We start from the raw sequence: 57671 nt of genomic DNA, 5'->3' as shown, positions 1-57671 counted from the left end.
TACTTCTAAAACATACGCCAAACGTGAAACCTGATAAATCTTTGTATTTAAATCGTTCAAATTTATTTTTTAATTCATCCAATAAAATAAATAACGACAAAACCGATGGATCTGTCTCAAGAAAAATTGACCTAAGCAGAAGAATAGATTAGTAAACTTACTATGCACAGAAAAAACAGCTCTGTAGGGGGCAAAAATAGAAATCAAGCTCAATTACGGAGAATATTGCTAGAAGGAGGGCTAGTTATTTGTGTAACATAAGCGTGAAAAGCGGTTAATTTTCGCCAGGGATTGAATAGTGCTTCTCGAATGAAGTCAAAGCCATAACGAAAAAAAGAATATTGGGGTCTTAGACTTTCACGATAGCGATTAAAAGAAATAGGTTTGTTAATGGCGTGCCATTCACCGACTTTATGCGCCCAACAAAATGCTATGACTAATAGTAAAATAAGTTTTTCAAAGCGCTCATAATGAGGAAGACGAGTTTCTTCAAAACGGAATCTGCGCCCTTTTAGGCTTTGGAAAAGCATTTCTATTCCCACCTTCACAGATAAATAGGAATAGCTTTTTTAGGAAGCTGGTTAGTCGCAACAATCATCCGTTCTCCACGTTCTGAACGGGAGCCGGCTAAATAAACTTTTTGTCCCAATATCCACACAGCCATAGGAAATTCTTTACTATTTTTTGGTTTGAGACGGTTAAAGAATTTTTTAGCCGTTAATATTTTTATATTTTTACTCGCAATAACGGACCCTTCCGTAATACGGATATAGAAGGGCACTTTCTTCGCATTGAGCCATCGAAACAGCTCACCACTGGCAGATTCACGGTCAGCTAATAGGCCAACGATCCGTGACGTTCCAAATGTCGTAAAAAATCGATTTAATAAGCTTTTTTGCTCTGTAAAATTGGAGTTCCCTGCTTTGGGTAATAAAAGCCAATATAAAGGAATTGCCAAACCTTCATAAGCAATTCCCAACATAAAAATATTGATTTTCTGTTTACCCCAATACCAGTTAGTCCTATCGATAATCATATAAACTTTTTTAGTTTCAGGAAAAAACAAGTTGAAAATCCATAGCTATAATACCCGTGTCTACTTTGAAGTTTGAAAAAAAACGTTTTAAGCGCTTATATCTTGAATCTAATAAGGCATCACTGGCAGAAGCAACAGCAAGTTCTCGTAGATTCACTGTGCGTACTGAAAATAAAGCCAACAACATTTTTGTAAAACAACTAAGACGTTCCTTGTTCCAGCCTAATATTTCTTTTAACATACCTTGTAACTCACTGCTTTGTTTCATACTCACCTCTTTTTTTAGTTCAAAAAGTAGTAGTTGAAATTCCTTTTAGAAGTGAGTCTCCTTTCCGTGTTTCTATTTTTGTCCCCTACATAGAAAAAACAGTAAATTTTATTTTGTTTTAATATAGCCTTAATTTTTAGAAGGTATTATTTCTAATAATATTTTCTTCAAAAAATAACAATAAAATTAATAATGAATCCTAATCTAATACCTTTGCATAAAATAGCTTCCTTGAAGCATATACCATCAAAGATAAAAGTGACTGGAGTAAATATTTTTGGTGATAGTCTAAGTGATCCAGGAGGTAAATATGGAATGTATGAGAAAAAAATTCTGGGTATCCTATTAAGCTTATTTTTATATAAATCTCCGCATAAACAATTTACTAATGGTTATGGTTGGGATTATGCTTTTGAAAAAGTCCTGGAATTTGCTAGAGAGTCTAATAATCCCTTAGAAAATCCACATTTATCCCCTATTCATGGGTTTTTCAAATTTGAAAATAGGGCGCAAGGTGGCGCGATGGCTTATAATTACTTAGAAAAAATTTTTAATATAATTAAATTTTTTAAAGGGTACCTTCTAAGCATAGTGTTGACTAATATAGAAAATGAAGCAACAAAATTAAAAAAGGATGTTAAGCTTAATCCTGATGATTTAGCTATTATTTTTGCGGGAGCTAATGATCTAGTGACTGCTGGTTATTGCAGTAAAGAAGGAGCTGAACGAGCTATACAAGGAATTGCTAAAACTATAGACATTTTAACGAGTTCTCAAAAAAATGATGCAAATTATGTAAAGAATATATTAGTTTTTACGTTACCTGATTTTAGCAAAACTCCAAGATTTTCTAAAAAAACAGAAAAGGCAAGAAAACAAGCCAAAGAAGCGTGTGATTCCTTTAATAAGGGACTAAGAGATTTGGCTAAAAGCTATCAATATTTTGATTTTAGTTTGTGTGATATCTATCAGTCAGATAATGAAGAGGATGTGGATCTAACGGAGATAAAAGAAAAAGGAATTATTATAACTGGTTCGGGAAGTACTAAGAAAATTTACTTTGTTGATCATGGGCAGTTTATTTTGAAGGGGAATAAGGAAATAACTATAGATATTGAGCTATCTGAAACAGAAAAGGAATTACTCGGTAATAAATCTGGAAAGATAAGAGAAGGCAAAGTAATTGATCTTGAAAAGTTAATTCGTAAATTAACGGGTAAAGCTGAAATAAATACGGACGTAAAAATATTTGATGCTGCTGCCGTGTTTGACAAGATAGATGAAAATCCTGAGGCTTACGGATTTACTAGTGGTTGCGCAGTGTATTATTTAGATAAAAATCAAGACAAAGAATGTATTTCTAAAAATATAACATCTGGCAATGCCATCATCCTTAGAGAAATTAACCAAGAATACAATGAAAAGGAAGAATCTACTTCGCAATTTTGTTGTTATTATGTTAAAGATGGAAAACTGATAGAGCAGGAAATTAGTAAAACTAAAATTGCTCGCGTTGCAAACTTTACCCTGTCTAAGCAAGAGAAAATCGAGCTGCAAGAAAAACTTAAGCAACACCCTTTAAAGGACGGAATAAGCCAAGTGATTGGCATGGAAGATAAACATGCTTCTTGGACGACTCATATAGTTCAATATGCTATACAAGCTTATGCAGACAAATTTAAAGAAAAAATTCAACTTACCGATATTTATGCTTCGGTATTATTAGCAATAAAGAAAAATTTCCCCAATCAGCAAAACATATTTTGGGATGATTTACACCCTTCTGTAATCGTACATTTTTTACTAGAGACAATGTTCGATCCTTTTTTTAAAAGTAACTATGCAATTAAACAATCGCGAGTTTGGTTAGATGACATGGCTATCTCCGAAAGAGTCAGTCCTAAAAAGCTTCCAGCGAAATCAGCAGAATCACCAGATGAGTTTCTTAATTTTCGAAGCCATTCTTGCAGTTAAAAGCTTAGCTTTAATGGACAAATATTTTGACGAAACCAGTCTAGCTGATTAGACTACGCAGATTATGTTACGAAAAGAATTTCATCTAATCCTCGAGACGAGTAAGCAGATTGCTCCCGACGTCAAACACTTCACTTTTCGCTATGAAGAGGGGGGGGGGTTTGAGTTCATCCCAGGACAATTTATTACTTTGCATATACCTACGGCAGAAAAAGTACTGCGCCGTAGTTATAGTATCGCCAATAAAACTTATCAAGAGACTAATAAAATTGAATTTGCAGCTTCTTATGTCCCCGCAGGTACGGCAAGTGAGTTGTTATTCACATTAAAACCTGGAGATAGATTAGCAGCGACTGGTCCTTTTGGTCGGCTTATTCTGCGCGATGAAATGCCGGAGCGTTATATTTTGGTAGCAACAGGTACGGGTGTTACCCCTTACAGGACGATGTTAGCTGAATTAGAACAGCGATTTAAATTGCGACCCTGTTTTAAGGTTATATTGTTATTTGGTGTGCGTAGGCCTGAAGATCTGCTGTATCGTGATGAATTTATTGAGTTTGCAGAAAAAAATCAATGGTTTGAGTTTCATGCTTATTACAGTCGGGTTAAATTGCAAGAGGCATTAACTTTTGAGCATTCTGGTTATGTATTAAATGCTTTTAGTGAAATAAAACCAAATCCTAAACAAGATATTGTCTATTTGTGCGGTAATCCCAATATGGTGGATGAGGTTTTTACGCTATTAGTTAAAAGTTATGCCTTTCCTACAGAAATTATTCGGCGCGAAAAGTATATTTCTTCTAATTGATCAGCAACTATAAAATACCTGCTAAATATACAAATGAGTTTATACTCACATGATGATGGCAAATTGAGCGACAACGCAGACAAAAAATTCAATTGTGGTGAGTATATTTATTCTGCTTCGACTTGTTCAAGTACCGAAATCATTTCCATTGCCGCATCGACTGCATCTCGCCCTTTGTGACATCCTTTTCCGCCTATGCGCGCAAGCGCTTGTTCTTCACTGTCAGTGGTTAATACACCAAAAATGACAGGTATAGATTCTTGTAAAGCAACTTTTTGGCAAGCATAACTCACTTGTTGGCAAACATAATCATAGTGATCGGTTTCGCCTCGTATAACAGCTCCCAAACAAATAATAGCCAAACAATTTTCATCTGAAATGGCTATTTGTTGAGCAGTAAGTCCAATTTCTACCGCTCCAGGAACTCTGACGATAGTGATGTGTTGTTCAGGAAAATTTAATTCTTTTAATCTTTGTAAGGCCCCATTTAGTAATTCTTCGGTGATATTTTGATTAAAGCGACTGACTACAATAGCAATATTAAATTCATCAGTCGGTTGATTGAAATGTAAAGGTTTAGCAATGATTTCTTTTATTTTTTGCATAGGATGCTCCTTTTTTATAGATTGAGTAGATGTCCGAGTTTGGTTTGTTTAGTTTTTAGATAGGCAAGGTTTGTTGCGTTAGGTTTTGCGATTAATGGAATGCGTTGAACAACTTCAATTCCATATTGTTCTAAATCAACAATTTTTTGTGGATTATTGGTGAGTAACCTTACTTGCAATATTTTAAGGTTTTGCAGCATTTGCGCGCCTATCCAATAATTACGATCATCACTGCCAAAACCTAATTTTTGATTTGCTTCGACAGTATCAAGACCTTGGTCTTGTAAAGCATAAGCTTTAAGTTTATTTAATAAACCAATACCTCGACCTTCTTGGCGTAAATAAAGCAATACACCTCCTTGTTGACTGATTTGGGTTAAGGATTCATGTAACTGCCAACCACAATCACAGCGAATAGAACCAAATAGATCGCCAGTGAAGCATTCTGAATGAATACGTACTAAAGTGGGTTCAGCGGATGCATCCGACTTTTCCTTAATGATTGCTAAATGGTGATGTTTGTCCATACAACTTTCAAACAGTTTGATAGTCAAATCCCCATATTCTTCGGTGGGTAGGCGAATAGAAGCGATTTCTTGGACTAAAGATTCAGTTTGTAAACGGTATTGGATCAAATCTCGTATCGATAATAAGCTGAGTTGATGTTGTTTGGCGAATTTTTCTAAATCAGAGAATCGAGCCATGCTTCCATCGGGGTTCATGATTTCGCAGATAACAGCCGCGGATTTTAAGCCCGCTAAACGGGTTAAATCCGTACTTCCTTCAGTTTGCCCCATACGCTCTAGAACACCGCCTTTTCGGGCACGTAACGGAAAAATATGGCCGGGCATGACAATATCATGAGGGCCACTTTGTGGGTTAACAGCAACTTGTATGGTATGAGCTCGGTCTGCGGCGGAAATGCCGGTTGTAACGCCTTTTGCCGCTTCTATAGAGACAGTAAAAGCCGTATTAAAAGGGTTGGTAGACTGCTCTACCATCATTGGGATTTGTAAACGCTTGATATCTTCTTCAACTAAAGCTAAGCAGATTAATCCACGGGCATATTGAGCCATGAAGTTTATGGCTTCTGGGGTTACCATTTCAGCGGCTAAGACCAAGTCACCTTCATTTTCACGATTTTCATGATCGAATAGAACGATCATCTTACCTTGGCGCAAGTCTTCTAAAGCGCGTGTGATGGTGGGGAAGGGGGATGTAGAGGTTTTCATTATCGGTATCTGTTTTGTTATATTGCTGATTGAGACAGTATTATACGCCTAATGTTCCCTCCATTTAAACTCAAAACAAGTATCCTTGCCTAAAATAATTGAATCAATCAATAGTGCCCCTTTTAAAGGTTCGGGTGAAGTAAAAGCTGATTGAGTGTTTCCCCCAAGCCATATGGGCGCTACATAAATAAAAGCATGTTGTAATAAATTATTTTGGACAAAAGATTGAAAATTTTTGCCCCCAGCTTCTATCCAAAGATCCATTATCCCATCTTGGCCGATTTTTTTAAGTATTTCTAGTAAATCAAGATCATTAGTATTACTTTTTATTGGAAAGAAACGAATATCATATTTTCCAAATCGATTTTGTTCTTTCTTATTTACTGAAATGTTATGAAAAATTGTTATTGGTTCTGCGGAATTAAAAATGTTTGCAGAAATAGGTGTGCTGAGATGATTATCTAAAATGTAAAGAGGTTTTTTGCAGGTATTGCCGTCGATACGGCAATTTAGAAATGGGTTATCTAATGAAATAGTTTTAGCTGTAGTTAAAATAGCATCTGTATGTTTACGTTGTTGATGAGTAAATTGTTGTGCGATATCTCCGGTTAATTGAACTCTTTTTCCATTTTCTCCGGCAATCTTCCCATCTAAACTCATGGCTAATTTCGCAGTAGTAAATGGTCTTTTATGTTTCCACCAAAAGGCATAACTAACATAAAAATTATCGATAAGCTCAAGCGGATGGTGAATGCATTCAATCCCAGCATCCTGTAATATTTTATCAGCACAACTGTTTACAGCTGGATTAGGGTCTCGAAAGCCATAAACAACTTTTAGGATGCCGCTTTTTATAATCAGATCTGTGCAAGGAGGAGTTTTTTTGGCAGTATGACAACACGGTTGTAAAGTGACATACAATGTTGCGTCTTGAACGAGAGAAGCATCAACTTTATTGATAGCATCCACTTCAGCATGAGGAAAACCACTTGCTTGATGATAACCCTTAGCAATAATCCGATCATTTTTAACTAAGATAGCTCCAACACAAGGGTTTGGCGCACAAAATCCTTTTTGTATTTCTGCTAATGTTAATGCTGTTTTGAGATAGTCAGTCGCGGAGCTATTCATATGCTTCTAATGCTTGAGCCAATTTTTCATGCACATTACCAAAACCTCTGTTACTCATAATAACAATATGATCAGATGCTCTGGTTTCTTTAACAACTTTTTGGATAATATCGGCTATGGAATCACAAATAAAAATAGGAATGGATGTCTTTTGTAGGGCTTGCTCTAAATCCCAATCTTGTTTGGGTCGCAACAACCATACACTATCAGCATTCTGTAAGGAGGGGGCAAGGGTTTCTCTATGTATCCCAGAACGCATAGTATGCGTTCCTGCCTCTAAAATGACTAATATCCTTTTTTTATGACCAATTTTTTTACGTAAACCTGCTAAAGTCGCGGAAATTGCGGTTGGGTGATGAGCAAAATCATCATAAAGGGTAATATCATTAATTTTTTTATAAATTTCTAAGCGACGTTTTACTCCTTGAAATTGATTTAACGCAGCAATTGCGATTTTGGGATTAACACCAACATGATTTGCTGCCGCTATCGCGATAATAGCATTGGCTGCATTATGATTACCAATTAATTGCCAATTTACATCGCCTTGTTTAATGTTTTTATGATGGACAGTAAACTGGCTGGCATCTGCTTTTAAAAGTGCAGTTCGCCAAATTACATCATTATTTTCTTTATTATCTGTATATTCAATGGGTGTCCAACAGCCATATGAAATGACATTTTGTAAATTTTTATCATCTTTAGGACAGATAATTAACCCTTGGCTAGGTACTGTTCGGAGTAAATAAGAAAATTGTGTTTTAATTGCATCTAAATTCGGAAAAATATCTGTGTGGTCAAATTCAAGGTTGTTTAAAATTAAAGTTTTAGGATGATAATGAATAAATTTCGAGCGTTTATCAAAAAATGCGGTGTCATATTCGTCTGCTTCAATGACAAAAAAATCTTTGCCTAAACGCGCAGAATTTTTAAAATTATTGGAAATCCCGCCAATTAAAAATCCAGGATTTAACCCAGCATATTCTAATATCCAACTTAATAAACTTGATACGGTGGTTTTGCCATGTGTTCCAGAAACCGCTAAAACATGATATTCGTGTAATACATTTTCCGTTAACCACTGCGGACCAGAAATATAGGGAATATTTTGATTTAAAACGTATTCAACGCATGGGTTTCCACGTGTCATGGCATTGCCCATGATGACTAAGTCGGGGTGAGGTAACAGATTTTTTTCGTCGTAGCCTTCAAAAATCGGAATGTTATGCTTGGTTAAATGATCACTCATTGGAGGATAGATATTTGCATCAGAGCCTGTGACAGCAAAATTTTTCTGCTTGGCTATTAAAGCAATGCCCGCCATGAATGTACCACAAATGCCTAAAATATGAAGTCGCATGCTACTCTAGAAAAAGTGTGAATGTTTCAAGTATATTATACTCTTTATATTTGAATTTTTGCCTGTGTGCTGCGCAACTCACAATCCTCTTCACGACATTTGCCAAAAATTCAATTACTGTGAGTGTATTCAACTTTAAGTTACCTGGAGAATAAGCAGGATGTCAAAGAAAAATGTGTTTTATGCGCAATCAGGCGGCGTAACGGCAGTTATTAATGCCACAGCGTGTGGTCTAATCGAAACCGCTAGACAATATAAAAATAAAATTGGGAAGGTTTATGCTGGTTGTAATGGCATTATAGGTGCTTTAACAGAGGATTTAATTGATACCAGCAAAGAAAGCAATAAAACAATTGCCGGGTTACGTTATACGCCCGGAGGAGCCTTTGGCTCTTGTCGATATAAATTAAAAAGCCTAGAGGACAATCGTGCGGAATATGAACGTTTATTAGAAGTTTTTAAGGCGCACGACATTGGTTATTTTTTTTATAATGGGGGCGGGGATTCACAGGATACTGCCCATAAAATTTATTTGCTTAGCCAAAAGCTAAATTACCCGTTAACTTGCATAGGTATTCCCAAAACTGTTGATAATGATCTGCCTATCACCGATAACTGTCCTGGTTTTGGTTCAGTTGCAAAATATGTGGCTATTTCTACATTAGAAGCCAGTTTAGATGTTGCTTCGATGTATGCAACTTCAACTAAAGTATTCATTATGGAAGTCATGGGTCGACATACGGGTTGGATAGCAGCAGCAAGTGGTTTGGCTATGCAAAAAAAAGGAGATGCACCGCATATTATTTTATTTCCTGAAATAATTTTTAACGAAGCTCCATTTTTAAAGGAAGTGGATAAAACAGTAAAAAAATGGGGTTATTGCGTTATCGTTGTGGCAGAAGGCATTAGAGGATCTACGCAAAAATTTTTAGCTGAAGCGGGTACCACCGATGCTTTTGGTCATAAGCAGTTAGGTGGCGCGGCTCCAGTTATCGCACAATTAATTAAAACAAAATTAGGCTATAAATATCACTGGGCATTACCCGACTATTTGCAACGTTCTGCACGGCATATCGCTGCTGAAGTGGATGTCAAACAAGCCTATGCTTTAGGTAAAGCGGCGGTTGAATTTGCTATCAAAGGAAAAAATGCAGTCATGCCTACTATCGTTAGAGCAAGCGGAAAGCGCTATCGATGGTCCATAGGTGAGACAACATTAGCTACTGTTGCCAATAAAGAGAAAAAATTACCCAGATCCTATATCACTAAAGATGGTTTTCATATTACTCAGCGTTGTCGTGATTATCTGCTGCCATTAATTCAGGGGGAAGATTATCCTCCGTATCAAAAAGGTTTACCAAATTATATACAGTTGAAAAAGGTAAAAGTTAAGAAAAAGCTAGGGGATTTCGTTGTTTAATTAAAATAATTATGCTACCACTTATCTAAAAAGGTAATATGTATTACCATGCATATTACTTTTTTTGACATTTATAGGACTTTAAACAAAGTATAAGTTTACTGTATGGGTCATAACACTAAAACTTTAATAAAGCTATGGCATGAATATAAAAGATATTAGACGGAAAAATTTACGGAAATTAGCTCGCTCAGTAGGTGGGATCACCGATCTATCTGAGCATTTGGATCGTTCACAAAGCCAAATTAGTCATTTAATTGGCAATAGCCCGATTAAAAATATTGGTGATAGATTGGCTAACCATATAGAGAAAGTTTTTAATAAACCACATGGATGGCTAGATCATGAGCATGCAGCTGAAGAGACCGAGGGGGCTTATCAGTATGAAAATAGCCAGCCTTACTATCAAGTTCCTTTATTGACACCTCAAGAGGCGAAAGAACGTTTTCTGCATTTTATAAAGATTTCACCAAAAACCTATTCTAAGTATTTAAGCACTAATATTCCGCTTAGTTCAGATGCTTTTGCGCTTCGCGTAGAAAATGATTGCATGGAAACCGCGCAAGGTCCTAGTTTTCCTAAGAATTGTATTATTGTATTAGATACTGATTGCGTAGCACACAATGCTGCCTTTATCTTAGCTAAAATAAAGCAAGATCCTGGCAATACCTTACTTTTTAGACAGTTAGTCATCGATGGTAATCGTCGTTATCTGAAAGCACTCAATCAGCATTATCCTTTGACAGAAATGCAGCCTGACGATACGACATGTGGAGTAGTGCGTTTTATGCTGATGGAGTTTTAATAAATTAGATAATATTTTTTCGTAATAAAATTATTTAAGTTTTAATAAAAAGGGAGTGATTTTTATTTCTTCTAAGCATTGTTTATGACAATCAAAAAAGTATTTTCTATTTATTTAATTCTGACATTCTTTTAGTGTACTTTTTAATAAGAATAGGTTTTTCATTTCCTTTTACTGCAATAGCGGCTGCAAAATCAGGATAAAGAGACAAATTTGAAATTGCATAAAAAAAATTTAAGTCTTTTTGTTTGTATTTTAAAGTACTTATTTGAGGATCTAAGGAAAGTTTATATCGAGAATATGGATGCGTCTGCAAAGTATTGCCCATGGCTTTTATTAACGCTTCATTTCTTACCCAAGCATTAAAAAATACTTTTATTTTTTTTATCCCATGCAGTGATTGTAATCGATCATATTCATCTGTAACAAGAAAACGATAAGCGATTTTGTCGAGGTGCATTCTTGGATTTATATATTCAATATCTACACCCACGGGTGTGTCGATAGTAAAAGCGCAAACCAAGATATTTTTTGAATGGGAAAGATTAAACTCTAGGGATTGCTCAGAATTTATTAATAAGGGTTTACCAGAAACTGAATAGCTTAATTTCAGCTTCTGTGGAGGTTGTTGCGAATAATAGGCTAATAAATCGCGAAGTACCCCTCTTGAAATAATAAAGTTTTGTCGATAAGGAATAGCTAATTTTTCAGCACGTATTTTTTCTTCGGGAGCAAGCCAACTTTTAAAGAGCTTATCTTTTTTAGTATGATCATCAAATCTTGTATGCCAAATATGAATAATAGATTGGTTCAATACACACATAGGTATTAAATCCTATATTTTTAAGAATTAACTGAAATTTATTTAAATATACCTTAGGAGATTCGAAATGCGAAATTAAGAAGCTATATTCTGGACAATAAACTACCAAGAATGTTTGGTAAAAACTAAAAACCTTGCTGGATTTCCATACTTTCGAATATTGTAAAACTTAAAAATACGTCAATGCAATAATACAAGTTTTGCATTTAATTTATTCCTAAACATTACCTATAAGAAAATAAGCAAGTTCCTAAAAATAGAGACTATTATTGTTTTTAAATATTTCTATTCTTACCCCTAGAACTTCTACCAGCAAGGTATTCATTAACGGGTGATATCCATCTAAACATTAAAAATAAAATGTGTCAATACATTTTATTTTTAATTTGCGTTATACTGATGAAACAGAATATAGGGATATAATAAAAATGAAAAAACTTGCCATCAATAATTTTCTTCAACATTTAATACACGACTGTGGATTAAAAAAAGAATTTGTTAATGAAATGATGGATTATGCTAGACAACAACAAATTTCATTTATAAGTTATTTAATTCAAACTCAAAAGATAGATTCTTCCTACTTAGCTCATCTTTTAGCAGAAGAATTTTTTCTGACATACATTGATTTAGATAGTATCGATATAACGCAAATACCAAACAGCCTGATTGATAAAAATTTACTACAAAAATATCAAATATTACCTTTAGCACAAGATAAGAAAAAATTGGTTTTAGCGTTAGTCGACCCCACTCAACAACTTGTTTTAGATGATATTCGATTTTCAACCGGTTTAATGTTGGAGTATAAGCTGGCAGACGAAAAACAAATAATAGAATTATTAAAAAAAGTAAAAGACACTTCCCTAATAAAACACGACATTACCAGTATAGTAGATTCAGCTCGGTATAAAGTAACGCAATTAAAAGGCGATCATGATCTAGATACAACGTTAAATAATTCCAGCAATGATGATTTAACTATTACAAATTATGTCCACAAACTTTTGATTGAAGCAATTACGCGTAATGCCTCTGATATTCATATAGAACCTTATCAAGATCACTTACAAATACGTTTTAGGATTGATGGATTATTATATGCAATGGTTGTTCTGCCTAGACATTTAATTTCAAGAATTAATACTCGATTAAAAATTATATCGCAACTAGATATTGCCGAGCGAAGGATTCCACAAGATGGTCGTTTTCAATTAAAAGATATTAATGGTCGAAATGTGGATTGTCGATTAAGTACCTGTCCTACTATTCATGGTGAAAAATTAGTGATTAGAATTTTGGACAGTAACAAAATGTTGTTAGACATAGATAAATTAGGTATGAATAAAATACAAAAAAAAGAATTCACCAAAGCTTTATTAAGTCCACACGGCATGATTTTAGTCACAGGACCTACCGGGAGCGGAAAAACTATCACGCTTTATACAGGATTAAGTTTTTTAAAAAAGACTACAGTGAATATTTCTACCGTCGAAAATCCCATAGAAATTATTTTATCAGGAATTAATCAGGTTAATGTAAATCCTGTTATAGGTTTAAATTTTGCTTGTGTACTAAGAGCTTTTTTGCGCCAAGATCCAGATATTATTATGGTAGGAGAAATGCGTGATCAAGAAACGGCTGAAATAGGAATTAAAGCAGCTCAAACTGGACATCTCGTTTTATCCACTTTACATACGAACAGTGCTGCTGAGAGTTTGATCCGTTTAGAAAATATGAATATTCCTACATACAATATTGCCACTTCTATACAGTTGATTATCGCACAGCGTTTAGTAAGGCGTTTATGTGAGTCTTGTAAAGTAGAAGAGAATCTACCGAAAAAGAATTTGTTAAAATTAAATTTCCCACCAGATATCAAAATATACACAGCAAAAGGATGTTCACTTTGTATGCAGGGTTATAAGGGTCGAACTGGTATTTTTGAGGTTTTAAAGCTTACAGAGGAAATAAAAAAAATAATTTTACGAAAGAATTCGGCATTCGAAATAAACCAATTGGCACAAGAACAAGGAATGCAAACTTTGTATTTATCGGCCTTAGAAAAGCTTAAACAAGGTGACATTAGTTTATTAGAAATGAAACGAGTAATAAAAGATTGAAATAATTATGTTAAGTATTATTAAAGTTTATAGTTGGAAAGGAATTACTAGCAAAAAAAAATCATGCAAAGGTAAAGACTTATTTCGAAATAAAGATCAGCTACGATTAGATTTACAACGCCAAAATATTTTTATAACTAATATTCATCCGCATTGGATTATTAGATTTGTAAAGCCTATTAAAATGCAGGATATTTTTCTGCTAAATCGCCAAATAGCGCGTTTATTGCAAGCGGGAATTCCATTGCTGCATATCTTGAAATTACTTGAAATTACAGCTAGCAATACAATATTAAAAGAATATTTACAAAAAATTATTCGAGATTTGGAAGATGGTTTTTCTTTAAGTGAAATATTGCAAGAACACAAATCATATTTTAATAAGTTTCATTGTAGCTTAATTGCATTAGGAGAAAAAACCGCTACATTAGGTTTAATGTTTGATCGCATTGCAGTATATCAAGAAAAAAACATGAAACTAAAAGCAAAAATAATTAATGCATTAGTATATCCTATGGTAGTTTTAATAGTGGCGGGCCTAGTCTTTATTGCTTTATTAATGGGAGTAGTACCTCAATTTGAACAATTTTTTTTAGACGCTGGATCACAATTACCTCTTATAACGCGAATAATTATTTATTTATCGAAACATATAGGATTTCTTAGTATCTATAGTGGATTAGCTTTATTGATGTTAGGTATTTCTTTCATTTGCTTAAAGAAAAAATACCCAATAATCAATAATAAACTAGATAGATATTTTTTGAAAATACCTATTCTCAATAAAATTCTCTCAAAAATTATAATAGCTCGAATTACGCGTGCATTAGCTACTGCTCTTGCGGCAGGTTTGCCTTTAATCGATGCTTTACAGCTTATTGCTGAGATATCTGGTAATTTTGTTTATAAATCGGCTATTTTATTAAGTTGTAAACGCATACGTGACGGAGAAGGCTTTTATCAAGCTTTTTCACAGCAAAAAATATTTCCATTAGATTTATTACAACTTATTAAAATTGGAGAAATGGCTAATTGTTTAAGTGAAATGTTAAACAATATTGCCGATCTCTACGAAGAAAAAATGAATTATTTTGCTGATAATCTATCGGTGTTATTAGAACCAGTGTTAATTATTATTTTAGGTTTGATGGTCGGTTGTTTAGTTATAGCAATGTATTTGCCGATATTTAAATTAGGAAGTGTTATTTAAATGGAATATTTTTTAATAGTTAGTGTTGCTCTTTTTTGCGCCTTGATAGGTAGTTTCCTTACTGTATTGATTTATCGTTTACCTTTAATTCTGCAGAAACAATGGAGGGAAGCTTCTCAACAATATTTAAACCGAGACAATTCGTTACAGTTAAATATTAAAACCTTTAATATATTTCTTCCTTTTTCACATTGTCCCAATTGTCGTGAATATTTAACCGCTTTACAAAGAATACCTTTGTTAAGTTATTTTTTTCTAAAACGAAAATGTGCATATTGTCAGATAAAAATTTCTTTTTGTTATCCTCTAATCGAGAGTTTAACTTTAATAACCTCATTTATAGTTATTGAGCGATTTGGAATAAGTTTACAAACTCTTCCAGCATTAATTTTGACTTGGGGCTTATTGATTTTAGCGTTTATTGATTTTGAATATAGAATATTACCGGATATCATTATTTTCCCATTGTTATGGTGTGGATTAATTTCTAGCCTAATTCATTTATTTGTCTCACCAGAAGAGGCTATTTTAGGGGCATTTTTTGCATACCTTTTTCTTTATTGTTTAGCAAAATGCTATCAAATGCTGATAAAAGTCGAAGCAATGGGAGAAGGAGATTTTAAATGCTTTGCTGTGTTAGGTGCTTGGCTAGGCGTAAAAGCTTTACCTTATATTCTATTTATAGCTGCTGTTGTAGGGTCCATCGTTGGTATAGTCTTATATCTTACGAATAAAGATAACTTTCGAAAAGGGATAGCTTTCGGTCCCTATTTGGCTTTATCCGGTTGGTTAGTCTTAATAGTTCATCCCACTTTCGATTCTATCTTTTGATTCTAAACTTGTAGCAATGGCTGCTTCAATAAATAATTTAAATTCCTATATAACTGATTGTGGATTTTTGGCATCACTTTAAACCATCTATGATTTTTAAGGTATCATCTAAAACAATATATGGTTTTAAGGTATCATCTAAAATCATATATACTAAAATTTAACCTTTTATATGAAATTCAATAATGGAAAATTCAATGTCTGAAAGAAAAGCTGAAACTCATTTACCTATCTCAATCATAGGTGCAGGAGCTTGGGGAAGTGCTCTAGCGATTCATTTAGCTCGTAAGCATCAAGAGGTGTGTTTATGGGCTTATGAGAAACAACAAGTTACTGAAATAAATACTAAAAGAACTAACGAACGCTATCTACCCGGAATCGTTTTCCCCTCTAATATCACTTGTTCAGATGATTACCAAACCGTTCTGTCAGGCACACAAGATATATTAATCGTTGTGCCTAGTGTGGCTTTTCATACAACTTTAAAAAAAATATCCCCTTTTTTACAAACTAATCAGCGCTTGCTATGGGCGAGTAAAGGTTTAGATTCTGAAAAACATCAATTACTAAATGAAGTCGTTAAAGACGTTTTAGGACATAGAGAAGCAGCAGTGCTATCAGGCCCTAGCTTTGCAAAGGAAGTCGCTATAGGGTTACCTACGGCTGTCTGCATTGCGTCGGAAAATTATAATTTTGCGCATGATCTCTTGCTAAGGTTCCAAACAAAAAATTTTCGAGTGGAAATGACGCAAGATATTATTGGTGTAGAGCTTGGTGGCGCTATAAAAAATATATTGGCTATTGCTGTCGGCGTGACCGAAGGTTTAGGTTTTGGTGCTAACGCAAAGGCGGCAGTGATTACTTCGGGATTATCAGAAATGATTGAACTGGGTATAACATTGGGTGCAAAGCAGGAAACTTTTTTGGGGTTGTCGGGTCTTGGGGATCTGGTATTAACCTGCACCGATAATCAATCTCGAAATCGTCGTTTGGGTTTAGCTGTAGGGCAAGGACGAAGCTTAGAGGAAGCTAAAAAGTTAATTGGCACCACAGAAGGCTATGAAACCGCAAAAAATATTTTCTTTTTAATAAAGAAATATGGAGTTAAAGCGCCATTTTGTGAAGGTGTCTATCGTATTTTGTATGAACAAAACTCGCCGCAAACACTTTTTCAAGACTATTTTCATTAAAAAATATCTAATGCTTATTGTTTTATCCAATTAATGAGCCCCCCGGCTAATAATACTTTTAGTTCTCGAGGACTTAAAGGATGAGTAACGGTATAATTTTTATTTTTAGTTTTATTATGAACGGTTAGTTTCTCAGAAGTTTGGATAGTTTCACGAATATTTTTGATTAATAAAACATCACCTTGGTCAATAGTGTCATAATCCGCAGGATTAGTGAAAATCAAAGGTAAAATTCCAAAATTAACTAAATTTTGTCTATGAATACGGGCAAATTGTTTAACTAGCACAGCTTGTACACCTAAATAGCGCGGCGCAATGGCAGCATGTTCACGACTGGAACCCTGGCCATAATTATCACCACCTACAATAATGGATCCCGTTTGCTGATATTCTAAAGCTCGTTTTGGATAAGACGGATCGATTTGATCAAAAACAAACTGACTAATTCCAGCAATATTGCTGCGAAAAGGAAGTACTTTAGCACCCGCAGGCAAAATTGTATCGGTAGAGATATCATCACCTACTTTAATTAAAACCGGCCCTTCAATATCATCGGCTAAAGAAGGAATGATAGGTAAAGGTTGGATGTTAGGGCCTTTAGCTAATTTTATTTCGGAAGGATTTGTAGAGGGAGGAACTAACATCGTTTCATTAATAATAATTTTTTTTGGTTCTTTAAAACGAGGATAAGTATTATTCTTTAAAGAACGAGGATCGGTAATAACACCAGTTAAAGCCGAGGCAGCAGCAATCTCCGGGCTACAGAGATAGACTTGATCTTCTTTGGTTCCAGATCGACCTGGAAAATTTCTAGGTACCGTACGCAAACTTATTTTACCGGAAGCGGGCGCTTGACCCATACCAATACATCCATTACATCCCGCTTGATGAATACGGCCGCCGGCACGAATTAATTTTTCTAAAATACCTAATTCAACCATGTTCTCTAAAATCTGGCGTGAAGTTGGATTTATATCAAATGAAACGCCGGGAGCTATTTGTTTTCCTGCGACAATTTCTGCTGCAACAGCGAAATCCCTTAGCCCAGGATTGGCTGATGAACCGATCATGGCTTGATAAATAGGTCGCCCAACAACTTCTTGGATAGGAACTACTTTTCCTGGACTAGAAGGTAATGCAATTAAAGGTTCAAGTTTGGAAAGATCAATTGCATCATGTTCATCGTAACTTGCATTATTGTCGCTAATAATTTCTTGCCAGTCAGATTCACGTTGTTGCGATTTCAGAAATTCTCGTGTTACCGCATCAGAGGGGAATACACTAGTGGTAGCTCCCAGTTCTGCGCCCATGTTGGCAATAACATGACGATCCATTGCAGATAAATGTTGCAGTCCCGGCCCATAATATTCAATAACTTTGCCAATCCCACCATCAACGTCATGACGACGTAATAATTCCAGAATGATATCTTTAGCGCTGACCCAATCCGGTAATGAATTGGTTAATTTTACACCCCAAACTTTCGGCATGGTGACATGGAAGGGATGTCCCGCAATAGCCATGGCAACTTCTAATCCACCTGCGCCGATGGCTAACATGCCCATCGATCCTGCTGCACAGGTATGACTATCTGAACCCAATAAGGTTTTTCCCGGTTTTCCAAAGCGTTCCATATGTACAGGATGACTTACGCCATTACCAGGCCCGCTATAGTAAAGACCGAATTTTTTACAAGCGCTGAGTAAAAATAAATGGTCATCTGCATTTTTGAAATCTGTTTGTAGAAGGTTATGATCAATATATTGCACTGAGACTTCAGCTTTAGTCTGATTTAGTCCCATTGCTTCACATTCCAGCATCACCATCGTACCTGTGGCATCTTGGCATAATGTTTGATCAATTTTTAAGCCAATTTCGGTGCCTGGATGCATTTCACCTTCGACTTTATGTAAGTTAATTAATTTTTGCGTTACATTTTGTGGCATACTAGAATCCCCAATTATAATGTATAGTAGTTTACAGCAAGCCTTAATCTAACGGTAGGGATCCCAATATGCATTTACCCGTTACTCGCTGGATCGATTTATTGACATTTTTTCTTTGCGTCTTGGTTTTAGCGATTGCGGTATTTTTGCAATATAAAGTCGGGATTATTCCTTGCCCGCTTTGCATCATACAACGGTTCATTATTACCTTGTTAGGGCTGTTATTTTTAATGGGTGCGTTGTTTAATTTTGAAGCAGTAACGCGCTGTTTCTTGCATACCTTAACTTTTTTATTTGCAGTAGTGGGTGCGGTGGTAGCGAGTCGCCAATTATGGTTAGAGCATTTTCCTTCAGATCAGTTAATTAGTTGCCAAGCAGCCATAGCTCAATATAGCACCTCTATCTATTTCCATAAAATTATCGAATTATTTTTTCAAGGAACAAGTAATTGCGGTAGTGGAACTTGGCGTTTTTTAAATTTAACTATCCCAGGATGGACATTAGTGATTTTTATTGTATTAGCCGCTATCTCTCTACGGCAAGTATATATAAACCGGCGCAAACATAAACGACATTTTTTATCTTGAAAGAAGCAATTTATTGCTATGTAGTTTTAGTTCAGCTGGATTTTGTTTTTTTCTGCGTTCAAGTAGATTCGCAAATTCTTCAGCCTCGCCATATATGACAATATAGTCTTCCAATCTAGTCATTAATTTTTTTAACTCATTAACCTTAGTCTTTCTGAAACAGGAGTTTGCATAAGTAAACCAAGTTTATTTAATATTTTTTTCTTATGTTCTGTATGGATTTTTGCCAGGATGAAAATAATTTTTTAAGAGGTTTAAAAGGTTATTATAAATGGAAAAAAGCTATAAACAACAAAGTCTAATTGTTTAATGACCTAAAGCCAAACTTGCGCCGATTTGTGCCAGTGGTTGTACCAAAAGAATCGTTAATAATTTTAAGCCGACGATTAGAATGAGTGGCGAAAAATCAAGTCCTGAGATACTTGGCAAGATTCCACGAATGGGTTTGATTAAAGGTTCGCTGACGCGTACTAATATTTCAACGAGTGGACCATGCGCTAGTGGACTGATCCAACTTAAAATAGTTAAAGCAATAACAGCATAAAAGAAAATATTAATTAACTGATTAAGAAGCTCGGCAAATGCAAGTACAATTAATCCGATAAAATGCGGCGTTGTATTAACTTGTAACCAGACAAGAAATGCAATTTTAAGCATTTCTAAGCCTAATAATAATATTATAGCTGCAAAATCGATGCCATGTAGGCTTGGTATCATACGACAAATAGGGCGTAGTGGCGGATTGGTTAATCTCGCTACTAATATAAATAAAGGATTGTGACTGTCCGTATTAACCCATTGTAAAACGACGCGCAAAAGTAAAATGAAAATATAGAGATCAAAAATGGATTGAATCAGGAATATACCTGCATTACTGAAGGAATTAAGCATAGAAATTAACCTGTTATTTTAATCGTGAGCTGATTTTTATTTAAGTCTAATAGTGAGGGCGTTCCAAAAGGTAAACAACGATTCTTTTTTCCATGACCAATATCAGGACAACGTAATACTTGAAAACTTTGCTTCTGGGCAAAGCGTTCTAGTACTTCTTGAATCTTTTTTTCCTCTTCAGGTTTTGCCGCAAAAGTGAAATCACCCAGTAATAGGGCTTTTACATGAATTAATATTCCCGATTGTTGTAAGTGTTCTAGCATTCTGTCGATACGATAAGCAGCTTCATTGACATCTTCTAAAAATAAAATTTTATCTTTGGTTTCAATTTGCCAATCTGTGCCTAGACTCGTTTGTACTAAGCTAAGACTGCCCCCCGTTATTGGACCTTCTATAAAATCTAAGAAATTAGTAGGTTGATGATAAGATGTTAAAGAGTATGCTAATTGATTTAATTGATTAAAAATAATCTCTTTTAACTCATTAGTATTTTCTGGCTCAATTAAATGATGGGTCACTTGATTAAGTGTAGGGCCATGTAGTGTTTGCCAATGCCATTTTTGTTGAAAAAATAAATGTAAAGCGGTGATATCGCTAAAACCAATAAACAACTTGCATTTTTCAGGCGGGGTTAATTTTAGTAAGGAAGGTATCAGACAGGTACAGCCATAGCCGCCACGTAAACACCAAATTGCATCGGAAGTAGAGTTAAATAAAGCGTCTTTTAACTGGTGAAAACGTTTTTCATCACTATTTGCACATAGCAGATCAGGCCCAAATAAATCAGAAGAAATTCTTGGTATTAATTGCCAGTTTGTTAATAAAGTTTTTACTTTCTCTAGGATAAATTTATCTGTCACACCGCTAGCAGGAGCAATAATATCAACAATTGAATTTTTTTTTAAAGCTTGCCAAGGTTTAAAGCTTTCCATTTTTTCTGGATCCTAGGTATATAATTATCAACTTTAGTTTTATTTCCAGAATAATTTTATATATCTAAATTATCAACTTCTAGGGCATTCTGTTGAATAAAATCACGACGAGGTTCAACTTGATCGCCCATTAAGGTAGTAAAGATTTGATCGGTAGCGATAGCATCTTCTACCGTGACACGTAACAAACGTCGGGTATTCGGATCCATCGTTGTTTCCCATAATTGATCAGGATTCATCTCTCCTAAACCTTTATAACGTTGTATAGCTTGCCCGCGGCGTGCCTCAGCTAATAACCATTCATACACTTCTTTAAAATTTTTCACTACCTGTTTTTTGGTATCTCGCTGTACATAAGCGCCCGATCCAACTAGTCCATGTAGTTGCTTAGTCATATCGAATAAACATTGGTATTCAAGTGTTTTAAAGAATTCATAAGAGATTTTATAGGTTGTTTCTAAACCATGTGTACTGATCGTTATTTCAGGTAAAAATACATGTCTTTCAGTATTTTCATAAATATTTACTTGATACCGAATAGCTTCATTATTTGTAGTTTGTTGCAATTGATCTTGCCAGTTTTTTGTCCATACCAGCATTTTAGAAGAGTCAATTAGTTCCTCAGAAGATAAGGGAGGAAGATCAAGAATAGCTTGCAGAGCGTCTATTGGATAACGTCGCGACAAATGTTGAATCATCATCTGTGCTTTACGATAATCCATAACTAATTTTTCTAAACCAATACCTTGAATAGAAAAGCCTTCTGTATGAGGATAAAAGGCAGCATCATGCAGTGCGGTTTGTGTGAGATAAGCTTGCAGCGCCGCATCGTCTTTTAAGTACTGTTCTTGCTTGCCTTTTTTAATTTTATATAAAGGAGGTTGAGCAATATAGATAGTGCCGCGTTGCAGCAATTCTGGCATCTGCCGATAGAAAAATGTCAGTAATAAAGTACGGATATGCGAGCCATCGACATCCGCATCGGTCATTATAATAATACGGTGATAACGTAGTTTATCTGGATTGTATTCCTCTTTACCTATGCCACAACCCAGTGCTGTGATTAATGTGCCAACTGCTTCTGAGGATAACATTTTGTCAAATCGAGCTTTTTCCACGTTTAAGATTTTACCCGTAAGTGGCAGAATAGCTTGATAACGGCGATTGCGGCCTTGTTTGGCAGAACCGCCTGCAGAATCTCCTTCGACAATAAATAATTCACAAAGAGCCGGATCGGTTTCTTGGCAATCCGCCAATTTTCCAGGTAAGTCAGCAATATCTAATGCAGTTTTGCGTCGTGTCATTTCACGCGCTTTACGCGCTGCTTCACGCGCCCGTGCTGCATCGATGATTTTCATCATGATAGCTCGTGCATCTTGTGGCGTTTCTAATAAAAATTCTTCGAGCTTTTCTGATGTTAAAGCTTCAACAATTCCTTTTACTTCGGAAGAAACCAATTTATCTTTGGTTTGCGAAGAGAATTTAGGATCAGGAACCTTAACCGATAAAACAGCAGTGAGTCCTTCACGCGTGTCATCACCAGTGGTGGTGATTTTTAGCTTTTTGCTAGTCGCTTCGCGATCGATATAAGTATTTAAGGTTCGAGTTAACGCAGCACGAAAACCAGCCAGATGGGTTCCTCCATCACGCTGGGAAATGTTATTGGTGAAACATAAAATATTTTCCTGAAAGCTATCATTCCATTGTAAAGCAACTTCAACAGTAATTTCATCGCGTTCAGCGGTAAAATAAAAAGGCTGTTTATGGATTAAAGTTTTGTTTTGGTTAAGATATTCGACAAAGGCTTTAATGCCTCCCACATATTTAAGCTGAGTTTCTTCATTGCTTCGTTCATCGATAAGATTAATCGCTACACCAGAATTTAAAAAAGATAACTCACGCAAGCGTTTTAACAAAATATCGTAATGAAATTCATTGTTATGTTGAAAAATGAGTTTGCTGGGGTAAAAACGAATTTCAGTACCTCTTTCTTGCGTTTCTCCAGTGATATGTAATGGTGCTACGGGTTCACCTAGCAGATAAGTTTGTTCATAGACCTTGTTATTACGCCGGATAGTAAGCTGTAACTTTTCAGATAAGGCGTTAACTACGGAAACACCTACACCATGCAAGCCACCTGAGACTTTATAGGAATTACTATCGAATTTTCCACCTGCATGTAAAACGGTCATGATGACTTCGGCAGCTGATCGACCTTCTTCAGTATGGATATCAACTGGAATACCACGGCCATTGTCTTTAACAGTGACTGAGTCATCGCTATGCAGTGTGATATCAATCTGAGAACAGTAGCCCGCTAAAGATTCGTCTATGGAGTTATCCACGACCTCAAAGACCATATGGTGGAGACCTGTCCCATCATCCGTATCACCGATATACATACCAGGACGTTTCCGAACAGCATCAAGACCTTTTAAGACTTTTATGTTAGAAGAGTCATACTTCGGCATACCTAGTCCACCCTGTTGGCTAGCATTGTCTTTAAGGCCTAATTCTGGCTCAAGAGAGCTTTCCGTGTTCGAAACGATAGGCTCACACTCCGTTATGGATGGGTTTTTCTCCGCCAAAATCTCATTTTTAATCGACATACGTGATAAGGGTTTAAAACTGAAAATTATACCATAAATTGCCCTTTAAATTCGAATATTAATAAGAAAATACAAAGGTTTAAAGTAGGTAATTGATTTTTGCGCTGGTTAGGCTGTAATCAAAAAAGAACATAGGCTCAGTTTAAAATGGGGCTAAAAACCTAACTATAGATAATATTAGGGGCTAATCGGCTTATATTGCTTTTAAATTGGCTAAGTCATTCTTAATTTATTGACACAAAAATCTCTTGCCGTGATACTCTTCGCTTTTGCATTGAAGAGCCCTACATGAATAGCAATGCCCTACGCGAACTATTTCTTAACTATTTTAAAAGTCAGGGTCATACGATTGTTCCCTCCGCTTCCTTAATTCCTGCCCATGATCCGAGTTTGTTATTTACTAATGCTGGCATGGTGCCCTTTAAGGATGTTTTTTTGGGTCTAGAAACGAGACCTTATTCTCGTGCAGTGAGTATACAACGATGTATGCGGGCTGGCGGCAAACATAATGACCTTGAAAATGTAGGTTATACCGCTAGGCATCATACCTTTTTTGAGATGTTAGGAAATTTCAGCTTTGGGGATTATTTTAAGCGTGAGGCTATTCTTTATAGTTGGAAGTTTTTGACTGAGGAGTTAAATCTTTCCCCGGAAAAATTATGGATTACGGTATTTGTCGAAGATGAAGAAGCGGCATCGATTTGGTTAAACGAGATTAAAATCGATCCTAAACGTTTTTCTCGTTGTGGGAAACAAGATAATTTTTGGTCTATGGGAGATACTGGCCCTTGTGGTCCATGCTCTGAAATCTTTTTTGACCATGGGCCCAATATCTCTGGTGGGCCTCCAGGTACACCAACCGCGGATGGGGATAGATATGTTGAAATCTGGAACTTAGTCTTTATGCAGTTTCAACGTTCCTTAGATGGAGAACTTACTCTTTTACCAAAACCTTCAGTGGATACCGGTATGGGTTTAGAAAGGTTAGCGGCAGTTATGCAGGGAGTCACAAATAATTATGATACGGATCTGTTTCAACCTTTGATAAAGGTAGTTGCTAAGCAAGCATCAATAACTGATTTTACCAATACCTCAGTACGCGTTATCGCAGATCATATTCGTGCTTGTGCTTTTTTAGTCAGTGATGGGGTTAATCCTGGTAATGAAGGACGTTCTTATGTACTACGTCGAATTATTCGTAGGGCTATTCGACATGGCCATAAAATAGGTCTAGATCGCCCTTTTTTTTATCAACTGGTTAAACCTTTAGCGGCGCAAATGTTGCAAGCATATCCGCAAATAGCAAAAAAACAAAAATTTATTGAAAAGATTTTGCTTCATGAAGAGCAACAATTTGCTCGCACCTTAAGCCACGGTATTAAGCTATTTGAACAAGAAATAACTAAGTTGCAGGGCAAAAAACAATTGCCAGGATCGGCAGTTTTTCGTTTGTATGATACTTATGGATTTCCCATGGATTTAACAGCAGATATGGCTCGAGAACAGGGTCTAATCGTAGACATAGCAGGTTTTGAGAAGGAAATGCAACGTCAAAGAAGTCAATCTAAGTTGGCAAGTCGTTTTGCATCTGCACTGAGTTTATCGTTAACTGAAAAAAACGCTACTGAGTTTATTGGTTATAAAGCATTAAAACAAGCAGCTGTTCCTATTTTGGATTTATTTGATGGCAAGCAATCTATAAAAGAATTATTCGAAAATGAAGAAGGTTTTGTTATCTTAACTAAGACCCCTTTCTATGCAGAGGGCGGTGGACAAGTAGGTGATACGGGATATTTAGTTAATTCAACGAGTCGTTTTTTAGTGACTGAAACGTTTAAAGAAGGAACATCCATTCTTCATAAAGGTAAGTTAATTAAAGGTCATTTGAAAAAAGGTGATAAATTGAAGGCAGAAGTCGATGCTGAAAAACGTCGTGCGATTACCTTAAATCATTCTGCAACTCATCTATTACATGCAGCATTAAGAGAAGTTTTAGGAGAGCATGTGACGCAGAAAGGTTCTTTAGTAGAACCAGAACGCTTACGTTTTGATTTTTCACATACCCATCCATTAAGTATAGAACAACTAAAGTTGATAGAAGATCGTGTTAACCAACAAATTCGAGCTAATTTATCGGTTGTTACCGAAGAGATGTCGACGGAGGATGCAAAGAATACTGGCGCTTTAGCGATGTTTGGCGAGAAATATTCAGATAAAGTACGTGTGTTGACGATGGGTTCTTTTTCCAAGGAATTATGTGGAGGCACACATGTTTCCCGTACCGGTAATATTGGTTTATTTAAAATAACAGCAGAAATAGGAATTTCAGCAGGAATACGTCGCATTCAAGCCGTGACTGGACAATATGCTCTAGATTGGATTGCGGCCTTAGAGGAACAAACTAATCAACTTGCTAAGCTCTTCAAAAGTTCTAAGGATAATTTACTAGAAAAAGCGCGTATGGACATGGAAGCTAAGCAAGCTCTGCAAAAACAGATTATCGCTTTACAGCAGTCCATAGTCGCTATGATGGGAGAAGAGCTTATTTCTCAAGCGATCGAAATACAAGGGATTAAGTTATTAATCAGTGAAATTAGTGGGATTGATATAGCAGGATTACGACATTTATTAGATCAACTTAAAAACAAATTAAAACCCGCCGTCATTGTTTTGGCTAGTATTGAACAACAGCGTGTTCAATTAGTGGTTGGTGTCAGCAAAGAGTTAACCCACAAAATAAAAGCGGGTGAATTGGCTAATAATATAGCGCTTGCGATAGGAGGTAGTGGCGGTGGACGTGCAGATTTTGCTCAAGCAGGAGGAGGTAAACCTGAAGTCTTAGATGCGGCTTTAAAAAATGTAAAACATTGGGTTGAGACCCGCTTAAATGACAACTATGCTTAGAATTGAATAATTAATTAATAGAACATCACAATGGCTTTAATTGTACAAAAATTTGGCGGCAGCTCGGTTGGAAGTATCGACAAAATTCAACAGGTTGCAAATAAAATTATTGAAACTCGCGCACAAGGACATCAATTGGTAGTGGTTGTTTCTGCGATGGAAGGTGAAACCAATCGTTTGATTTCTCTTGCTAAAATATTGAACGAAGAACCTGATTCGAGAGAATACGATTTATTATTAGCAACCGGAGAGCAAGCGGCAACTGCGTTATTAGCAATGGCTTTGCTGGCACAAGGTTGCCCAGCCCGCTCTTATAATAGTTTTCATGTTCCAATTTATACGGATAGTCACCATAAAAAAGCTCGTATTTTAAGTATTAAAGAAGAAGTATTACGAAATGATATTGGTGCAGGTAGAGTGCCTATCGTTGCTGGTTTCCAAGGAATTTCGGATTCTGGTGATATGACGACTTTAGGGCGAGGGGGCTCGGATACCACTGCAGCGGCTTTAGCCGCTGTTTTAAAAGCTGACGAATGTCAAATTTATACGGATGTAGATGGTATCTACACGGCAGATCCTCATCTTGTACCTCAGGCTAAACGCTTAGATCAGATTGGTTTCATCGAAATGACAGAGTTCGCTCGTGCTGGCGCGAAAGTCATTCAACATCGAGCAGTCGAACTGGCCAGTAAATATCGGATTCCATTACGTGTTTTATCAAGCTCTGAAACTGGCACAGGCACATTAATCCAGGGTGATAAAGAAGAATCTTCAGTAGAAGGAGCCAAGATCACAGGAGTGACTGCGAGTCATCACGAGGCAAAATTGACTATTCATGGCTTAACAGCTGAAAAAGAAGCCATGTCGCACTTTTTTTCCTTGCTGAATGATGCGCGTATTGAAATTGACATGTTAACCCAACAACAAATCTCTGCAAGACAAATGGATATAACATTTACCTTGGCCAGAGCAGACTACCATCAAGCAAAACAATTACTCCAAACCTTAGTAAAGGAGAAATTCGCACTATCTATAGTTGGTGATAATAAACTGGCAAAGCTTTCTGTGGTTGGGACAGGTTTGCATTCTCATCCGGGAATCATTCACACTTTATTTCAAGCACTTGAATCTGCAGGAATCAATGTTATTTTAACTTTATCCTCGGCGTTAAGAGTCTCTCTAATGGTTAGTGATGCCCAGATAGTGCGAGGGGTCCAGATTTTGCATCATGTTTTTGGCTTAGGCGAAGAATAATTAGCTTTGCTATCTTATTTTTACGGAATTTTACGTATTTTTAAATAGTATTAAGCTTTCCTTAAGGTTTTGTTAGTAGACTAATTCCGCAAAATGTCTGTATGTGAATTTTTCTATCTTTTTTTGCTAATAGATTGAAATTGATTAGGTGTTGCATATGGTCGATTAATGAGTCAACTAAAGGAGAATCATAAAGATGCTTATTTTGACACGGCGTATTGCAGAAACACTTATTATTGGTGACGATGTGACAGTGACGGTACTGGGCATTAAAGGTCATCAAGTAAGATTAGGTATTAACGCACCTAAAGAAGTTTCTGTTCATCGAGAAGAAATTTATCAGCGTATTCAACAAGAAAAACAAAAACAGGAAGGACACTCTGACGAAGGAGAGTTAGAAGACGGTGAAGAATAACCAACTATTTTATAAAACTTAAGGTAGTGCTATACTCGCCAACCTCAGCGTCGGAGAGGTGGCCGAGAGGCTGAAGGCGCTCCCCTGCTAAGGGAGTATGGCGTAAAAACCATCGAGGGTTCGAATCCCTCTCTCTCCGCCATGTCCTTCAATTGAGATGGGTTTAGCTAAAATCTAATTAAATTAACACATTACTTTATTTGTTTAGTTTTCACTGCAATTTTGTTTTCCATTGTTTTTACCACCTGTTAAATCAATAAACAATTCTTCATTCTTATGAACAGGTAAATTTATTTTTTATAAAATTTGACATAAGCTTTTTTAATTCAAGGCTAGCTGGATAAAACATAAACTGGTAGAATGCCCAACTCTTTAGAATTGCGCCCGTAGCTCAGCTGGATAGAGTACCAGGCTACGAACTTGGTGGTCGGGAGTTCGAATCTCTCCGGGCGCACCAGTAAATCTTGTTTTTTTCAATAACTTATCTTACCATTCAAAACCTTGTTTTTTATCTAAGTATTGTAATGTACCAATTTTGTACCAGATACACGTCCGGCCGCAACTTGAAGTTGCTGACTATTTAGATGCGCATGACGTTGCACTGTTTCTTAAAAAGACCAGCCACCAATTTTTTGCAATTCATATAGTTAAGTTCCATTTTGCAAATGATCCCACTTAGGATAGAGCAGGCTTTGCTTTGGGAAGGCGCACGCTCATTAATGACCAACATGAAGGAAAAAATTTACTTTTTCTCGATATAATTTACCGATGAGATAATTGGAAGAAGATCATAAAGCGGGTATGGCTGAGTTTCTTATGAAGCAAAAATATTAATCGGATATTATGGTTATTACGGTACATCATGAGCGATGTACTTTTCTTATTTTACTTAAAAACTAAAGCTTATGAATTTTATGATCTGGATGTGAATGATTCAACGGGCGCTATCTTAGTTCAATTCGATCCATATCGCACCCAATTCAATAAAGAAAATACCGAACTCCTAATCGATTCTCTTGCGAATTATTCCAAAGATCTGATAAAAAACAATAAATTAATGTACCTATTGGGTCTACAATACACTTTCAAATGAAACAACTGGATATTTCAAAATAAACTTAGATAAATCTATAATTCAAAACCACTGAATCTAGAGAATGCATAAAGCTGTTTCAAATAAAAGATTAAAAGGTAACAATGGGTATGCAAAGCCAAGATAAGTTAGTTAGGCTTCAAAGTTTTTATCATCTTCAAAAGAATCCTACATTAAAGATTCGTAGAACATGTTAAGGAAGTTAGCCCATGATGAGATTAATTGTTTTATTTAAAAAATAAGCTAAATTCAGCATTGTTGCGTAAGCATTTTTACGAGATTAGGCGGCACACCTTCATGTACAATTCCTTCGTTCGATAGCCTTTAGTGGTGGAAAATATTCTAACTAGGGCTTATTCTAAAGGACAGTAGACTTATTTTATCTTTAAAATTACTCTTTTTATTCAGATTTTTTATTTTCTTGATATAAGAAAAAATTATATGAATTTGATTTAATAAGCATTTTTTAGATTGATTAAATTTTTATAATAAATTATTTTTAATGTTATCTTAATATTAGATTGTTAATATATTATTAATAGCATTAAAAGAGTTTTTTATATGACTTTCCAAACAACAATAGAAGAAGCTTTAAGGGAGTATGATCGTCGAAAAGGAATATGGCGCAGGCTATTTGGTGATGCCCCTGTTATTAAAAAATTACGTAAGCTTGATCTTAAGAAAGTTGATGAGCTGGGGGTTTTGACATGCTTTATTGTTAAGATGCCTAAAGAATCACAGGCATCTTATAGGGTATATAAAGATATTTTTTCTTTCATAAATATTAAAGAAGTAACCAAATGTTTAAAAGTACTTCATCAATCTAAGCTTTTAACCCAAGAGAATTTAACCACCGCCAAAGAACATAATAATCCTTCTGGCCTTGCCATAGTATTATCTGTGCTTAAAAGGGCTAATCTTTTAATGCAGGGGAATTTTAATGCCATCAAAAAACACGATCATATTGTCCTTTCCCAGTTTTTACGCTTGCTTAAAGAGACTAATCTTTTGACTCAGGAGAACTTTACTGCCGTTAAAGAACATAGTTATCCTTCTAAACTTGTCGAGATATTATCTACGCTTAAAGAGACTAATCTTTTGACTCAGGAGAACTTTACTGCCGTTAAAGAACATAGTTATCCTTCTAAACTTGTCGAGATATTATCTACGCTTAAAGAGACTAATCTTTTGACTCAGGAGAATTTTACTGCCGTCAAAGAACACAAGAATTCTTCTGGCCTTGTTATGGCATTATCTAAGCTTAAAGAGACTAATCTTTTGACGCAGGAGAACTTTACTGTCTTCAAAGAATACAAATATCCGGTTGAACTTAGCCAGGTATTATCTAAGCTTAGAGAAGCTAATCTTTTGACTGAGCAGAATATTAATGCCTTCAAAGAACACGAAAACTCTTCTGATCTTGTTATGGCATTATCTGAGCTTAAAAAAATTAATCTTTTAACACAGGAGAATATTAATCTCGTCAAAGAACACAAAAAACCTTCTGATCTTGTCAAGGCATTATCTGAGCTTAAAAAAATTAATCTTTTAACACAGGAGAATATTAATCTCGTCAAAGAACACAAAAAACCTTCTGATCTTGTCAAGGCATTATCTGAGCTTAAAAAAATTAATCTTTCAACGGAGAAAAATATTAATGCCGCCAAAAAACACAGCAGTCCTTATGCTCTTGTCAAGGCATTATCTAAACTTGAAGAAGTTAATCTTTTAACGCAAGAGTATTTTAATGCTATCACAGAGCACAAGAATCCTTCAGTTCTTGTTGATGTATTACTTATGCTTGAAGAAGTTAATCTTTCAACGCAGGAGAATTTTACTGCGGTCAAAGAACACAGTAATCTTTCTGGTCTTGTTAAAGTATTATCTAAGCTTAAAGAAGCTAATCTTTTAATTCAGGAGAATTTTACTGCGGTCAAAGAACACAGTAATCTTTCTGGTCTTGTTAAAGTATTATCTAAGCTTGAAGAAGCTAATCTTTTAATTCAGAAGAATTTTACTGCGGTCAAAGAACACAGTAATCTTTCTGGTCTTGTTAAAGCATTATCTAAGCTTGAAGATGCTAATCTTTTAATTCAGGAGAATTTTACCCAACTTTTGGAACCGAATATTAATATTCTACTCACATTAAGAATAGAAAGATGGGGAAATAATCACTTATGGGATATTATACCCACTGATTTTTTGACGCAAGAAACCTTTGAAGAATTAATTAGATTTGCATCACTACCAGATCCCATCCACCGTATAGAACAATTTCTTTTGCTGTTGGTCAATGGTGGCGAACGTATAAATAATATTCAAAGCACACATACGGCGAGCATTCATCAGACAGTATCAACATCTGCTCTTAAGTTAATGTCCCGCTATAAAGATAAGTTGCCAGAAAACAAAGTCGAAGAAATTATTAGCACAATAAAGGATGATATTTCAAAATTACCAACAGATATTCTTATAAATAAAGCCGCTAAAAACTGTATTGAAAGAATTTCGCAGTTGGATTTTACTGATCCCTATTCAAAAATAACTGTCAAGCAATTATTGGCATTATCGTACCTAGCTAGGCATGACGATGATAACCGTCAAGGTTGCAAAGAAGATGCAAATCAGCTATTTATTGAGGGATTGTATGAGATACAACGTGGTTATAATATAACTGCTAATGGTGTTGATAGCCAAGGAAAAGATAAACCGATTTGCTCAGCTGGCACGTTTAATAAGCTGATGGAAAAACTGTGCGGAGTGCATCCTGATGTTGAACTGAACTTTATTACAAAAGAAATAGCGGCACAAAAACTTCCTATTATAGTATATGAAGAAGCGAAAAATTATCTAGAAAAACTTTCTAAATATGAAACAAAAGAAGATTTTCACTCTTTTATAACGTTACTCAAACAGCTTTTAAAAGAGGGTATCGAGATTATTTGGAACGAAATAAAACCCAAAGTGACTGATCGTTTATTCGATGAATTCAAAAGTATCTATAATAGTAATAAAGAAAATTCAGATTTCTTAGGTTTAGTAAATGCTGGGCAAGATGTTGAATTAAAGGCTGATTTAATAAATGCTTATCAACAACCAATTGAAGCTTTAGCAGAGTCTCGCAGCGGCCGAATACTCCAGAATACTAGAGGTTTTTTTCAGGTATCAGCTGAGCAAAATGATTTTTCTCAAATGTCAGAAGATGAAGAGCCAGTTCGAAGTCAATCAAAGAGTTTGTGATAAACGTTTGTTGGCAGGTCTTTGCGTTACTAACAAACGAGTCGCTATACTCACAAAAATTTTTGGCCTTGGTACCCGCAAAATTTATTAGTAACACGCGACTTATAGTAGCGCCGATTCGTCGAAGGTTGCCACACATTGGCACCTGCCAAGAAACTTACTCGCACCCTCATTGTATTGTAAAATTTAGTTTGAAACAGTTATATATAATTGGCATATTCAGTTGTACTTCGTGCTCAAGAGTCAGCACCAAAAAGCTTAATAAGTCTAAAAACTTCTCATTTCTCCTGCCCAACTATCAGCTCTTGCTTTACCCCAGGGAATCGTATTCGTCAAATTGTAAATCATATCCTGCAAGCAAAACATACCATTTTAGTTCAAGAAGCTTATGCTTTCTCTTCAAAATACATTACACCTGAATTAAACGAATATCTTTTTGTAACTTCCTCTTTATGAAATTAGCCTGCCAACGGCTAATTCACTTTTCCTCGTTTCAACACGTCAATATTTTTTTCAAAACAAGTTTTCACCAAAAGAATAGTTAGTATAAACCCATTGTACTTGAAGGGGAGAACTCACCTTGTGGTTCCTTCTCTCTGGTTTCCGACTGCGAATGCTGTGTTTCTGAACTACTACTTATCTGTTCTTTGAAGAAAGCTGATAGCTTAGCTAGTGATAGCTGTTGATTTCTGCCCACAATATTAGGGCTATCGGATGCCTCTGTTATAGGCTGTATTAAATTCTTGAATTGGGTAAGAAGACCAATCCATTTATCCACCAACTGTGACCATTCAGATTTAGTGTCTACAATGGCTATTTGGGTACATAGTTTTAATTCTTTGACCTATCTTTACTAATTCGGTGTAGATGCCATTCAATTTCGTTTGGAACGTATGTCCATACGGGACGGATAATTTGTTGGGAAAAAGTGTGTAAAGTGCTCTTTGATAAACTTGTAAGCGCCAGTAAAGCAATTGGTTAACCTGAATTTTATCTGCGGAAAGTGCATGTTGAATGATTTGCTGAATTTCTAAATAAAGAAGATTGAAATCATTGTTACAAACTTTTCTGTCCACATCTGGTAATGGCTTATCCAAATAATGTGTCTCATCAAAGCAAATATAGTTCGCTAACTGCTCGCATTCCTTCTCTGTCAATTGACAAATCGAGTTTAAAATTTCCGTTGCTGGAATTATTAAATCGCGTTGTAAATCTGGAAATTTATCAATGAGCGTTCCTATTCCCTCATGCGTATAAGTTCTTTCAAACTTTTCATTCGGATAATGAGAAGCAGGTTTATTTTTAAGGTAAGCATAGAATTCAGAATGATCGTGAGCAAACATTACATCATAGATATCACCATCAAAATCATTACCATCCGCCTTAGCTAATGTAATAGGTACTTTCATTAACGGATGAACGGGTTTTCCTGTTACACAAAGAACACCATGAAGTTCGACAGATTCTATCACCTCAGATTCTGTTTGCTGTTTATCGGCTAATTTTTGACTTGGCTTTAATTTTCTGTCGGTTTTGGGAAAAATACAATCATGCAAACTAGTCCATTCTGTATCGGGTACTATTTCGAATTGTCCATAGATAGCATGGAAGGCCCCTTCTTGGCTAAAACCAGCGAGAGTATACTGAAAAACTTTTTTCTTAGATAATTCTTCATCAAAAACAACTTTAGCTGTATTTAAACTTTTAGTAGAATACGGTGATTTGCCTACTATTATCCCATCACCATCTTTATATTCACCTGGGGAAAGCAAAATATCATTACCTAGTGTAGGAATAATCGTATAGGGAGTGGTTTTAATTCCCCCTGTACTAGTTAAATAAAAAAATTCATCTGGCGATGCTAAGACATTATCTTCGCATGTGTTTTTTTTCGAACTTTCTGGTGAGGGATTTTTTAATATTTGAGTAACCTCTTCAATGAAATGAGTCAAGCCATTTGTTGCCTTCTTACCTTTTTCCTGAAACAGATCAAAAAATTGGGTTTTATGTACAGGAATAGTCTGTAGTGCTTGAAAAGGTAAATAGGAAGATGTTTTTTTAGTTGATTGAATATTCAAATCAATATTTAGTTTTTTAGCCAGACTTTCTTTGATTAGACCAAATCCATCGCAGACAACATACTTACCACAAGCATACCCATCATTAACTAATCCAATATGGAATCTTCCGACCAATTGCTTTCCTGAATAATGATTCTCTGGTATTAGGCAGCGTTGCCCATAATAGGCCCGTTCAGGCAACCCAGAAAAACAATCTAAAAACCAAGTAAGTGCACTTTCTGGGATAGCAATTAACTTCTTGCAACGATCATTTTTATGCTTATGCCGGCGCCCGGGACCACCGATAATATCAGTCCGATATTTTTTATCCTGATAGCTAATGACTAAGGGTATTTCACTCGGTTTAACCGCGTGGAGAAACTCAACGATGACATAATTCCCAAACCGTTTATCCGTTAATAGGTCATAGATAGCATTAGTTTTTTTAATTTTCTTAATTAGTTCCCCTTTGTGGTTAATAACATGAACTTGGTTATCTTCTTCAGGCGTTACGTGTAAGGTTACGTTCCCATCTAATTTTTCAAACACTTCTTTATTAAATTTCCTTATTTCTTCATGACGTAAACTGTCCTCAGGTAATAGTTGTTTTTTGTATTTCTTAGGATAATAATGGTTCAACAACCACGCAGCACAAAGGGTCAAGACATTGCTATTTGCATCTGCACATTTATCTAGTTGCAGACATAACTCGTTTAACTCGGATACTAAAATATCCATTTCGTTTTTGTTTTCCATTGAGTTGCGGCTGCGAAGGTACTCAATATAACTATGATAAAAATAAACAGCTTCGGCTAAATCACCCGTATCCGTGATAGATTTCTTGAACTGTTGTAAAGTAGAAGTGATAGAATCATAACATGCGGGACTATTGAGAATAATAGGTAGCATAGTCCGGTAGCTATCTAAGTTTAGCCATTTTTTATCATCTAGATGCTTAAATAAGTACTGGACTTTCTCGTGATTTTTCTGTTTAGCATAGATTTTCAACATAATGTTGGCGCATTCAATCGTATCCGGACCTTCTTCTATATTTTGCATATAGAAAATAGAAGCTTTTTCATATTCTTTTTTTTGTTCATAGTCTTTTAATTGCGCAAGCGGAGAAAAGGAATTTGATTGTTTCTTTTTTTTTACTTTATTTCCTCCGTGTGATTGTTTCTCTTGTGGTGGATTCTTAAGAGCATTGAGCTCATCCGAAAGTTTCTTAGCAAGCGCAACATTTCCAGTATTATCCGCGTTCTTTATTCCATCTTCATAAATTTTTATTATTGTATTATCTAGCAAAGTAGTGCGTTTACCTTCTTTCACCAATTTCTTATAGAGTCCTTTTACATTGTCAAATCTTTCCTTTAAAGCATAGAATTTCAACATATAAGAGTGGACACTATCATCGATTTCTTCCGAAAAGGCATTGTAAAGCTTACCTATAAGGTTGGACATGCCTTTTTTTTTACATCCCTCAAATATTACAATAATTTTCTCAGACTCATAATGTTCATCTTTAGCTTTTTTTAAAGCATTATCATAAAAAGTAACGCTTTGTTGTTTTTCCATAGGCATTTGGTTCCACCTTCCAAAAAAATGTTAGATTATTATAATCCATCTAACACATTATTGATTGACTAAAGGGGTAAAATTTGTATATATATTTTGTTAGAAAGACAAAAAATAAATTTTTTTTTGGATATTTAAGTGATTATTTAATTAACTGCCGTAATGCACTACAAAATAATCGACCAATAAATCTGGCAACAATATAACACCTAAAATTGTTTGATTAACTTCTTTTTTGAATTAAATATTAGGCAATTAATATTTTGTGTAATTGAGCTTAACAAAGTAGCAAAGTTATTGTTGATTCATTACCTTATCTGGAGTTGGCAATTTCTGAGAAGTCTTAGATAACAAACGTATAGAGACTTTAATAAGTTGATTATCGTAAATGCCGAATAAATAATTTTTATGATTTTACGCCCAATGATCTGATATTTTTTCATACTGTTTGTTAAAGTCAGGCTTTTTTCCATTTTTTTTAACAATATCCGCCCAATAATTCGCTTTGTTGGTCGATATAGTTTTTGCTAGCAAGCGAATCTTATGTGATGCCCCTAGCGCCTTTACTTCAGCGCTATTTTCAGGGGAGAAACTAGCCCCGGATCTCCAACACTAGCAGCACTATGAAGTAGCATAAACATTTAACCTTATTTATTTTTTATTAAATATTATTGATAAAAATTAAAAAAAATTAAATTAACGCTTTTTGCAGAAAAAATATCAAAATTTGAGTTAGTTATACTGATGAACGACAATATTCGAACATTTAGTAGTAATTAAAAGTATAACTTAAGATAAATTGATCGAAAAATGTTCAATTTAAATTCAGTTCCGTAAATATGTGCTAGATATATAATAGAAATTGATTTTCAATCTGGTAGGGACATTAAATGGCAAGACCTATTTGGAAGGGATATATTACATTTGGTTTAGTCAACATACCGGTTATTTTATATCCAGCAGAAAAAAAATTTGATATCCAATTTAAATTAATTGATTCTCGTGATAAAGCACGAATTCGCTATGTACGAATCAATGAGCATACGGGTGAAGAAGTGCCTTGGACCGATATCGCTAAGGGATATGAATATGATGATAATAATTACTTGATATTAAAGCAATCTGATATTAAAGCTATTTCAGGTGAGCATTCTAAGACTATTGATATTGTTACTTTTGTTAACAAAAATAGCATAAATACCATGGATTACGAAAAACCTTATTATTTAGTTCCAGATAAGAAGGGTGAAAAAGCTTATGTTTTATTGCGTGAAATCTTAAAAGATACTAAAAAGGTTGGCATTTCTAAAGTTATCATTCATACCCGCGAATATTTAGCAGCGCTTATGCCCTATGAAAATGCATTAGTGCTTAATCTGCTTAGATATCATCAGGAACTTAGAAAAGTTTCAGAGTATGAATTTCCTTCAACCAATGTTAAGGCTTATAAAATTTCAGCAAAAGAAATAGAGATCGCTAAACAATTAGTTAATGGAATGGCTAGTAAGTGGAATCCTAAAGATTATCACGATGTATTTAGAGAAACTTTAACTAAATGGGTAGAAGCCAAGATTCACCATAAAAAAGTTTCTTCCAAAAAAACTAAAACCAAGCTTAAGAAAAGTAATGTCATCGATTTTGTGGATTTATTGAAAAAAAGCTTAGCAAGAAATAAACAAAAAGCATCTAAAAAGCGGTCGTAGGTGGTTATGTCTTTACAAAAGTATCGTAAAAAAAGGAATTTTAAGCATAGTAGAGAACCCTATGGCAGCATAAAAAGAAACAAGCAATTAATTTATATTATCCAAAAACATGACGCCAGTCATTTGCATTACGATCTCCGTTTGGAATTAAATGGCGTTTTAAAAAGTTGGGCGATACCCAAAGGACCTAGTTTAGATAGTTCAATTAAGCGTTTAGCGGTACATGTTGAAGATCATCCTATTGAATATGCTAAATTTGAAGGAATCATTCCCAAAGGTGAATATGGTGGCGGCACGGTGATGCTGTGGGATGTAGGTACATGGGTATGCGAAAATGCTGATGCAAATTTTGCTTATAAAAAAGGTCATTTAAGCTTTACTTTAAAAGGTAAAAAATTAAAGGGAGCCTGGAATTTAGTTCAAATCAAAACTAATCCAAAAAATTGGTTGTTTATTAAAGTAAATGATAAATATGCACGATCCAAGCAGCAATATGATATTACGCTAGCTAAACCTAATAGCGTCTTTAGCCGACGCTCCTTGCAAGGAATAGCTAAAAAATTTCAAGTAGATTTACCTGAAAAATCTAAATTAACTAAAATTTCAAAAAATGTTGAACTAGACAAAGCCAAAAAAAAATCTATGCCTAATTCTATTCATCCGGAATTAGCCACATTGGTTAAAAAACCACCCATCGGAGATGAATGGTTACATGAAGTGAAATTTGATGGCTATCGTTTGCTTTGCTTTATTAAAGATAAAAAAATAAAGTTTTTGACTCGAAATCAAAAAGATTGGACTGAAAAATTTAAAGAGTTGCAACTAGAAATTAAAAAACTGAATTTACAATCTGCGATTCTTGACGGAGAAGTTATTGCTTTAAATCGAAAAAAAAAATCTGACTTTCAATTATTATCTAATTCTATCAATAAAAAGGAAAAATTCATATTAAGTTATGTTGTTTTTGACTTAATTTATTACCAAGGTAAAGATTTAAGTCATTGTGCTTTAGAAGAACGTAAAAAATTATTAAGAAAATTAATTCCTTTAAATAATAATAAATTAATATTTAGCAATCACATCGATGGAAATGCCGGCAATATCTTTTTTAAAAAAGCCTGTAAAAAAAGGCTGGAAGGTATTGTATCTAAAAATAAATTCAGCCCGTATATATCAGGGAGGAATAGAAATTGGCTCAAAATAAAATGTAGCAAACGCCAAGAATTTTTAGTCATAGGATTTACTCCAGGAAATGGAAACCGACATCATTTTGCCTCCTTAGTACTAGCGATATACGACAAAAGAAGTCAATTACTTTATTGTGGCAAAGTGGGAACTGGATTTAACGAAAATTCTTTAAAAAGCATTAGAAAATTGTTAAATAAATATAAAACGAATAAGGCTCCTTTTAAGATTGTGCCACGATCTTTAGGTCAAGTGACTTGGGTTCTCCCTAAAATAGTTGTTGAAGTAGAATTTACTGAATGGACGCGGGCGGGGGTTTTACGTCATCCTAGTTTTAAAGGATTACGCAATGATAAAAAACCCAATGAAATTATTAAGGAGTAATGTAGAAAATGGGTAAATTAAATACAAACAAAATATCAATAAAAAAAAATAAGTGTCCAAAAACAAAATTTAATTTATCTCATCCTGATAAATTATTATATCCCGATGTAAATATAACAAAATTAGATTTGGCAAATTACTACAATCAAATAGCAGAATGGATACTACCTTATATTTTGCAACGACCATTAACACTGCTGCGTTGTCCTAATGGGGAAAAGAAAAAATGTTTTTATCAAAGGCATTTAACCTCAAAGACCGAAAATCTGTATGCGATAAGTTTGTCAGATAAAACGAATAAATCAGAACCGTATCTGTATATTAAAAATAAACTTGGTTTAATGGAATTGATACAACTAGGTGTTTTAGAAATTCATCCTTGGGCAAGTCAAATTGATAAAATAGAAAAGCCTGATTTTATTACCTTCGATCTTGATCCTGGATTGGATACCGAATGGAAAAAGATTATTGAGGCCGCTTATTTTGTCAAAGATAATTTGCAGAAGATTAACTTGAAGAGTTTTGTTAAAACGACCGGTAGTAAAGGATTGCATGTCGTTATTCCCATTAAACGGCTCTATAGTTGGGACAAAGTAAAAGTATTTGCCCATACATTTACGCAATATTTGGTAATGCAGAATCCTCAGCTCTTGGTTGCAAATATGAGTAAAGCCAAGCGCAAAGGGAAGATTTTTGTTGATTACCTGCGAAATCAACGCGGCGCCAGCAGCATTGCCCCGTATTCAACTCGGATTAGGGCGAATGCAGCTGTGGCCACCCCTTTAAATTGGCATGAATTAACGACACGAATTAAATCCGACACTTTCACGGTGAAAAACTTGCCGCAACGATTAGCTAAGCTCAAACATGATCCTTGGAAAGACTTTTTTATAATAAAGCAAAAATTAAGCTTACCAATGATATAATTTAGAAAAAAACCAATATTGGGAACTTTTAAATGGCCGATAAATTTATTGAACCTTTTACTAAGACGGTACAACATTATCTTAAATATCGACCTTCTTATCCGATAGAAATATTGGAATTGCTCGTTAGCGAATGTGATTTAAGCAAAAAAAGTGTCATTGCTGATATTGGTTCTGGTACGGGGCTTCTGGCTAAATTATTTCTCGATTATGGCAATAAAGTGTACGGTGTTGAACCTAATCAAGCAATGAGAGAAGCGGGAGAGGATTATTTAACACAATATTCTCAATTTCATTCAATTTCCGGTACGGCAGAAGCGACGCATTTAGAGAATGCAAGTATGGATTTTATAACTGTGGGCACTGCTTTTCATTGGTTTGATGTGGAAAAAACCAAACGAGAATTTAAACGTATTGCCAAACCTAAGGCATGGGTAGTGTTGGTCTGGAATGTTCGAGATATCCAATCTCCGCTTATATGCGATTATGAAAGTTTATTGTTGAAGTATGGCAATGATTATGCTAGTTCGAATGCTAAAAAATTAGATAAAGTGGCTATGGATAGTTTTTTTAAGGGTCATACTATAAAAACCGCATCATTTAGAAACGTTCAGCAATTTGATTGGGAAGGATTTCAAGGCAGGTTACTATCCATGTCATTTATTCCAGGACCTGAGCATGCAAAATATAAGTTTATGATAGAACAATTAAATAATATTTTTTTAAAACATGAAAAAAATGGGATAATCGAATTTTTATATAAGACAAATTTGTATTTTTCCCATATCTAAAGTATGTATGTTAACACTGCCACCTTTGTCTCTATATATTCATTTTCCTTGGTGTATACGAAAATGTCCTTATTGTGATTTTAATTCACATACTTTAATAACTGATTTACCAGAAATAAATTATGTAAACATGTTGCTTTTAGATTTAGAGCAAGATCTCGATAATCTATGCGATCGACCGATCACCAGTATTTTTATGGGCGGAGGTACCCCCAGTTTATTTTCACCCGCTACGCTTAAGTATTTACTGGTAGAACTAGCCCAACGTTTAGAATTTTCTGAGGCTATCGAAATTACCTTGGAAGCCAATCCGGGTACCGTAGAATATCAACGTTTTTATGGTTATCGTGAAGCAGGTATTAATCGACTTTCATTAGGCATACAAAGTTTTTCTACTGAAAAATTGAAAATCCTTGGTCGTATTCATGATGGAAATGAAGCGATTAAAGCCGTCTCAGCAGCTAAAACAGCTGGATTTACTAATATCAATCTCGATCTGATGCATGGTTTGCCGAACCAGACTGTAATTGAAGGTCTGGAGGATTTGCAGATTGCTTTTTCGTTGGAGCCGACGCATATTTCTTGGTATCAGTTGACTATTGAACCGAATACCTATTTTTACCAAAGACCGCCGCAATTACCACTAGAAGAAACGATGGGAGAATTACAAGATCGAGGTGAAGAAATTTTTAAACAAAAAGCATATAAGCACTATGAAATTTCTGCTTTCAGTAAAGATAGATACAATTGCTTACACAATCTTAATTATTGGGAGTTTGGTGATTATTTAGGCATCGGGGCAGGCGCGCACAGTAAAATAACTGATAACAAAAAAAGGACTATTAGGCGTGTTTGGAAGCAAAAGAATCCAAAAGCATATTTAGCACAAAAAAATAATTTTTTAGCTGAAGAAAAATTTATTATAGCTGAAGAATTGCCTTTCGAATTTATGATAAATGCATTAAGACTGTATCAAAAAATTCCAGTGGAACTATTTCAGCAGCGAACAGGATTACCTTTATCAAATATTCAGCCTATTTTACACAAAGCGCAGCAACAAGGTTTACTCACATATGATGGGTTTGCAATGGAAACGACAGAATTTGGTAAACGGTTTTATAATGACTTGCTTGCTATGTTTATGAATGATTAAGCTTCAGAATTCTTCGCGCTTGCATTTTGTCTATGTTGTCTCTAAATTTACAATTCTCATGGTTCTTAAATATATTTCGGCTGCTCATTTTCGTGGTGTCATGCCAAAAATCCAATTGCAGTAAATATTTTAAAATTAAAGTGTAACAAAAACCAGATCCCAGATTGAATGACCTAATTCTTGACCGCGTTTTTCAAATTTAGTCATTGGTCTGGTGGATGGTCTGGGCGTAAATTGATTTTTCTCAACCGTATTTTGCCATTCAGATGCACTTTCCATGATTTTTAACATATGTTGAGCGTAATCTTGCCAATCTGTAGCAAGATGTAATTTGCCATTTAATTTAAGTTTTTTATGTAATAATGCAATAAATTTTGCTTGTATTAATCGTCGTTTATGATGCCGAGTTTTCGGCCAAGGATCTGGAAAAAAGATTTGCACTAAATCTAAGCTATGTTTAGGAAAGGAATGAGCTAAAATTTCTGTGGCATCGGCATAAAAAACTTTAATATTGTTAAGTTTAAGTTTTTCGATTTGTTTTAGTATTAATGCGATTCCAGGACGATGAACTTCAATTCCCAAATAATTATTTTCTGGATACTGTAAGGCTTGTTGCAACAAACTATCACCCATACCAAAACCAATTTCTAGTACAGTGTATGCTTCTCGTTGAAATAGGTTTTTAAAATCTAATTTGGCTAATATTTTCTGATTAGATAAAGACGAAAAAGCCAGCTGTTGACTCTTGCTTAATTTTTTTTGACGATGCACAAAGCTACGTATTGGTCTTAGAAATTTATTCATGGGGTAATGAGATTATGTGTTCAACATTAGGGATAGTTCATTTACTAAGCATTCAATACCTATCGCTACTTCTTTAATTGAACGGGCTAACATATAGGCGGGCGTGCTGATTAATTTATGGGTTTTATCCACGACACAATCTGTAGCAGCACATGGAATATGTTGAGCACCCAACTTTTCTAATATCTCTGCAGTAGCTTTATCATTGCCAATGGTTATTTTAATACCGGTTGGGTAAAGCTTTGGGGCTAAAACGGGTGCAATACAAATAAATCCCGCAGGTTTTTTTGTTTCTACTATCGCTTTAGCAAATTTAAAAACATCCTTTTGTACCGAATAATTTTCTTTATTCAAACCAAAATTACACAGATTTAATGCGGCACCAAAACCACCTGGAAAGATCATAGCGGTATAGTCATTAGGGTTAGCCGAGACAATATCTTTAATTTTTCCACGCGCAATACGTGCAGATTCTTCCAATATATTTCTATGCGCATGTTCCTGGGTTTTACCATCGGCCATATTAACTACGCGAGTTTGAGGTATATTAGGAGCTAAACATTGATAAGGTAATTCAGCACGGTCTAAAGCAAATAAGCTAAGTACAGCTTCATGGACCTCACTGCCATCTAGGGCGCCACATCCGGACAAAATTACCGCGATCTTTTGTTTTTGCATTGCTTTTCCTCTCCAGAACCGTTATAAATTTGGCCTATTATTATAGTAATAGGGCCATTTCTCAACCCCTATCCAAAATAGGCAGTGATAAGCATGTCGATCATTCAAGCTAAGTCCAATAAAGGAAGCTGGTGCTTTGATTTAATCTTACTGGCAGTGGGTATTGGTTTAATATTCAGTTTATTTTTAGGAACAAGACCGCTAAGTGTACCTGATGAAGGTAGATACGCTGAAATTCCACGCGAAATGTTGGTTAGACATGATTTCGTAACTCCCCATCTGAACGGGATCAAATATTTTGAAAAACCACCCTTATTTTACTGGTTACAAGCCGGCGCAATTAAAGTTTTAAATCCATGGATTATCCAAGCAGAATATGCATTGAATAGGTCTAAAACAAATCATTATTTTGCACCTATCAGTGAATGGACGGTTCGTTTACCTAACGCTATTATGGCAGTATTAGGTTGCTTGTTAGTTTATGCATCGGGTCGAATTCTTTTTGAAAGGCGAGCGGGACTATTAAGCGCCATTATTCTTGCTTCCAGTCTTCTATATTTTGCATTAGCACGAATGGTAACGCTCGATATGACTTTATCGGTCTGTTTATCTGGAGGTTTGTTAGCTTTTTTAGTTGCCAGCAATCAATCCCCAAGTTTAGGCCGTCGTTTTTTATTTTATAGTGCTTATATGCTTGCTGGGCTAGCAGTGCTCACCAAAGGGCTTATCGGCATCATATTTCCAACTATGATTATTGGGCTTTGGGTCTTATTAACTAATCAATGGCGTTTACTGAAAGAATGTTATCTTCCGAGTGGAATTTTATTATTTTTATTAATAGTTTTGCCATGGCATATTTTAGTGCAGTCCAGGAATCCTGAGTTTTTTCAATTCTATTTTATTGATCAACAATTTTTGCGTTACTCCACTTTAATAGCACAACGTTACCAACCCGATTGGTTTTTTATTCCAATTTTTATTGCTGGATTTTTACCTTGGGTATGTTTTTTGCCTCAAGCCGTAGCCGGTCACTTTCCCCGAAATTATCAACAGTTTAAAGAAAAAAATAATTCTATTTTCCTTTTACTCTGGATAGGAATAATTTTTATTTTCTTTTCTTTTTCACATTCCAAATTAATTCCGTATATTTTACCCATATTTCCTGGTTTGGCTTTGTTAACCGGGCATTATCTTTCTACCCATTGGCAGCGTTTCAATGATATTAAATGGGGATATTTAGTTGTACCTTTGCTATGGCTAGGTTTAGGAATTGTAGGTCTTGTATGTTTAGTAAATGATCCTTCTACAACGCTCTCTCAAACTGCTAAATTTTTTTTAACTACGGGATATACTGTTTTTCTATTAAATAGCATAGTAGCGAGTTGCTTTATTTTACGTAAAAAATCTAAAATGGCATTTACAATCTTAACAATAGGAAGTGTAATTAGTTTTCTGATTGTTTCTATCAGTATTCCCCAGTTCGATACGCGATCTATAAAACCTTTAGTTGCTATGCTCAAACCTTTATTAAAACCAAAGGATAAAGTAGTTGCGTACTACGAATATTATCAAGATTTACCTTTTTATTTAAATCAACGGGTATTTGCAGTTAATGTCGGCGGGGAGTTAATCTTTGGTATGCAACATCAGGATACCAATGCTTGGATGTTAAAAGATGCTAACTTTTGGCCCCTTTGGAATAGTCATGAACACGTTTATATGGTAACTAATAAAGAAATATATCAACAATTTAAACAATCAAAAAAACCCACTGTTTATTTGCTTGCACAAACTGACCAAGATGTTTTATTAAGTAATCATCTTAAGATGTAATACTAATGATTAAAAGAGGATAAAGAAAAAATGAACAAACCTTATATCAGTGTGGTTATCCCTGTTTATAATGAGTCTGAAAACCTAGAACAGTTATACCAGCGCTTAATTTCAAGCTTAGATATATCAGGTAAGACTTACGAGATCATTTTAGTAAACGATGGTAGTCAGGATGATTCTTTTGAACGACTTAATGAATTACAAAAAAGACGACCAGAACAAATTCGAATTATTCATTTTAATGGTAACTTTGGTCAGCACATGGCTTTAATGGCAGGTTTAGAGCGGGTAAGAGGAGAAATTATTATTACCTTAGATGCTGATCTACAAAATCCACCAGAAGAAATCTCTCATTTGATACAACTTATTGAAGAAGGTCATGATTATGTTGGTGGAATAAGGAAAAATCGACAAGATACTTTTTTCCGACGTTACGCCTCCAGATTAAATAATTGGTTACGCTATAAAATGACTAAAATTCGTTTAAGTGATCAAGGATGTATGTTAAGAGCCTATCGCCGTTCACTCGTTGATTTGATGATTGCGAGCAAGGAAACTTCTTTATTTATTCCAGCACAAGCCTATAGACTTTCTATATCTCCTACCGAAATTGAAGTCGGACACGATGCTCGTAAGTTGGGTGAGTCTAAATATAATCTTTACCGCTTGTTACGCTTAAATTTTGATTGGATGACTAGTTTTACACTATTACCCTTACAGATTTTTACTATGTTGGGATTGTTTATTTCCATTTTAAGTAGTTTTTTTGTTGTATATTTGCTTTTACGGCGGATTATTATCGGCCCAGAAGTGGAAGGTGTGTTTACGTTGTTTGCGATAGTTTTTTTTATAATGGGTATAATGCTGATGGGTCTAGGTATTATGGGGGAATATATTGGACGTATTTATCAAGAAGTACGTCACCGTCCCCGCTATGTTATTAGAAAGATTGTTGATGAGACGAATGAAAAGTAAATATAAGAAATGCATTTTTAACACAAGTAGTAAAATATGAGTTTAAAAGTATTAATTCTTGGGATCAATGGCTTTATTGGCAGCAGCCTATTGGAGCATTGTTTAGGAAAAACAGATTGGCAGTTAATTGGATTGGATTTAAGCGAAAATAAAATCAGTGAGTTCCTTAAACACCAACGACTCACCTTTAAAAAAGGTGACCTAAATCATGAAATAGTATGGATCGAACAACAGATTCAACAGTGTGATGTAGTCCTGCCTTTAGTTGCAATCGCCACGCCTGCAAGTTATGTGAAAAATCCCTTAGGTATTTTTGAACTTGATTTTGAAGCCAATTTAAAAATTATTCGTTTGTGCGTTAAACATCAAAAACGTGTAGTTTTTCCCTCGACTTCTGAAGTATATGGGATGTGCACTGATGAAGCATTTGATGAAGAAACAAGTAATTTTGTGCTAGGGCCCATTAATAAACCACGTTGGATATATTCTTGCAGTAAACAACTACTAGATAGAGTGATTCATGCTTATGGTCTAAAGAATGAATTAAGCTATACGCTTTTTAGACCATTCAATTGGTTAGGCCCTAAGCTTGATGATCCACATAATCCTAAGCCAGGAAGCTCACGAGTTGTCAGTCAATTTATTGGAAATATATTACGTGGGGAAGCCATTCAATTAGTGAATGGAGGACAACAACGACGTAGCTTTATTGATATTGACGACGGGATAGGATGCTTATTAAAAATCATTGCAAATAAAAATGGATGCGCAGAAAAAGCTATTTTTAACGTTGGTAATCCGGAAAACGATATTTCTATCCGTGAACTCGCTGAATTATTATTAGAGTTAATTAAAACTTACGCAGATTATACAAATTATGCTGCACAAGTAGAATTACAGACTATAAATTCAGATAATTATTATGGAAAAGGTTATCAAGATGTGGAACGTCGTATGCCATCGATTAAACGTGCGCAACAACAACTTGATTGGCAACCACATATAGATATAAAAACTAGCTTGAAGAAGATTTTAGATTTTCATTTATTAAATTAATTCGATTTAATATAGTATTTAGAAAATTATTGTCTAACGCTGTTTTGGTTCTTAAACACCAAAGTCTGGCATCAACAAAACCTACGCATTTTACTGCATCTTTCTCAGTCATTACAATAATGGCATCATTCCCGTAATTGAAATCACGCGGTTTAAATAGATAATGATCGGGGAAGGGGTGCTCAACGATGTTAAGACCTAGTTTACGTATGGCTTTAAAAAATTGATCGGGATTTCCTATGCCAGCCACGGCATGCACTTTTTTTTCAAAAAAATATTCTTTCGATTGTTTATTTTTAGTTTGAATTAGTTGGTAAAAATAATCTGGAATTAAACATAGTTTAAATTCATTGGTTTGAGCGATTCCTTTGCTTATAACAAAATCAACTGAACTTAAACGTGAAACAGGTTCACGTAAGGGGCCTGCGGGTAAACAAAAGTTATTCCCAAAACGTCTTTCGCCATCGACGACGACAATTTCTATATCTCTACCAAAGCTTAAGTGCTGTAGACCATCATCACTAATGACAATGTTGCAATTGGAACGCTTCAGTAAACTCTTAGCGCCGCGACTGCGATCAGGATCGATGATGGTGGGACATCCTGTATGTTGTGCAATTAAAATAGGTTCATCACCCACCTCACGAGCATTACTGTTTTGATGTACTAAGCAGGGAAAATGCTTAGTGTTACCGCCATAGCCGCGGCTGATAATACCTGGCCGCCAACCTTTTTCTTTTAAAAAAAGAGCTAATGCGATGACAACGGGTGTTTTGCCTGTTCCCCCAATGGTAATATTTCCAACGACGATAACGGGTATTGAGAGGTAATTTATTTTTAAAAAATGGAATTGATAAAATTTACGGCGTACAAAAATAAAAATACGGTAAATAAACGATAATGGCCAAAGCAAATAGCCCAAAAAATTTTTTTTCTGCCAAATTTTTAACATTATTTTTTTGTGATTAATGACGTAATGCTTCGCTTTTTCTTAAATAACTTATAATAACGAATTAAAGGAGTTAGCAGATTAATTAAAAGAACAGTAGCTGTTGAGAGATAGGCTATCCATAAATAAAAACGATAATCTTTCATTGTAACTTCCTGTTATTCTATCTGTTGTAGCATAACATAATCTGGAGCTGCTTGCTTATAATCATTACCAATAATTTTTAATTCGCAGCGATTTGCTGCATAAGTGGCTTGAATTACTTGATGGGTTTTATTTAACGCTAAACTGAAAGCAGTTAAAGCGTTTTTAGTTAACAAAAAATGACCTAAATACAGTGCCGAAAAAAGATCCCCACTGCCGTTGATTGTTGCAGAAATGCTTGGAATAGAAATTGTAGCGTACCATTGTCCTTGTTTGCTTGAGAGAAAAGCAATGAGTTTATTCGAGTTTGATATAGTTTTTTCTTTTAAATTTAGGCTGGTTATGATGACAATAAGTATTCCTTGATTATGAAAAAAATGTGCAGCTTGTTTTAAGTCATTTAAATTATTAATTTTTTTTCCGTATAAATATTCCGCTTCAAAATGATTGGGTGAAATAATGCTAGCAATGGATAAAATTTGGGTACGAAAGAAATTGGGAATATCTGGTTTAACAAAACAGGCTTTACCATTCGGCGTAGCCATAACTGGATCACAGAGATAAATGAGTTTAGGATTGGCTTGTTGAAATTGTTGTACGGTTTCCACAATAACTTGGCCAATTTCTTTATCACCAATATAACCAGATAAAATTGCATCGCATTGTTTTGCTAAATCTAAGGAAACTAAACCCTGTATGACGGCACGTACCTGCTCAGCAGTGCAAATATCACCTTGCCAATGACCATAGCCTGTATGGTTGGAAAATTGCACCGTATTAACAGGCCACACATCAAATCCCATCGCTTGTAAGGGGAAAGTCGCCGCTTTGTTACCTACATAACCGTAACTGACATGGGATTGTATCGATAAAATATTCATTAGACCTCTTAGCAAAAGCCTAGTCGCTTGTTCATCTTCTTGCAAATGTTGGTGCCCCAGGCCGGATTCGAACCGGCGACCTGTCCCTTAGGAGGGGACCGCGCTTTCCAACTGTGCCACCGGGGCTGAAATGAATCGTATTATACGCCGAGACTTTAATTTGCGAATCAATAAATTTAAGAGGTTTAATAATTTAATGCTTATTTTTTTAAATTTGTACTATCAATTTGATCCTGAGATTTTTTTATCCTCGCTTATGCTACTTTTAATTTAATTTGCGAACCTCTTTTTAGTGTTAAGATTTTTGTAGAATGTCCTGTGACTGTGATAAGGTGTGCAAAAATTGCCTAATAATGCCATAATGTCGCGCTAAATAAATTTTAAGGTTTAGCACGTCATGTCTATAGAAAAGAAACATTTTACCACTCACCGATTGTATCCTTGGTTAGTCATTGCTCTAGCTGCTGCATTTTTGTTTTATAAATACATTTTACAAGTCTCTCCCAGCATTATGACCGACGACCTGATGCGTGTATTTCAGATACAAGGTACCGGTTTAGGTAATTTAGCTGCGAGTTTTTTTTATTCTTTTTTGATAGCCCAACTTTTTGTGGGTGTTTTACTCGACCGTTATAGTCCACGTTTATTAACTGCAATAGCTATTTTTATATGTGCAGCCGGAATTTATATTTTTTCTAAGGCACATACTTTAAATATAGCGAATTGGGCTAGGGCATTAATGGGGGTTGGAGCGGCTTTTGCCACAGTTAGTTATATGAAGATGACTAGCCTTTGGTTCAAACCCAATCAATTTGCATTTGTTGGTGGCTTGTTAGCTACAGCTGCGATGTTAGGTGCAGTTGCAGGCCAGGTGCCATTGTCCTTTGCGGTTAGTGTTTTGGGTTGGCGGCAGAGTTTGTATATGTGTGCTGTGAGCGGACTTATTTTAGCAGTTTTATTTTACTTAATTGTGCGTGATAACCCGGTAGGAGCAGTCAGCGAAGCTGGAATAAGTGAAAAATTTTCGTTCCATGATGTGTGGATGGTATTGACTAGTAAACAAAACTGGTTAATTACCTTTTATAGTGGATTGGCTTTTTCACCCATCGATAGTTTTGCCGGACTATGGTGTATTCCCTTCCTAAAAGAAACTTATCAGGTTTCGCATACCCAAGCAGCTCTTTTGGCTTCTTTTATTTTTTTAGGTTTAGCTTTTGGTAGTCCATTAATAGGTTTATGGTCGGATCGGATAAACAAACGACGTCCGGTAATGTTGATTAATGCTTTTGTAGCTTTGGTTTGCATCACCTTGATTATCTATATGAGTTTTCCACTTTGGTTGTTGGGAACGTTGTTATTTATTTTTGGTTTTAGCACCGGTGCATTTATGCTAGGTTTTGCATTGGGAAGAGAATTAAATAAAATAACTGTTGCAGCGACAATAATCGCCTTAATAAATACCGGCGATATTATTTTCAGTGCATTAACTCAGCCATTGATAGGGAAGTTATTAGATGGTGATTCGCATGGCAAATTGATATCCGGTGTGCATTACTTTTCAACAATAGAATACCGACATGCATTAAGTATATTACCCATCTACCTTCTATTATCTCTATTTTCGTTATTTTTTATCCGGGAATCGAGCTCACAACAATTAGAGATGTAAATAAAGATTATTTATGGACCAGCTGGGTTAAGTTGCTCGATAACCGTGGTTTTATAGTCAGATTGCATAATCGGTAAATTTCGAAAATCCTGTAGTACCTTCATGCAAGGGATAGATTGGTTTTTACTTTCAGCTATTTTCGCTTCCTGGCTAATGCGTTGATAAACCAAAGAAGCTGCTGCTAGATCAGAAGGATCACTAGATAACTTATTTATGGCTTCGTTTATTCTTGCAGAAAAATCTCCTAAATTTTCACCGCAGGCCTGAGCGATACCAGCTATAGCCCCGGCTTGTCTCGCAAATTCGATAGCTTTGCTTTGGGGGTTGCTCAATGTTGCAGAAGGAGCGTTGGCATTAGTAGGGGGAACATTGGCTAATACACTAGCACTGATACCTAACAGCAGAATAAAAGCTAATATTTTTTTTTGTGTTGTAAGCATATTGTTAGTTCTAGTTAATAGAATAAGGCAGTTCTAAAAAGTGTAGTAATGGACCTTCAGGACTACCTAGTCTGATACTATGGGAAATAGCTTGAGTTTGCAAACATGTCAAGGCCTGATAACAATTACCCTGCTCCTTAGCGCACATAATCAGAGTGCCTTTTTCGATCTTTTGATTACTGTCAAATAGAGTGGTGCCTGGTAAGGGTGGATTATTAGCTTGAAAGCTTACTCGATAAAGACGACTTTTGGATTTTCCTAAATAATGTATTCGAGCGATGATTTCTTGACCTATATAACAACCTTTGTTAAAGCTCACGCCGTGTATCTGCGGGAAGTTCAGTTGATGTGGTGTAAATTGACTACTGGTTTCGGGATAAATAGTAGGAATGCCAGCCATGATATCTAGTAAGTGCCAGTGATCGATATTCTGTTGCTCAAGCGCATCGATAAACCCAATGGGTTCAGAAGTAGGCACTAGCAAAATAATGCGCGGCGTAGGTCCTGGAATAGATAGACTTAGCGTATTATTAAACTCTGTAACTTCATTTTCCTTCGCTATGTATAATTTCTGATCATTTAGTAAACCTTTAAAAAAAGGGCCATAAAGTCCAATTTTTTGCCAATCTTTACTGACATCCGTTAACGTTACTTTTGAAAAAACCGCATATTTTTGTAAGGAAGCTAATAAAAGTGACAACATATTGAGCGGCAATAAAAAGTAGTAGTTATTTTGGTAAAAAAATAAACGAAAACTAGCAATTACGCGTCCTTTGATATCACAATGTGCACCTAATCGACTTTGTTCTGCACTGATTTCCTCTAAATCACAAGTTAATTGGCCTTGTAAGAACTGCTTAGCATCTTTACCACTGGTTCGAATGAGACCAAGATCGATGAGATCGATAGAGTTATTCTCACTCGTTATTTTTTCAAGCATAAAACTTAGCCTTATTCGTTAAATCGGTAAATATTCACTAGAATAAATTAACGATTATAATTTATTCCAAATATTTATATAAGCGACCTAAGCAGGTAAACAGTTAATTCAAATAAAAAACGCATAGAAAAAAACCATAAAAAGCTTTAGGTCTTAGGGGGGGATATGCGTTGCTTCATTAAATTTTCAATCAGTATTTTGTTTTTTTTAGTTTTCCAAGATGTAATAGGTGTAACTATAAATAATACTTTAGGAGTTATGGCGACCGTTGGTGGCGGAGCAAATTGTACATTTGGATCTGTCTCAGATATGAGATTTCCTAATTATTATTCATTCAATTCTAATCCGGATTATGCAACAGGTACAGTGACAATAACCTGTATACCTAACTTAGCCTATGATATAGGGATTGACAGGGGGCAAGGTGCAGGTGCAACAGAAAATCATCGATTACTAACCAAACAAGGTGGAAATCAATTATTAAATTATGGTTTATTCCAAGATGCCGGTCATCAAAATAAGTATGGAACAGTAATAGGCCAAAATACTTTGCATCAAACAGCAACTGGATTTGCCGAAGTGATTACTATTTACGGAGAAATTCCTAGTAATCAAGCGGTGATGGCAGGTACTTATTTAGATCGAGTGACCCTGTTTATAACATTTTAATATAAGTTAAGTGGTTATTTGATTATTTTATAGACCAGGATTAAGTTAATTTAAACTTGATCACTTTAATAAAGCATTATATTCTCTTTATGTGCTATAGGATCTTTATTTGATAAGGAAATCGATTATGTTTAGAGCACAAAATGCTTTTTTTGTATTGTTAATTATATTTTTCAATCCAGTTGCATTTGCTGCGACAGTAACGGCAAATTTACCCGTTAACGCAACAGTGAATGCAACTTGTATCTTTGGTAATATTATTTCAGTAAACTTTGGTAACTATTCGGGAGCTCAAAACGATGCGACGGGTAGCATCGAGGTGACTTGTAATAATGGTACTGCATATACCATTGGCTTAAATGCCGGAACAGGTAGTGGCGCAACTATTACTAACAGGGTTATGACAGGAACACCTTCGGGAACACTTGGCTATAGACTTTTTCAAGATCCAGCGCGCACAATAAATTGGGGAAATACTCCACCCACTGATACAGTAAATTTGACAGGTAATGGAGCGGTTCAATTATCTACAGTCTATGGGCGAATAGCTGCCGGTGCAGTTCCTGCGACAGGTAGTTATAATGACACTGTACTAATAACCGTTACTTACTGACATTATTCTGTTTAAAGTATCCTGACGAACATATAAATGGTACTTATTATGCTAATTGATTTATTAATTAAACGCTTAATAGTTATCTATTTATAAAAAGGATTGTAAGGGATCAATTAAGAATGAAAATAAAGTACTATATTGCTAGTTTTGGTATTCTAGCTGTCTTATTAATTTCAGATGTTAGTGCTAACGTTTTAGAAGTTACGCCAGTTCAGCTTTCTTTATCTCCTACTCAAAGGATAGGCGTGCTTAGAGTTACTAATCGAAGTGATGAAAGTAGTATATTACAATTAAGTTTACTTGACTGGCAACAAAGCCCTAAGTGTAAAGATATTTATAAGATTTCACATGACATCTTGCTTACTCCACCCTTATTTGTCTTACCGGCACATAAAACCCAAATTATTCGTTTTGCTTTAAGACATCCTACATACAATACAGTGCAAAAAACTTATCGAATGCATTTAAAAGAAGTGCAGCCACTAAGACAAAAAAAATTAGGCCAAACCTTGTATTTTTTAATGGATATCTCTCTCCCTTTATTTATACAGCCGTTGCATATGGTTGAGAATGCAGTTTGGTCAATCAAAGTTTTAGATGCACACCATATGAAATTGAATTTATATAATGATGGCAATATTTCTTTATTTTTAAATCAATGGCAATTATTGCCTGATCGGCCGCAAAAACATTTAATGAAAAAACATTCAACTTTTACATATGTTTTACCAGGTTGTTCTTATTCTTGGATAGTTAAAGACGATTCTAATATTAATTATACGGATATTCAGTCAAATATTAATGGACACTATAAAAAATCAGCTTTGCATAGGATCTAAATTTTTATTAATTGTATGTTTTATAATTTTTTCTTTAATCAGCATAGATAGTAACGCAAAGCTAGGAAGAAAATCTTCAATAAAACAAGTACCCAAAGAAAAAGCTAAAATTTCAGTCATTCCCATGTTGCTTGAAATAAAGCTTAATGGGACATTATTGCCGGGCGTAGCTCAGTGTTATAAAGATCCATCTGGCCAAATCTGGGTTGAAGAAAATGATTTACGCCAATGGAAGATGCAATTTACTTATCACTCTCCTTTAAACTATGATCGATATCATTTATATAAACTGGATTGGTATCCTGGTCTTCATTATCAATTAGATCAGTATGCGATGCAGCTAACTTTATCTGCACCCCCAGAATTATTTGTTACCCAAACCTTTGATCCTTATAGTAAACGTTTAGGCGCGTTACGTCCAAAAGATCCTGGCGCCTATCTTAATTATGATGCTGTAGCCTTAAGAAATAATTATCCTGGAATCAATCAAACTAATCTTTCGGCATTAATGGGCTTAGGATTATTTAATCGTTTGGGGGTTGGAACTGCAGATGTGCTCGCATATAACAAATACGCAAATAACATTACGCTTTTAACGAATCAATCCAGTAAATTAGTGCGATTAAATACCACCTGGACATTAGACCAACCAGAAAAAATTGCACGTTGGCGTTTTGGTGATGCGATTACAAGTTCTACGTATTGGAGTGGTGCATCACGTTTTGCCGGTATTCAATACGCGACAAATTTTAATACCCAACCTAATTTAGTGACGTTTCCACTACCTGGATATAAAGGGGAAGCCGCTATTCCCAGTTCCGTAGATGTTTTTGTGAATAGTATTTTAAATCAACAGCAAATAGTTAATAATGGCCCTTATATATTTAATAATATTCCGGTTATTTCTGGAGCGGGTGATGTAAATGTGGTTACACAAGATTTGCTCGGTCGTAGCAAGGTTGTGAGTTTTTCCTATTATGCAAGTCCGCAATTGCTGAAACCCAATTTAGTTGATTTTTCCTATGAAGCCGGATTTGTTCGTGATAATTATGGTGTGAATAGCAATGATTATGGACGTTTTTTAGCTGTAGCAACTTATCAACGTGGCATTACGGACAACTTAACCTTAGGTGGGCATGCCGAACTATTATTTGATCAGCAAACCTTAGGTTTTTCTGCTAATTATTTATTGAATAACTATGGCGTAGCGTCTGTTGCTGTGGCAGGCGGACACAATAATTCAGGTGGTGGAGGTTTGTTAGGTTTAGGTTTTATTCGTCAAGGTCCAAAACTAAGTTATGGTTTTAATACAAGCTTAACTACTTTAAATTATATTCAACTAGGTACACAACCTAATACCTCACCACCGAGTGTCGTGAATCAATTATTTTTAGGTTACAGTTTAGAAAATTATGGATCATTGAGTACCAGTTTTACCATGGTGAATAGCCGCAATTTTAATACCGAGAATGGGATATCCAACATACCGACAGCGCGATTATTGACAGCTACCTATACGCATAATTTATTTAAAAATATTTCTCTAAGTTTGGGTTTTGTGGGAGATTTACGAAACTCACAAACAAATCAAGCATTTCTTACTTTAGTTTTTGCTCCAGATGTTAATTATTACGTTAATAATTCAACCACTTGGCAAAATCATCAAGTACAAGATTTGTTGCAATTTACTAAACCAATTCCATTAGGGACGGGTTACGGTTATAACATTCTGGCTAGCAATAACAGTAATCGTTATGCAGGTGCAGATATGACGGTACAAACTGAAATTGGTGCATATACTGCCCGCTTAGGACAAGGTCGCGGACAAGCCAATTATGAAGTAGATGCGAGCGGCAGTGCTATTTATTTTGCAGGGAATGGTTTTTTAGCACGTAAACTCACGCAAAGTTTTGCTTTAGTGAAGGTTCCTGACTTCCCCAGTGTGGATGTCTATTATGAAAATCAATTAATGGGTAAAACAGATAGAAATGGTAATTTATTAATAACGGAATTATTACCCTATCAAGAAAATACCGTCGAAATAGAGCCCACAACATTACCATTAGATACACAGATTGATGTTACCCATCAAATGGTTGTTCCTTACTTTAATAGTGGAGTTTTAGCAGAATTCTCGATTAAACGTATGCAAGGTATTGATCTGCATTTAAAAACGCCGAATGGTAAATTTGTTCCAGTTGGAGCAGAACTTATTTTAAATAATGAAAATTCTTGTGAAAATTATCCTGTTGGATATGACGGAGAGGTTTATATTCCTGAAATCCAGGGTCATCTTTTAGAGGGCTCGGTACATTGGGAAAATCATGTTTATTATTTTTCAGTACCATTACCTTATATCAGCGATCCAATTATCGAATTAGGAGATGTGCAGTGCTATTAAAAAAAACTAAACGGTATTGGTTGTTGATTATTTTATTTTTCTATAACTTTTATAGTCCTGCTGTTTATGCTACCTGTGCAGGACTTGGCTGTTCATGTTCAGTTGCAACCACAGCAGTCACGTTTGGGACTTATGTCCCTACTGCTCAAAAAACCGCTAATGGCAATGTGGCAGTGACTTGTTCAGCATTAGTTATTTTTACTGTTTCTTATGTAATTAGTATGGCTAAGGGTAATAGTGCAACTTACACACCAAGATTCATGAATCGGTTAGGTGTGCATTTAAATTACAATTTATATACTACTGGGGCATT

General features: G+C 35.2%; 49 protein-coding genes and 3 tRNA genes (2 of these 52 cut by a window edge). 31 read left to right on the top strand and 21 right to left on the bottom strand.

Annotated elements, in window-relative coordinates; all coding sequences use genetic code 11:
• Nucleotides 1–152, top strand: the 3' end of a protein-coding gene (locus AACL18_RS06770) for a hypothetical protein (RefSeq protein ID WP_339050169.1). The gene continues 3205 nt to the left of window position 1, outside the view; 152 of the gene's 3357 nt are visible here — the last part of the coding sequence; the start codon falls outside the window, past its left edge; its stop codon occupies nt 150–152.
• Between the two features lie 57 nt (nt 153–209).
• Here the strand turns inward: AACL18_RS06770 and AACL18_RS06765 are convergent, their stop codons facing one another.
• Genes AACL18_RS06765 through AACL18_RS06755 form a run of 3 tightly spaced genes read right to left on the bottom strand, consistent with a single transcriptional unit; the run spans nt 210 to nt 1304 of the window.
• Nucleotides 210–530 carry a hypothetical protein gene (locus AACL18_RS06765; protein WP_339050167.1) on the bottom strand — a complete coding sequence of 107 codons (321 nt, stop codon included), beginning with the start codon at nt 528–530 and terminating at the stop codon, nt 210–212.
• A 14-nt stretch (nt 531–544) separates the two neighbouring features.
• Nucleotides 545–1036 carry a hypothetical protein gene (locus AACL18_RS06760; RefSeq protein ID WP_339050166.1) on the bottom strand — a complete coding sequence of 164 codons (492 nt, stop codon included), beginning with the start codon at nt 1034–1036 and terminating at the stop codon, nt 545–547.
• A 16-nt stretch (nt 1037–1052) separates the two neighbouring features.
• Nucleotides 1053–1304 carry a hypothetical protein gene (locus tag AACL18_RS06755; protein ID WP_339050165.1) on the bottom strand — a complete coding sequence of 84 codons (252 nt, stop codon included), beginning with the start codon at nt 1302–1304 and terminating at the stop codon, nt 1053–1055.
• 192 nt (nt 1305–1496) lie between these two features.
• Here AACL18_RS06755 and AACL18_RS06750 point away from each other — a divergent pair, with 192 nt between their 5' ends.
• Nucleotides 1497–3278, top strand: coding sequence for an SGNH/GDSL hydrolase family protein (locus tag AACL18_RS06750; protein ID WP_339050164.1), 1782 nt, complete (start codon nt 1497–1499; stop codon nt 3276–3278).
• Nucleotides 3279–3342: 64 nt separating this feature from the next.
• The gene (locus AACL18_RS06745) at nt 3343–4086 is read left to right on the top strand and encodes a ferredoxin--NADP reductase (protein WP_339050162.1); all 744 of its coding nucleotides are present in this window, start codon (nt 3343–3345) and stop codon (nt 4084–4086) included.
• Between the two features lie 107 nt (nt 4087–4193).
• Here AACL18_RS06745 and ribH read toward each other — a convergent pair whose 3' ends face one another.
• Genes ribH through mpl form a run of 4 tightly spaced genes read right to left on the bottom strand, consistent with a single transcriptional unit; the run spans nt 4194 to nt 8414 of the window.
• Complete coding sequence (gene ribH, locus AACL18_RS06740; RefSeq protein WP_339050161.1) at nt 4194–4691, bottom strand: 6,7-dimethyl-8-ribityllumazine synthase; 498 nt, start codon at nt 4689–4691, stop codon at nt 4194–4196.
• Between the two features lie 14 nt (nt 4692–4705).
• Nucleotides 4706–5923, bottom strand: a complete 1218-nt coding sequence (gene ribB / locus AACL18_RS06735; RefSeq protein ID WP_339050160.1) for a 3,4-dihydroxy-2-butanone-4-phosphate synthase — start codon at nt 5921–5923, stop codon at nt 4706–4708.
• A 48-nt stretch (nt 5924–5971) separates the two neighbouring features.
• Nucleotides 5972–7054, bottom strand: coding sequence for a bifunctional diaminohydroxyphosphoribosylaminopyrimidine deaminase/5-amino-6-(5-phosphoribosylamino)uracil reductase RibD (gene ribD, locus AACL18_RS06730; RefSeq protein ID WP_339050159.1), 1083 nt, complete (start codon nt 7052–7054; stop codon nt 5972–5974).
• Nucleotides 7047–8414 carry a UDP-N-acetylmuramate:L-alanyl-gamma-D-glutamyl-meso-diaminopimelate ligase gene (gene mpl, locus AACL18_RS06725; protein ID WP_339050157.1) on the bottom strand — a complete coding sequence of 456 codons (1368 nt, stop codon included), beginning with the start codon at nt 8412–8414 and terminating at the stop codon, nt 7047–7049. The genes ribD and mpl overlap by 8 nt, the downstream gene beginning before the upstream one ends.
• Before the next feature lie 160 nt (nt 8415–8574).
• On the opposite strand from mpl, the gene AACL18_RS06720 reads away from it, so the two are divergent.
• Both AACL18_RS06720 and AACL18_RS06715 read left to right on the top strand, forming a co-directional pair.
• Nucleotides 8575–9834: a 6-phosphofructokinase gene (locus AACL18_RS06720; protein WP_339050155.1), complete on the top strand. Its 1260-nt coding sequence runs from the start codon at nt 8575–8577 to the stop codon at nt 9832–9834.
• Nucleotides 9835–9976: 142 nt separating this feature from the next.
• Nucleotides 9977–10639, top strand: coding sequence for a S24 family peptidase (locus tag AACL18_RS06715; protein WP_339050153.1), 663 nt, complete (start codon nt 9977–9979; stop codon nt 10637–10639).
• 106 nt (nt 10640–10745) lie between these two features.
• Here the strand turns inward: AACL18_RS06715 and AACL18_RS06710 are convergent, their stop codons facing one another.
• Entirely contained in the window at nt 10746–11462 is a 717-nt protein-coding gene (locus AACL18_RS06710; protein ID WP_339050152.1) for a 4'-phosphopantetheinyl transferase family protein, read from the bottom strand.
• Nucleotides 11463–11890: 428 nt separating this feature from the next.
• Between AACL18_RS06710 and AACL18_RS06705 the strand changes: the two genes are divergently transcribed.
• The 4 genes from AACL18_RS06705 (at nt 11891) to AACL18_RS06690 (ending at nt 16816) form a co-directional block, all read left to right on the top strand.
• Nucleotides 11891–13585: a GspE/PulE family protein gene (locus AACL18_RS06705; protein ID WP_339050151.1), complete on the top strand. Its 1695-nt coding sequence runs from the start codon at nt 11891–11893 to the stop codon at nt 13583–13585.
• Nucleotides 13586–13592: 7 nt separating this feature from the next.
• A complete protein-coding gene (locus tag AACL18_RS06700; protein WP_339050149.1) occupies nt 13593–14795 on the top strand; it encodes a type II secretion system F family protein in 1203 nt (400 codons plus the stop codon).
• Nucleotides 14796–15626 carry an A24 family peptidase gene (locus AACL18_RS06695; protein ID WP_339050148.1) on the top strand — a complete coding sequence of 277 codons (831 nt, stop codon included), beginning with the start codon at nt 14796–14798 and terminating at the stop codon, nt 15624–15626.
• A gap of 197 nt (nt 15627–15823) precedes the next feature.
• Nucleotides 15824–16816: an NAD(P)H-dependent glycerol-3-phosphate dehydrogenase gene (locus tag AACL18_RS06690; RefSeq protein WP_339050147.1), complete on the top strand. Its 993-nt coding sequence runs from the start codon at nt 15824–15826 to the stop codon at nt 16814–16816.
• 14 nt (nt 16817–16830) lie between these two features.
• Here AACL18_RS06690 and AACL18_RS06685 read toward each other — a convergent pair whose 3' ends face one another.
• Nucleotides 16831–18762 carry an aconitate hydratase gene (locus tag AACL18_RS06685; protein WP_339050146.1) on the bottom strand — a complete coding sequence of 644 codons (1932 nt, stop codon included), beginning with the start codon at nt 18760–18762 and terminating at the stop codon, nt 16831–16833.
• A gap of 68 nt (nt 18763–18830) precedes the next feature.
• Here AACL18_RS06685 and AACL18_RS06680 point away from each other — a divergent pair, with 68 nt between their 5' ends.
• A complete protein-coding gene (locus AACL18_RS06680; RefSeq protein WP_339050145.1) occupies nt 18831–19349 on the top strand; it encodes a disulfide bond formation protein B in 519 nt (172 codons plus the stop codon).
• A gap of 306 nt (nt 19350–19655) precedes the next feature.
• Here the strand turns inward: AACL18_RS06680 and AACL18_RS06675 are convergent, their stop codons facing one another.
• From AACL18_RS06675 to gyrB, 3 genes are read right to left on the bottom strand one after another with little or no spacing between them, the layout of a single operon-like run.
• Entirely contained in the window at nt 19656–20240 is a 585-nt protein-coding gene (locus AACL18_RS06675) for a YggT family protein (protein ID WP_339050143.1), read from the bottom strand.
• A gap of 5 nt (nt 20241–20245) precedes the next feature.
• Entirely contained in the window at nt 20246–21172 is a 927-nt protein-coding gene (locus AACL18_RS06670; RefSeq protein WP_339050142.1) for an LD-carboxypeptidase, read from the bottom strand.
• A 56-nt stretch (nt 21173–21228) separates the two neighbouring features.
• Complete coding sequence (gene gyrB, locus AACL18_RS06665; protein ID WP_339051639.1) at nt 21229–23643, bottom strand: DNA topoisomerase (ATP-hydrolyzing) subunit B; 2415 nt, start codon at nt 23641–23643, stop codon at nt 21229–21231.
• Nucleotides 23644–24069: 426 nt separating this feature from the next.
• Between gyrB and alaS the strand changes: the two genes are divergently transcribed.
• The 7 genes from alaS to AACL18_RS06630 all read left to right on the top strand — a co-directional run bounded on the left by alaS (nt 24070) and on the right by AACL18_RS06630 (nt 32687).
• Nucleotides 24070–26685, top strand: coding sequence for an alanine--tRNA ligase (alaS, locus tag AACL18_RS06660; protein WP_339050141.1), 2616 nt, complete (start codon nt 24070–24072; stop codon nt 26683–26685).
• 30 nt (nt 26686–26715) lie between these two features.
• Nucleotides 26716–27939, top strand: coding sequence for an aspartate kinase (locus tag AACL18_RS06655; protein WP_339050139.1), 1224 nt, complete (start codon nt 26716–26718; stop codon nt 27937–27939).
• Nucleotides 27940–28135: 196 nt separating this feature from the next.
• Nucleotides 28136–28354, top strand: coding sequence for a carbon storage regulator CsrA (gene csrA, locus AACL18_RS06650; protein ID WP_339050138.1), 219 nt, complete (start codon nt 28136–28138; stop codon nt 28352–28354).
• Between the two features lie 52 nt (nt 28355–28406).
• A tRNA-Ser gene (locus AACL18_RS06645) sits at nt 28407–28496 on the top strand.
• Nucleotides 28497–28734: 238 nt separating this feature from the next.
• Nucleotides 28735–28811 (top strand) — tRNA-Arg (locus AACL18_RS06640).
• 405 nt (nt 28812–29216) lie between these two features.
• Complete coding sequence (locus AACL18_RS06635) at nt 29217–29447, top strand: hypothetical protein (RefSeq protein WP_339050137.1); 231 nt, start codon at nt 29217–29219, stop codon at nt 29445–29447.
• A 561-nt stretch (nt 29448–30008) separates the two neighbouring features.
• The gene (locus AACL18_RS06630) at nt 30009–32687 is read left to right on the top strand and encodes a hypothetical protein (RefSeq protein ID WP_339050136.1); all 2679 of its coding nucleotides are present in this window, start codon (nt 30009–30011) and stop codon (nt 32685–32687) included.
• 797 nt (nt 32688–33484) lie between these two features.
• Here AACL18_RS06630 and AACL18_RS06625 read toward each other — a convergent pair.
• Nucleotides 33485–36328, bottom strand: a complete 2844-nt coding sequence (locus AACL18_RS06625; protein ID WP_339050135.1) for a hypothetical protein — start codon at nt 36326–36328, stop codon at nt 33485–33487.
• 884 nt (nt 36329–37212) lie between these two features.
• Between AACL18_RS06625 and AACL18_RS06620 the strand changes: the two genes are divergently transcribed.
• The 5 genes from AACL18_RS06620 to hemW are packed head-to-tail and all read left to right on the top strand — an operon-like array spanning nt 37213 to nt 42464.
• On the top strand, nt 37213–38025 hold the full coding sequence (locus AACL18_RS06620; RefSeq protein ID WP_339050134.1) for a Ku protein: 813 nt from the start codon (nt 37213–37215) through the stop codon (nt 38023–38025).
• A gap of 6 nt (nt 38026–38031) precedes the next feature.
• Complete coding sequence (ligD, locus tag AACL18_RS06615) at nt 38032–39594, top strand: non-homologous end-joining DNA ligase (RefSeq protein ID WP_339050133.1); 1563 nt, start codon at nt 38032–38034, stop codon at nt 39592–39594.
• A gap of 8 nt (nt 39595–39602) precedes the next feature.
• Nucleotides 39603–40520, top strand: coding sequence for a non-homologous end-joining DNA ligase (ligD, locus tag AACL18_RS06610; RefSeq protein WP_339050132.1), 918 nt, complete (start codon nt 39603–39605; stop codon nt 40518–40520).
• 32 nt (nt 40521–40552) lie between these two features.
• Nucleotides 40553–41311, top strand: coding sequence for a class I SAM-dependent methyltransferase (locus tag AACL18_RS06605; protein WP_339050131.1), 759 nt, complete (start codon nt 40553–40555; stop codon nt 41309–41311).
• Between the two features lie 7 nt (nt 41312–41318).
• Nucleotides 41319–42464, top strand: coding sequence for a radical SAM family heme chaperone HemW (gene hemW, locus AACL18_RS06600; protein WP_422395882.1), 1146 nt, complete (start codon nt 41319–41321; stop codon nt 42462–42464).
• Nucleotides 42465–42599: 135 nt separating this feature from the next.
• On the opposite strand, the gene trmB is transcribed toward hemW, so the two are convergent.
• Nucleotides 42600–43268 (bottom strand): tRNA (guanosine(46)-N7)-methyltransferase TrmB, encoded by a 669-nt coding sequence (trmB, locus tag AACL18_RS06595; RefSeq protein ID WP_339050129.1) that lies wholly within the window; start codon nt 43266–43268, stop codon nt 42600–42602.
• 12 nt (nt 43269–43280) lie between these two features.
• The gene (gene elbB / locus AACL18_RS06590) at nt 43281–43946 is read right to left on the bottom strand and encodes an isoprenoid biosynthesis glyoxalase ElbB (RefSeq protein WP_339050127.1); all 666 of its coding nucleotides are present in this window, start codon (nt 43944–43946) and stop codon (nt 43281–43283) included.
• A gap of 93 nt (nt 43947–44039) precedes the next feature.
• On the opposite strand from elbB, the gene AACL18_RS06585 reads away from it, so the two are divergent.
• The 3 genes from AACL18_RS06585 to AACL18_RS06575 are packed head-to-tail and all read left to right on the top strand — an operon-like array spanning nt 44040 to nt 47810.
• On the top strand, nt 44040–45779 hold the full coding sequence (locus AACL18_RS06585) for a glycosyltransferase family 39 protein (RefSeq protein WP_339050125.1): 1740 nt from the start codon (nt 44040–44042) through the stop codon (nt 45777–45779).
• Between the two features lie 30 nt (nt 45780–45809).
• Entirely contained in the window at nt 45810–46754 is a 945-nt protein-coding gene (locus AACL18_RS06580) for a glycosyltransferase (RefSeq protein WP_339050124.1), read from the top strand.
• A gap of 36 nt (nt 46755–46790) precedes the next feature.
• On the top strand, nt 46791–47810 hold the full coding sequence (locus AACL18_RS06575) for a bifunctional UDP-4-keto-pentose/UDP-xylose synthase (RefSeq protein WP_339050123.1): 1020 nt from the start codon (nt 46791–46793) through the stop codon (nt 47808–47810).
• Here AACL18_RS06575 and lpxK read toward each other — a convergent pair.
• The 4 genes from lpxK to AACL18_RS06560 form a co-directional block, all read right to left on the bottom strand.
• A complete protein-coding gene (gene lpxK / locus AACL18_RS06570) occupies nt 47770–48762 on the bottom strand; it encodes a tetraacyldisaccharide 4'-kinase (protein WP_339050121.1) in 993 nt (330 codons plus the stop codon). The two genes, AACL18_RS06575 and lpxK, sit on opposite strands and share 41 nt — an antisense overlap.
• Nucleotides 48762–48905 carry a heme exporter protein CcmD gene (gene ccmD, locus AACL18_RS08130; RefSeq protein ID WP_422395881.1) on the bottom strand — a complete coding sequence of 48 codons (144 nt, stop codon included), beginning with the start codon at nt 48903–48905 and terminating at the stop codon, nt 48762–48764. The genes lpxK and ccmD overlap by 1 nt, the downstream gene beginning before the upstream one ends.
• Before the next feature lie 12 nt (nt 48906–48917).
• Nucleotides 48918–49784, bottom strand: a complete 867-nt coding sequence (gene pdxY, locus AACL18_RS06565; protein WP_339050120.1) for a pyridoxal kinase PdxY — start codon at nt 49782–49784, stop codon at nt 48918–48920.
• Nucleotides 49785–49833: 49 nt separating this feature from the next.
• Nucleotides 49834–49910, bottom strand: a tRNA-Arg gene (locus AACL18_RS06560).
• A 271-nt stretch (nt 49911–50181) separates the two neighbouring features.
• Between AACL18_RS06560 and AACL18_RS06555 the strand changes: the two genes are divergently transcribed.
• Nucleotides 50182–51453: an MFS transporter gene (locus AACL18_RS06555; protein ID WP_339050119.1), complete on the top strand. Its 1272-nt coding sequence runs from the start codon at nt 50182–50184 to the stop codon at nt 51451–51453.
• Nucleotides 51454–51464: 11 nt separating this feature from the next.
• On the opposite strand, the gene AACL18_RS06550 is transcribed toward AACL18_RS06555, so the two are convergent.
• Entirely contained in the window at nt 51465–51893 is a 429-nt protein-coding gene (locus AACL18_RS06550) for a hypothetical protein (protein ID WP_339050117.1), read from the bottom strand.
• A gap of 10 nt (nt 51894–51903) precedes the next feature.
• Nucleotides 51904–52833: a hypothetical protein gene (locus AACL18_RS06545; protein WP_339050116.1), complete on the bottom strand. Its 930-nt coding sequence runs from the start codon at nt 52831–52833 to the stop codon at nt 51904–51906.
• A gap of 165 nt (nt 52834–52998) precedes the next feature.
• Here AACL18_RS06545 and AACL18_RS06540 point away from each other — a divergent pair, with 165 nt between their 5' ends.
• From AACL18_RS06540 to AACL18_RS06520, 5 genes are all read left to right on the top strand, one after another.
• Nucleotides 52999–53502 (top strand): spore coat U domain-containing protein, encoded by a 504-nt coding sequence (locus AACL18_RS06540; protein WP_339050115.1) that lies wholly within the window; start codon nt 52999–53001, stop codon nt 53500–53502.
• Between the two features lie 127 nt (nt 53503–53629).
• Entirely contained in the window at nt 53630–54115 is a 486-nt protein-coding gene (locus AACL18_RS06535; protein ID WP_339050113.1) for a spore coat U domain-containing protein, read from the top strand.
• Nucleotides 54116–54237: 122 nt separating this feature from the next.
• Nucleotides 54238–54957 carry a fimbrial biogenesis chaperone gene (locus AACL18_RS06530; protein ID WP_339050110.1) on the top strand — a complete coding sequence of 240 codons (720 nt, stop codon included), beginning with the start codon at nt 54238–54240 and terminating at the stop codon, nt 54955–54957.
• The gene (locus AACL18_RS06525) at nt 54920–57358 is read left to right on the top strand and encodes a fimbria/pilus outer membrane usher protein (protein WP_339050109.1); all 2439 of its coding nucleotides are present in this window, start codon (nt 54920–54922) and stop codon (nt 57356–57358) included. Before AACL18_RS06530 ends, AACL18_RS06525 begins: the two co-directional genes overlap by 38 nt.
• Nucleotides 57349–57671, top strand: partial view of a Csu type fimbrial protein gene (locus AACL18_RS06520; RefSeq protein WP_339050108.1) — the 5' portion only. The gene runs 172 nt beyond the window's last position; only the first 323 of its 495 coding nucleotides appear in the window; it begins with the start codon at nt 57349–57351; its stop codon lies off the right edge, out of view. Before AACL18_RS06525 ends, AACL18_RS06520 begins: the two co-directional genes overlap by 10 nt.

It is taken from the genome of Rickettsiella endosymbiont of Xylota segnis, assembly GCF_964019545.1.
GTDB lineage: Bacteria > Pseudomonadota > Gammaproteobacteria > Diplorickettsiales > Diplorickettsiaceae > Aquirickettsiella.
The sequence above is the reverse complement of the archived record's forward strand: the minus strand, read 5'-3'. Positions and strand labels throughout refer to the sequence as shown.

Bases quoted from the DNA above. Each gene is read 5' to 3' on its own strand.
- AACL18_RS06765 (WP_339050167.1), bottom strand. From the start codon at position 530: ATGCTTTTCCAAAGCCTAAAAGGGCGCAGATTCCGTTTTGAAGAAACT.
- AACL18_RS06760 (WP_339050166.1), bottom strand. From the start codon at position 1,036: ATGATTATCGATAGGACTAACTGGTATTGGGGTAAACAGAAAATCAAT.
- AACL18_RS06755 (WP_339050165.1), bottom strand. From the start codon at position 1,304: ATGAAACAAAGCAGTGAGTTACAAGGTATGTTAAAAGAAATATTAGGC.
- AACL18_RS06750 (WP_339050164.1), top strand. From the start codon at position 1,497: ATGAATCCTAATCTAATACCTTTGCATAAAATAGCTTCCTTGAAGCAT.
- AACL18_RS06745 (WP_339050162.1), top strand. From the start codon at position 3,343: ATGTTACGAAAAGAATTTCATCTAATCCTCGAGACGAGTAAGCAGATT.
- ribH (WP_339050161.1), bottom strand. From the start codon at position 4,691: ATGCAAAAAATAAAAGAAATCATTGCTAAACCTTTACATTTCAATCAA.
- ribB (WP_339050160.1), bottom strand. From the start codon at position 5,923: ATGAAAACCTCTACATCCCCCTTCCCCACCATCACACGCGCTTTAGAA.
- ribD (WP_339050159.1), bottom strand. From the start codon at position 7,054: ATGAATAGCTCCGCGACTGACTATCTCAAAACAGCATTAACATTAGCA.
- mpl (WP_339050157.1), bottom strand. From the start codon at position 8,414: ATGCGACTTCATATTTTAGGCATTTGTGGTACATTCATGGCGGGCATT.
- AACL18_RS06720 (WP_339050155.1), top strand. From the start codon at position 8,575: ATGTCAAAGAAAAATGTGTTTTATGCGCAATCAGGCGGCGTAACGGCA.
- AACL18_RS06715 (WP_339050153.1), top strand. From the start codon at position 9,977: ATGAATATAAAAGATATTAGACGGAAAAATTTACGGAAATTAGCTCGC.
- AACL18_RS06710 (WP_339050152.1), bottom strand. From the start codon at position 11,462: ATGTGTGTATTGAACCAATCTATTATTCATATTTGGCATACAAGATTT.
- AACL18_RS06705 (WP_339050151.1), top strand. From the start codon at position 11,891: ATGAAAAAACTTGCCATCAATAATTTTCTTCAACATTTAATACACGAC.
- AACL18_RS06700 (WP_339050149.1), top strand. From the start codon at position 13,593: ATGTTAAGTATTATTAAAGTTTATAGTTGGAAAGGAATTACTAGCAAA.
- AACL18_RS06695 (WP_339050148.1), top strand. From the start codon at position 14,796: ATGGAATATTTTTTAATAGTTAGTGTTGCTCTTTTTTGCGCCTTGATA.
- AACL18_RS06690 (WP_339050147.1), top strand. From the start codon at position 15,824: ATGTCTGAAAGAAAAGCTGAAACTCATTTACCTATCTCAATCATAGGT.
- AACL18_RS06685 (WP_339050146.1), bottom strand. From the start codon at position 18,762: ATGCCACAAAATGTAACGCAAAAATTAATTAACTTACATAAAGTCGAA.
- AACL18_RS06680 (WP_339050145.1), top strand. From the start codon at position 18,831: ATGCATTTACCCGTTACTCGCTGGATCGATTTATTGACATTTTTTCTT.
- AACL18_RS06675 (WP_339050143.1), bottom strand. From the start codon at position 20,240: ATGCTTAATTCCTTCAGTAATGCAGGTATATTCCTGATTCAATCCATT.
- AACL18_RS06670 (WP_339050142.1), bottom strand. From the start codon at position 21,172: ATGGAAAGCTTTAAACCTTGGCAAGCTTTAAAAAAAAATTCAATTGTT.
- gyrB (WP_339051639.1), bottom strand. From the start codon at position 23,643: ATGCCGAAGTATGACTCTTCTAACATAAAAGTCTTAAAAGGTCTTGAT.
- alaS (WP_339050141.1), top strand. From the start codon at position 24,070: ATGAATAGCAATGCCCTACGCGAACTATTTCTTAACTATTTTAAAAGT.
- AACL18_RS06655 (WP_339050139.1), top strand. From the start codon at position 26,716: ATGGCTTTAATTGTACAAAAATTTGGCGGCAGCTCGGTTGGAAGTATC.
- csrA (WP_339050138.1), top strand. From the start codon at position 28,136: ATGCTTATTTTGACACGGCGTATTGCAGAAACACTTATTATTGGTGAC.
- AACL18_RS06635 (WP_339050137.1), top strand. From the start codon at position 29,217: ATGAGCGATGTACTTTTCTTATTTTACTTAAAAACTAAAGCTTATGAA.
- AACL18_RS06630 (WP_339050136.1), top strand. From the start codon at position 30,009: ATGACTTTCCAAACAACAATAGAAGAAGCTTTAAGGGAGTATGATCGT.
- AACL18_RS06625 (WP_339050135.1), bottom strand. From the start codon at position 36,328: ATGCCTATGGAAAAACAACAAAGCGTTACTTTTTATGATAATGCTTTA.
- AACL18_RS06620 (WP_339050134.1), top strand. From the start codon at position 37,213: ATGGCAAGACCTATTTGGAAGGGATATATTACATTTGGTTTAGTCAAC.
- ligD (WP_339050133.1), top strand. From the start codon at position 38,032: ATGTCTTTACAAAAGTATCGTAAAAAAAGGAATTTTAAGCATAGTAGA.
- ligD (WP_339050132.1), top strand. From the start codon at position 39,603: ATGGGTAAATTAAATACAAACAAAATATCAATAAAAAAAAATAAGTGT.
- AACL18_RS06605 (WP_339050131.1), top strand. From the start codon at position 40,553: ATGGCCGATAAATTTATTGAACCTTTTACTAAGACGGTACAACATTAT.
- hemW (WP_422395882.1), top strand. From the start codon at position 41,319: ATGTTAACACTGCCACCTTTGTCTCTATATATTCATTTTCCTTGGTGT.
- trmB (WP_339050129.1), bottom strand. From the start codon at position 43,268: ATGAATAAATTTCTAAGACCAATACGTAGCTTTGTGCATCGTCAAAAA.
- elbB (WP_339050127.1), bottom strand. From the start codon at position 43,946: ATGCAAAAACAAAAGATCGCGGTAATTTTGTCCGGATGTGGCGCCCTA.
- AACL18_RS06585 (WP_339050125.1), top strand. From the start codon at position 44,040: ATGTCGATCATTCAAGCTAAGTCCAATAAAGGAAGCTGGTGCTTTGAT.
- AACL18_RS06580 (WP_339050124.1), top strand. From the start codon at position 45,810: ATGAACAAACCTTATATCAGTGTGGTTATCCCTGTTTATAATGAGTCT.
- AACL18_RS06575 (WP_339050123.1), top strand. From the start codon at position 46,791: ATGAGTTTAAAAGTATTAATTCTTGGGATCAATGGCTTTATTGGCAGC.
- lpxK (WP_339050121.1), bottom strand. From the start codon at position 48,762: ATGTTAAAAATTTGGCAGAAAAAAAATTTTTTGGGCTATTTGCTTTGG.
- ccmD (WP_422395881.1), bottom strand. From the start codon at position 48,905: ATGAAAGATTATCGTTTTTATTTATGGATAGCCTATCTCTCAACAGCT.
- pdxY (WP_339050120.1), bottom strand. From the start codon at position 49,784: ATGAATATTTTATCGATACAATCCCATGTCAGTTACGGTTATGTAGGT.
- AACL18_RS06555 (WP_339050119.1), top strand. From the start codon at position 50,182: ATGTCTATAGAAAAGAAACATTTTACCACTCACCGATTGTATCCTTGG.
- AACL18_RS06550 (WP_339050117.1), bottom strand. From the start codon at position 51,893: ATGCTTACAACACAAAAAAAAATATTAGCTTTTATTCTGCTGTTAGGT.
- AACL18_RS06545 (WP_339050116.1), bottom strand. From the start codon at position 52,833: ATGCTTGAAAAAATAACGAGTGAGAATAACTCTATCGATCTCATCGAT.
- AACL18_RS06540 (WP_339050115.1), top strand. From the start codon at position 52,999: ATGCGTTGCTTCATTAAATTTTCAATCAGTATTTTGTTTTTTTTAGTT.
- AACL18_RS06535 (WP_339050113.1), top strand. From the start codon at position 53,630: ATGTTTAGAGCACAAAATGCTTTTTTTGTATTGTTAATTATATTTTTC.
- AACL18_RS06530 (WP_339050110.1), top strand. From the start codon at position 54,238: ATGAAAATAAAGTACTATATTGCTAGTTTTGGTATTCTAGCTGTCTTA.
- AACL18_RS06525 (WP_339050109.1), top strand. From the start codon at position 54,920: ATGGACACTATAAAAAATCAGCTTTGCATAGGATCTAAATTTTTATTA.